55 protein-coding genes (2 of these 55 only partly in view) are annotated in these 56,414 nt (G+C 72.5%); 30 read left to right on the plus strand and 25 right to left on the minus strand.

The genetic code is table 11. The annotated features are described in order from the left end of the window. Window positions 1-164: the start of a class II fructose-bisphosphate aldolase gene (fbaA, locus tag ASE20_RS11905; RefSeq protein WP_056894753.1), read on the minus strand. 868 nt of this gene lie to the left of the window's left edge; 164 of the gene's 1,032 nt are visible here — the first part of the coding sequence; the start codon lies at window positions 162-164; the stop codon falls past the left edge of the window. 127 nt (window positions 165-291) lie between these two features. Between fbaA and ASE20_RS11910 the strand changes: the two genes are divergently transcribed. Then, on the plus strand, window positions 292-1,128 hold the full coding sequence (locus ASE20_RS11910; RefSeq protein ID WP_056894754.1) for a hypothetical protein: 837 nt from the start codon (window positions 292-294) through the stop codon (window positions 1,126-1,128). Then, window positions 1,125-1,619: a SigE family RNA polymerase sigma factor gene (locus ASE20_RS11915; RefSeq protein WP_056894755.1), complete on the plus strand. Its 495-nt coding sequence runs from the start codon at window positions 1,125-1,127 to the stop codon at window positions 1,617-1,619. The genes ASE20_RS11910 and ASE20_RS11915 overlap by 4 nt, the downstream gene beginning before the upstream one ends. A 10-nt stretch (window positions 1,620-1,629) precedes the next feature. Here ASE20_RS11915 and ASE20_RS11920 read toward each other — a convergent pair whose 3' ends face one another. Further along, the gene (locus tag ASE20_RS11920; RefSeq protein ID WP_056895170.1) at window positions 1,630-2,277 is read right to left on the minus strand and encodes a TrmH family RNA methyltransferase; all 648 of its coding nucleotides are present in this window, start codon (window positions 2,275-2,277) and stop codon (window positions 1,630-1,632) included. Between the two features lie 85 nt (window positions 2,278-2,362). Between ASE20_RS11920 and ASE20_RS11925 the strand changes: the two genes are divergently transcribed. From ASE20_RS11925 to ASE20_RS11955, 7 genes are all read left to right on the plus strand, one after another. Beyond that, the gene (locus ASE20_RS11925; RefSeq protein ID WP_225869094.1) at window positions 2,363-3,082 is read left to right on the plus strand and encodes a DedA family protein; all 720 of its coding nucleotides are present in this window, start codon (window positions 2,363-2,365) and stop codon (window positions 3,080-3,082) included. A gap of 66 nt (window positions 3,083-3,148) precedes the next feature. After that, the gene (locus tag ASE20_RS11930; protein ID WP_164483672.1) at window positions 3,149-3,586 is read left to right on the plus strand and encodes a VOC family protein; all 438 of its coding nucleotides are present in this window, start codon (window positions 3,149-3,151) and stop codon (window positions 3,584-3,586) included. Window positions 3,587-3,724: 138 nt separating this feature from the next. Beyond that, complete coding sequence (locus ASE20_RS11935; protein ID WP_056894756.1) at window positions 3,725-5,047, plus strand: SWIM zinc finger family protein; 1,323 nt, start codon at window positions 3,725-3,727, stop codon at window positions 5,045-5,047. Continuing rightward, window positions 5,047-6,402, plus strand: coding sequence for a DUF5691 domain-containing protein (locus ASE20_RS11940; protein WP_056894757.1), 1,356 nt, complete (start codon window positions 5,047-5,049; stop codon window positions 6,400-6,402). Before ASE20_RS11935 ends, ASE20_RS11940 begins: the two co-directional genes overlap by 1 nt. Further along, a complete protein-coding gene (locus tag ASE20_RS11945; protein WP_056894758.1) occupies window positions 6,399-7,514 on the plus strand; it encodes an ATP-binding protein in 1,116 nt (371 codons plus the stop codon). The genes ASE20_RS11940 and ASE20_RS11945 overlap by 4 nt, the downstream gene beginning before the upstream one ends. Next, complete coding sequence (locus ASE20_RS11950) at window positions 7,475-9,733, plus strand: DUF5682 family protein (RefSeq protein ID WP_200952784.1); 2,259 nt, start codon at window positions 7,475-7,477, stop codon at window positions 9,731-9,733. The genes ASE20_RS11945 and ASE20_RS11950 overlap by 40 nt, the downstream gene beginning before the upstream one ends. Beyond that, window positions 9,730-10,920 carry a VWA domain-containing protein gene (locus tag ASE20_RS11955; protein WP_056894759.1) on the plus strand — a complete coding sequence of 397 codons (1,191 nt, stop codon included), beginning with the start codon at window positions 9,730-9,732 and terminating at the stop codon, window positions 10,918-10,920. The genes ASE20_RS11950 and ASE20_RS11955 overlap by 4 nt, the downstream gene beginning before the upstream one ends. Window position 10,921: 1 nt before the next feature. Here ASE20_RS11955 and ASE20_RS11960 read toward each other — a convergent pair whose 3' ends face one another. The 3 genes from ASE20_RS11960 to ASE20_RS25565 form a co-directional block, all read right to left on the minus strand. Then, window positions 10,922-11,311 (minus strand): hypothetical protein, encoded by a 390-nt coding sequence (locus ASE20_RS11960; RefSeq protein WP_157538501.1) that lies wholly within the window; start codon window positions 11,309-11,311, stop codon window positions 10,922-10,924. A 110-nt stretch (window positions 11,312-11,421) separates the two neighbouring features. Continuing rightward, the gene (gene pyrE / locus ASE20_RS11965; RefSeq protein WP_056894761.1) at window positions 11,422-11,967 is read right to left on the minus strand and encodes an orotate phosphoribosyltransferase; all 546 of its coding nucleotides are present in this window, start codon (window positions 11,965-11,967) and stop codon (window positions 11,422-11,424) included. 10 nt (window positions 11,968-11,977) lie between these two features. Beyond that, window positions 11,978-13,702, minus strand: a complete 1,725-nt coding sequence (locus ASE20_RS25565; RefSeq protein ID WP_056894762.1) for a hypothetical protein — start codon at window positions 13,700-13,702, stop codon at window positions 11,978-11,980. Between the two features lie 126 nt (window positions 13,703-13,828). On the opposite strand from ASE20_RS25565, the gene ASE20_RS25570 reads away from it, so the two are divergent. Next, the gene (locus ASE20_RS25570; protein ID WP_082612339.1) at window positions 13,829-14,998 is read left to right on the plus strand and encodes a pyridoxal phosphate-dependent aminotransferase; all 1,170 of its coding nucleotides are present in this window, start codon (window positions 13,829-13,831) and stop codon (window positions 14,996-14,998) included. A gap of 3 nt (window positions 14,999-15,001) precedes the next feature. Here ASE20_RS25570 and ASE20_RS11980 read toward each other — a convergent pair whose 3' ends face one another. The 5 genes from ASE20_RS11980 to lepB all read right to left on the minus strand — a co-directional run bounded on the left by ASE20_RS11980 (window position 15,002) and on the right by lepB (window position 22,309). Next, complete coding sequence (locus ASE20_RS11980) at window positions 15,002-16,039, minus strand: hypothetical protein (protein WP_056894764.1); 1,038 nt, start codon at window positions 16,037-16,039, stop codon at window positions 15,002-15,004. 126 nt (window positions 16,040-16,165) lie between these two features. Beyond that, a complete protein-coding gene (clpB, locus tag ASE20_RS11985; protein ID WP_056894765.1) occupies window positions 16,166-18,757 on the minus strand; it encodes an ATP-dependent chaperone ClpB in 2,592 nt (863 codons plus the stop codon). Window positions 18,758-19,258: 501 nt separating this feature from the next. Then, window positions 19,259-20,170, minus strand: coding sequence for an Abi-alpha family protein (locus tag ASE20_RS11990; RefSeq protein ID WP_056894766.1), 912 nt, complete (start codon window positions 20,168-20,170; stop codon window positions 19,259-19,261). Between the two features lie 37 nt (window positions 20,171-20,207). After that, a complete protein-coding gene (locus ASE20_RS11995) occupies window positions 20,208-21,560 on the minus strand; it encodes a hypothetical protein (RefSeq protein WP_225869095.1) in 1,353 nt (450 codons plus the stop codon). Between the two features lie 104 nt (window positions 21,561-21,664). Further along, window positions 21,665-22,309, minus strand: a complete 645-nt coding sequence (gene lepB, locus ASE20_RS12000) for a signal peptidase I (RefSeq protein ID WP_056894768.1) — start codon at window positions 22,307-22,309, stop codon at window positions 21,665-21,667. Between the two features lie 210 nt (window positions 22,310-22,519). Between lepB and ASE20_RS12005 the strand changes: the two genes are divergently transcribed. From ASE20_RS12005 to ASE20_RS12030, 6 genes are all read left to right on the plus strand, one after another. Further along, complete coding sequence (locus ASE20_RS12005) at window positions 22,520-23,110, plus strand: DUF6230 family protein (RefSeq protein ID WP_056894769.1); 591 nt, start codon at window positions 22,520-22,522, stop codon at window positions 23,108-23,110. A gap of 113 nt (window positions 23,111-23,223) precedes the next feature. Next, on the plus strand, window positions 23,224-23,715 hold the full coding sequence (locus ASE20_RS12010) for a DUF6114 domain-containing protein (RefSeq protein WP_056894770.1): 492 nt from the start codon (window positions 23,224-23,226) through the stop codon (window positions 23,713-23,715). Further along, window positions 23,712-24,533 (plus strand): DUF6230 family protein, encoded by an 822-nt coding sequence (locus ASE20_RS12015; protein ID WP_056894771.1) that lies wholly within the window; start codon window positions 23,712-23,714, stop codon window positions 24,531-24,533. The genes ASE20_RS12010 and ASE20_RS12015 overlap by 4 nt, the downstream gene beginning before the upstream one ends. After that, window positions 24,533-24,943, plus strand: a complete 411-nt coding sequence (locus ASE20_RS12020; protein ID WP_056894772.1) for a DUF6114 domain-containing protein — start codon at window positions 24,533-24,535, stop codon at window positions 24,941-24,943. Before ASE20_RS12015 ends, ASE20_RS12020 begins: the two co-directional genes overlap by 1 nt. Continuing rightward, window positions 24,940-25,860 carry a hypothetical protein gene (locus tag ASE20_RS12025; RefSeq protein WP_056894773.1) on the plus strand — a complete coding sequence of 307 codons (921 nt, stop codon included), beginning with the start codon at window positions 24,940-24,942 and terminating at the stop codon, window positions 25,858-25,860. Before ASE20_RS12020 ends, ASE20_RS12025 begins: the two co-directional genes overlap by 4 nt. Continuing rightward, window positions 25,860-26,693, plus strand: coding sequence for a DUF6230 family protein (locus ASE20_RS12030; RefSeq protein ID WP_157538502.1), 834 nt, complete (start codon window positions 25,860-25,862; stop codon window positions 26,691-26,693). The genes ASE20_RS12025 and ASE20_RS12030 overlap by 1 nt, the downstream gene beginning before the upstream one ends. Window positions 26,694-26,857: 164 nt before the next feature. On the opposite strand, the gene ASE20_RS12035 is transcribed toward ASE20_RS12030, so the two are convergent. From ASE20_RS12035 to dnaK, 4 genes are read right to left on the minus strand one after another with little or no spacing between them, the layout of a single operon-like run. Next, window positions 26,858-27,286 (minus strand): heat shock protein transcriptional repressor HspR, encoded by a 429-nt coding sequence (locus tag ASE20_RS12035; protein ID WP_056894775.1) that lies wholly within the window; start codon window positions 27,284-27,286, stop codon window positions 26,858-26,860. After that, the gene (gene dnaJ, locus ASE20_RS12040) at window positions 27,286-28,473 is read right to left on the minus strand and encodes a molecular chaperone DnaJ (protein ID WP_056894776.1); all 1,188 of its coding nucleotides are present in this window, start codon (window positions 28,471-28,473) and stop codon (window positions 27,286-27,288) included. The genes ASE20_RS12035 and dnaJ overlap by 1 nt, the downstream gene beginning before the upstream one ends. Before the next feature lie 43 nt (window positions 28,474-28,516). Further along, complete coding sequence (gene grpE / locus ASE20_RS12045) at window positions 28,517-29,086, minus strand: nucleotide exchange factor GrpE (protein WP_056894777.1); 570 nt, start codon at window positions 29,084-29,086, stop codon at window positions 28,517-28,519. Continuing rightward, window positions 29,083-30,942 carry a molecular chaperone DnaK gene (dnaK, locus tag ASE20_RS12050; RefSeq protein ID WP_056894778.1) on the minus strand — a complete coding sequence of 620 codons (1,860 nt, stop codon included), beginning with the start codon at window positions 30,940-30,942 and terminating at the stop codon, window positions 29,083-29,085. The genes grpE and dnaK overlap by 4 nt, the downstream gene beginning before the upstream one ends. A gap of 211 nt (window positions 30,943-31,153) precedes the next feature. Here dnaK and ASE20_RS12055 point away from each other — a divergent pair, with 211 nt between their 5' ends. Both ASE20_RS12055 and ASE20_RS12060 read left to right on the plus strand, forming a co-directional pair. Next, window positions 31,154-32,701 (plus strand): LuxR C-terminal-related transcriptional regulator, encoded by a 1,548-nt coding sequence (locus tag ASE20_RS12055; protein ID WP_157538503.1) that lies wholly within the window; start codon window positions 31,154-31,156, stop codon window positions 32,699-32,701. A gap of 98 nt (window positions 32,702-32,799) precedes the next feature. Then, entirely contained in the window at window positions 32,800-33,354 is a 555-nt protein-coding gene (locus ASE20_RS12060; RefSeq protein WP_056894780.1) for a hypothetical protein, read from the plus strand. Between the two features lie 63 nt (window positions 33,355-33,417). Here the strand turns inward: ASE20_RS12060 and ASE20_RS12065 are convergent, their stop codons facing one another. From ASE20_RS12065 to ASE20_RS12080, 4 genes are all read right to left on the minus strand, one after another. Next, window positions 33,418-34,947, minus strand: a complete 1,530-nt coding sequence (locus ASE20_RS12065) for a LuxR family transcriptional regulator (RefSeq protein WP_056894781.1) — start codon at window positions 34,945-34,947, stop codon at window positions 33,418-33,420. Between the two features lie 89 nt (window positions 34,948-35,036). Continuing rightward, window positions 35,037-35,648, minus strand: a complete 612-nt coding sequence (locus ASE20_RS12070; protein ID WP_056894782.1) for a hypothetical protein — start codon at window positions 35,646-35,648, stop codon at window positions 35,037-35,039. Window positions 35,649-35,677: 29 nt separating this feature from the next. Then, window positions 35,678-36,109 carry a nuclear transport factor 2 family protein gene (locus tag ASE20_RS12075; protein WP_056894783.1) on the minus strand — a complete coding sequence of 144 codons (432 nt, stop codon included), beginning with the start codon at window positions 36,107-36,109 and terminating at the stop codon, window positions 35,678-35,680. 28 nt (window positions 36,110-36,137) lie between these two features. Continuing rightward, window positions 36,138-36,623 (minus strand): nitroreductase family deazaflavin-dependent oxidoreductase, encoded by a 486-nt coding sequence (locus ASE20_RS12080; protein WP_056894784.1) that lies wholly within the window; start codon window positions 36,621-36,623, stop codon window positions 36,138-36,140. A 46-nt stretch (window positions 36,624-36,669) separates the two neighbouring features. On the opposite strand from ASE20_RS12080, the gene ASE20_RS12085 reads away from it, so the two are divergent. Both ASE20_RS12085 and ASE20_RS12090 read left to right on the plus strand, forming a co-directional pair. Further along, on the plus strand, window positions 36,670-37,563 hold the full coding sequence (locus ASE20_RS12085; protein WP_056894785.1) for a TIGR03619 family F420-dependent LLM class oxidoreductase: 894 nt from the start codon (window positions 36,670-36,672) through the stop codon (window positions 37,561-37,563). After that, on the plus strand, window positions 37,563-38,732 hold the full coding sequence (locus ASE20_RS12090) for a hypothetical protein (RefSeq protein WP_056894786.1): 1,170 nt from the start codon (window positions 37,563-37,565) through the stop codon (window positions 38,730-38,732). Before ASE20_RS12085 ends, ASE20_RS12090 begins: the two co-directional genes overlap by 1 nt. Before the next feature lie 26 nt (window positions 38,733-38,758). Here the strand turns inward: ASE20_RS12090 and ASE20_RS12095 are convergent, their stop codons facing one another. Then, a complete protein-coding gene (locus tag ASE20_RS12095) occupies window positions 38,759-39,607 on the minus strand; it encodes an aldo/keto reductase (protein WP_412778594.1) in 849 nt (282 codons plus the stop codon). 92 nt (window positions 39,608-39,699) lie between these two features. Between ASE20_RS12095 and ASE20_RS12100 the strand changes: the two genes are divergently transcribed. Together ASE20_RS12100 and ASE20_RS12105 are read left to right on the plus strand one after the other, a co-directional pair. Further along, the gene (locus ASE20_RS12100; RefSeq protein WP_056894788.1) at window positions 39,700-40,494 is read left to right on the plus strand and encodes an SDR family oxidoreductase; all 795 of its coding nucleotides are present in this window, start codon (window positions 39,700-39,702) and stop codon (window positions 40,492-40,494) included. Between the two features lie 123 nt (window positions 40,495-40,617). After that, window positions 40,618-41,775, plus strand: coding sequence for a sulfotransferase family protein (locus tag ASE20_RS12105; protein WP_056894789.1), 1,158 nt, complete (start codon window positions 40,618-40,620; stop codon window positions 41,773-41,775). A gap of 37 nt (window positions 41,776-41,812) precedes the next feature. Here the strand turns inward: ASE20_RS12105 and ASE20_RS12110 are convergent, their stop codons facing one another. Further along, window positions 41,813-42,172 carry a VOC family protein gene (locus ASE20_RS12110; RefSeq protein ID WP_056894790.1) on the minus strand — a complete coding sequence of 120 codons (360 nt, stop codon included), beginning with the start codon at window positions 42,170-42,172 and terminating at the stop codon, window positions 41,813-41,815. 174 nt (window positions 42,173-42,346) lie between these two features. Between ASE20_RS12110 and ASE20_RS12115 the strand changes: the two genes are divergently transcribed. Continuing rightward, window positions 42,347-42,808, plus strand: coding sequence for a hypothetical protein (locus tag ASE20_RS12115; RefSeq protein ID WP_056894791.1), 462 nt, complete (start codon window positions 42,347-42,349; stop codon window positions 42,806-42,808). Here the strand turns inward: ASE20_RS12115 and ASE20_RS12120 are convergent. Genes ASE20_RS12120 through ASE20_RS24730 form a run of 3 tightly spaced genes read right to left on the minus strand, consistent with a single transcriptional unit; the run spans window position 42,759 to window position 47,395 of the window. Beyond that, complete coding sequence (locus ASE20_RS12120; protein WP_225869096.1) at window positions 42,759-44,168, minus strand: cytochrome P450; 1,410 nt, start codon at window positions 44,166-44,168, stop codon at window positions 42,759-42,761. The genes ASE20_RS12115 and ASE20_RS12120 overlap by 50 nt on opposite strands. Window positions 44,169-44,208: 40 nt before the next feature. Continuing rightward, window positions 44,209-47,187 (minus strand): helix-turn-helix transcriptional regulator, encoded by a 2,979-nt coding sequence (locus ASE20_RS12125; protein ID WP_162261010.1) that lies wholly within the window; start codon window positions 47,185-47,187, stop codon window positions 44,209-44,211. Between the two features lie 55 nt (window positions 47,188-47,242). Next, window positions 47,243-47,395 (minus strand): hypothetical protein, encoded by a 153-nt coding sequence (locus tag ASE20_RS24730; protein ID WP_157538505.1) that lies wholly within the window; start codon window positions 47,393-47,395, stop codon window positions 47,243-47,245. A gap of 130 nt (window positions 47,396-47,525) precedes the next feature. Here ASE20_RS24730 and ASE20_RS12130 point away from each other — a divergent pair, with 130 nt between their 5' ends. Further along, on the plus strand, window positions 47,526-48,200 hold the full coding sequence (locus ASE20_RS12130) for a nitroreductase family protein (protein ID WP_056894793.1): 675 nt from the start codon (window positions 47,526-47,528) through the stop codon (window positions 48,198-48,200). After that, the gene (locus tag ASE20_RS12135) at window positions 48,197-50,155 is read left to right on the plus strand and encodes an ABC transporter ATP-binding protein (RefSeq protein WP_056894794.1); all 1,959 of its coding nucleotides are present in this window, start codon (window positions 48,197-48,199) and stop codon (window positions 50,153-50,155) included. Before ASE20_RS12130 ends, ASE20_RS12135 begins: the two co-directional genes overlap by 4 nt. 15 nt (window positions 50,156-50,170) lie before the next feature. Here ASE20_RS12135 and ASE20_RS12140 read toward each other — a convergent pair whose 3' ends face one another. Then, window positions 50,171-51,352: a PucR family transcriptional regulator gene (locus ASE20_RS12140; protein ID WP_056894795.1), complete on the minus strand. Its 1,182-nt coding sequence runs from the start codon at window positions 51,350-51,352 to the stop codon at window positions 50,171-50,173. Window positions 51,353-51,458: 106 nt separating this feature from the next. On the opposite strand from ASE20_RS12140, the gene ASE20_RS12145 reads away from it, so the two are divergent. From ASE20_RS12145 to ASE20_RS12155, 3 genes are all read left to right on the plus strand, one after another. After that, the gene (locus tag ASE20_RS12145; protein WP_056894796.1) at window positions 51,459-53,150 is read left to right on the plus strand and encodes a PHA/PHB synthase family protein; all 1,692 of its coding nucleotides are present in this window, start codon (window positions 51,459-51,461) and stop codon (window positions 53,148-53,150) included. Between the two features lie 11 nt (window positions 53,151-53,161). Continuing rightward, entirely contained in the window at window positions 53,162-53,965 is an 804-nt protein-coding gene (gene phaZ / locus ASE20_RS12150; RefSeq protein ID WP_082612341.1) for a poly(3-hydroxyalkanoate) depolymerase, read from the plus strand. 110 nt (window positions 53,966-54,075) lie between these two features. Next, on the plus strand, window positions 54,076-54,630 hold the full coding sequence (locus ASE20_RS12155; RefSeq protein WP_056894798.1) for a DUF1992 domain-containing protein: 555 nt from the start codon (window positions 54,076-54,078) through the stop codon (window positions 54,628-54,630). Here ASE20_RS12155 and ASE20_RS12160 read toward each other — a convergent pair. Then, complete coding sequence (locus tag ASE20_RS12160) at window positions 54,566-54,865, minus strand: hypothetical protein (protein ID WP_056894799.1); 300 nt, start codon at window positions 54,863-54,865, stop codon at window positions 54,566-54,568. The genes ASE20_RS12155 and ASE20_RS12160 overlap by 65 nt on opposite strands. An 84-nt stretch (window positions 54,866-54,949) precedes the next feature. Here ASE20_RS12160 and ASE20_RS12165 point away from each other — a divergent pair, with 84 nt between their 5' ends. Both ASE20_RS12165 and ASE20_RS12170 read left to right on the plus strand, forming a co-directional pair. After that, entirely contained in the window at window positions 54,950-56,038 is a 1,089-nt protein-coding gene (locus tag ASE20_RS12165) for an HpcH/HpaI aldolase/citrate lyase family protein (protein ID WP_056894800.1), read from the plus strand. Between the two features lie 3 nt (window positions 56,039-56,041). Next, window positions 56,042-56,414, plus strand: partial view of an HpcH/HpaI aldolase/citrate lyase family protein gene (locus ASE20_RS12170; protein ID WP_056894801.1) — the 5' end (the start) only. Its footprint extends 491 nt past the window's final position; the window shows 373 of its 864 coding nt (coding positions 1-373); it begins with the start codon at window positions 56,042-56,044; the stop codon falls past the right edge of the window.

Raw genomic sequence — 56,414 nt, forward strand, 5'->3', positions numbered from 1 at the left:
CCCGTCGAGATCTGGATGATGCCGTCCGACCCGGCGTCCGCGAAGCCCTTGAGGGCGGCGTTGAGCGTCTGGGACGAGGAGACGTTGATCGCGGGGAACGCGAAGGCGCCGGCCTTGGCGGCGTCGAGCATCTCGGCGTACTTCTCGGGAGTGGCGATGGGCATGCTGGTGAGCTCCTGCGGCGGTGCGGGTGCGGGTCGACTTTTCTCAACCTACCGTGACAACGCCGCGGCGGTGACCTGCGTATCCCCTCATGAGTGACGATCGACCCAGACCCTCGGAAGGTGCGACGTGCAGGACATCATCGAACGACTCGACCGCGAGCTGTCCGCGGCACCGGGGACCGGGGTCGACATCGGGCGGAGCGTGGCCGCCGGCCGGAGGGCGCTGCGACGGCGCCGGCTCGCGACCGCAGCCGGGGTCCTGGCCACCGTCGTGGTGATCGGCGGCGCCGCAGCGCTCGTCGTCGGCGGCGACGACCCCCGCACCGGGCAGGACGTGACCCAGCAGCCCCCCACCTCCCCCACGGCGACGGCGACCACGACCGACCCCGCCGACGGCGTCGTGCCGGTCGACATCCATCTCGACGGGTCCGTCGAGCCCGCCACCGGCGCCCAGGTCATCGAGCGAGCGCAGTTCACCGCGAGCGGCGGCCAGGTCGCTGAGGTCTTCCACCTCCGCCTCGACGGTCGCGAGTACTACGCCTACGGCGAGACGGCCGACAGCAAGGTCGGTTGGACGCCCCTGCCCGTCGACGGCCTCAGCCTCGACGAGTGGGCCGAGCAGCAGCTGACCCGCGGCGACGGGGGCGCCACCGGCGACAGGTCGTGGGTCAGCTTCGACGACCGCTCCCGGTTGCACCCGAAGGCCGGCGTGGAGATCGGTGAGCAGCGGGCGGACCCGGGGTTCGGGGAGCGCTTCGCGGCACCCGGCGAGTTCACGGCGGCAGCCGAGGTGAGGCGCAGCGACGCCACCTGGTTCCTCGCCGTGCGGCAGACCCCCGACGGTGCCACCGAGGCGATCCCGTACCGCAAGGACGACCGGATCACCACGCTCGACGCGTTCATCTCCTACGCCCGCGACCAGTACGCCACCAACGACCAGGGCGGCAGCGAGGGCCTGCGGTGAGGCGCCCGAGCCGCGAGGCGGCGTACGTCGAGTTCGCGACCTCCCGCCGCGACCAGCTCCGGCGCATCGCCTACGGCATGTGCGGCGACTGGCACCGCGCGGACGACCTGGTGCAGACCACGCTGGTGAAGCTGTACGTCGCCTGGCCGCGCGTCGCGCGCTCGGGCAGCGAGGACGCCTACGCCCGCAAGATCCTGCTGAACGCGGCCATCGACGCGTCCCGGCGTCCGGCGAGCCGCGAGCGCCCGACCGACGTGCTGCCGGAGGCGGCAGCACCGGCCCGGCTGAGTGTCGAGGACCGCACCTCGCTCGTCGCCGCCCTGCAGACCCTGCCCGCCCAGCAGCGGGCGACGGTGCTGCTGCGGCACTGGCTGGACCTCTCGGTCGCCGAGACCGCGGCCGAGCTCGGGATCTCCGAGGGCACGGTCAAGAGCCACACGTCGCGAGCGCTCAGCGCGCTGCGGGAGCGGCTGGCCGCCGCCGACGCCTGAGCCCGACCGTTCAGCCCCGCCAGGCCTCGTCGCTGCCCAGGTCGGCGTGCTGACGCACCCAGGAGTGCATCGCGATGGCGGCCGCGGCCGATGCGTTGATGGAGCGCGTCGAGCCGAACTGCGCGATCGAGAAGGTGCCGTCGCAGGCCTCGCGCGCGGCCTCGGACAGCCCGGGCCCCTCCTGGCCGAACAGGAAGCAGACCTCGCGCGGGATCTGCATGGTCTCCAGGTGGGCGGAGCCGGGCAGGTTGTCGATGCCGAGCAGCGGGACCGCCCGCTCGGCGAGGTAGGAGTGCAGCTCCGCGACCGTCGGGTGGTGCCGGACGTGCTGGTAGCGGTCGGTGACCATCGCGCCGCGGCGGTTCCAGCGGCGGTTGCCGACGATGTGCACCTCGGCGGCGAGGAAGGCGTTCGCGGAGCGCACGATGGTGCCGATGTTGAAGTCGTGCTGCCAGTTCTCGATGGCGACGTGGAAGCCGTGGCGGCGCTGGTCGAGGTCGGCGACGATCGCCTCCATCGACCAGTAGCGGTACCGGTCGACCACGTTGCGGCGATCGCCCTCGCGCAGCAGCGCGGCGTCGTACACCTCGCTGCCGGGTCCCTCGGGCCACGCTCCCGGCCACGGCCCGACGCCCACCTCGGGCGGACCGTGCGGCATCGGGTCGTACGGCGCCCGCGACTCCTCGTCCACGGATCGCACCCTAACCGTCACGCGGGTAGGCACCGACAGGTAGCGTGACCGCGTGAACTCGCTGGTGGCGACCCCGTTCGTGGTGCCGATGCTGCTGGGCATCAAGTGGCTCGACCCCGAGTGGCTGCAGCACGAATACGGCACCACCTTCATCTGGCTGGCACTGGCCATGGTGTTCGTGGAGTGCGGCCTCTTCTTCCCGTTCCTGCCCGGTGACACCCTGCTGTTCGCGCTCGGGCTGTTCATCGCGGGGAGCAACACCACCGGCTACTCCGTCGTCGGCATCTCCAACGAGCCGGTCGAGCTGCTGATCGCGATCGTGCTGCTGATCGTCGCGGCCTTCGCGGGCAACGTCGCCGGCTACGAGATCGGGCGCAAGGTCGGTCCCGCGCTCTACGAGCGCGAGGGACGGATCCTCAAGAAGAAGTACTTCGACAACACCAGCGCCTTCTTCGACAAGCACGGCAACAAGGCGCTCGTGATCGGCCGGTTCGTTCCGTTCGTGCGCACCTACATCACCGTGGTCGCCGGGGTGACGATGATGGAGCGCCGCCGCTTCTTCACGTGGAGCGCCGTCGGTGCCGTGCTGTGGGTCGTCTCGATCACGTTGCTCGGCTACTTCCTGGGCGCGGCGATCCCGGCGCTCGGCGAGAACATCGACTACGTCACCCTCGCCATCCTCGCGTTCTCCGCGATCCCGCTGGCGTGGGAGTGGTGGCGGCACAAGCGTCCCGGCGCGAAGGGCAAGAAGGCGCTCGTCGAGGAGCGATGAGTCCCGCTGTCGGCGGTGGTCACTAGGTTCGTCAGACGTCCTGCCACCCCGACCGAGGAGACCGTCGTGAGCATCAACCTGAACCCCTACATCAACTGGCGCGGCCAGGCCCGCGAGGCCATGGAGTTCTACCAGTCCGTCCTGGGCGGCGAGCTCAACGTGATGACCTTCGCCGACATGGGCGGCACCGCGGCGGCCGCCGCCGAGGCCGACGGAGAGGCCGACTGGGTCATGCACGCGGCCCTGTCGGTGTCCGACTCCGTGCTCCTCATGGGCGCCGACCACCCCAAGCACGTGCCCGGCGAGCCGCAGACCCAGCAGGTCAGCATCAGCGGCCCGAACGAGGACGGCGACACGCTCCGCGCCTGGTGGGCAGGCCTGTCCGAGGGCGCCACGGTGATGCAGCCGCTCGAGCAGGCCCCGTGGGGCGACAGCTTCGGCATGCTGCGCGACAAGTACGGCGTCGACTGGCTCGTCAACATCGCGGGTGCGCCCGCGGAGTGACCTCTTCGGCGGCTGCAGGAATCCCCGCTCCGGCGGGGATTCCTGCGCTTGCTGACGGTTGCAACCATCAGCAACCGCAGGAGGACGTCAGCAACCCCGGGTCCTTGGCTCGGACCCATCGAGCATGATGGGCGCACCATGCCCCGCTGGACCCTGGCCGCCGTCGAGAAGGCCGCGCCGGACGCGTCGTCCCTGACGGCCGCGCGCAAGCTCGCGGTGCCGGGTCCGTGGTCCGAGACCGGCAGCAGCGAGACGCTGGTGTGGGGCCGTTGCCAGGGCAGCGGCCGGACGCCCTACCAGGTGTCGATCGACCTCGCCGGGCCTGCCTACCGGTGCAGCTGCCCGAGCCGGAAGTTCCCCTGCAAGCACGCGCTGGCGCTGCTCCTGCTCTGGGTGCGCTCCGACGGCGCGGTGGCCGACGTCGCCGAGCCGGCCGACTTCGCGGGCGACTGGGCGGCGACCCGGGCGGAGCGGGCGGCGGGGGCCGCGGTCGAGGCCGCGCGGGCGCCGGTGGATCCCGAGGCCCGGGCCCGCCGGATCGCGGAGCGCCGGGCGACGATGAGCGCCGCGCTCGACGACTTCGCGCAGTGGCTGGCCGACCTCGCCGCCACCGGTACGGCGGCCGCACGCCGCCAGCCGTGGGCCTGGTGGGACGCCGCGGCCGCCCGGCTGGTCGACGGGCAGGTGCCGGGCCTGGCCGAGCGGCTGCGCGACATGTCGTCGGCGGTGAGCAGCCGCGACGACTGGTCCGACCACCTGCTGTCCGAGATGGGACGCTGGTGGCTGGCGGTGCAGGCGTGGCGGCGGTGGGACGACCTCGAGCCCGCGACCCGAGGTGACCTGCGGACCTACCTCGGCTGGTCCTGGACGGCCGACGACCTGGCGGCCGCTGCCGCCGCTGTCCCGGACGCGTCGACGCCGGCCGCGGCAGGGACCTGGCAGGTGCTCGGCGCGCACCGCGAGGAGACCGGCCGGCTCAAGGAGCAGCGCACGTGGCTGCGCTCACCGGGCACCGGCGAGACGTTGCTGGTGCTCGACTTCGCGGGCGGACCGAACCCGCTGCCGGTGGCCCAGCTCGACGGCAGCGTCCTCGACGTGCCCGTGACGCGGTACCCCGGCTCGGCGCCGCCGCGTGCACGCTTCGACGCCGCGCCCGCCCGGGTCTCGGTCGACGCCGCGCTGCCGGAGGGCGGGTCGCTCGCCGACGCCCGGGCCACCTTGGCGCAGCTGTGGTTGCGCAACCCGTGGGCGGTGCGCACGCCGGCGGTGGTCCGTGGGCGCATCGTTCCCCCGGCCGAAGGAGCCACCGCAGCCCTGGTCGACGAGGACGGTACGACGGTCGCGCTGCTCGGCGCCGACCCGTGGGACGCCCTCGCCCGCACGGGCGGCGCCGTGACCGACGTCTTCGGCGAGCTCGAGGAGCGCGGGTTCCGGCTGCTCTCGGTGACGGTGGTGGCCTGATGACGACCTCGACGTGGTGGCAGCAGGCGACCGCTGCCGCGCTGCTCGGCACGGCCCGCCGCGAGCCACCCCCGCTCCCGGCCGACCTCGGCGTCGAGGCCCGCGGTGACGGGTCGCCCGAGACCGCGCTGCTCGACGCTGCGGCCGTCGGCGGAGCCCTGCTCCGGGCCGGTGGCCGCCCGCCGCCGACCGTCGTCGCGACGACGCCGGTGGCGCCGCCCGAGACCCAGCCGGAGGCGCCGGTGCGGTCGGTCCAGCTGCTCGCGCTGCTGCTCGACCAGCCCCCGGTGGCGGCGCGGCTGCGACCGCTCGCACTCCGGCACTGGCTCGACGCGGCGACCGCGCGCGGCCTCCGGGTCCCGCACGTCGCCCTCCCCCGCCTGCTCGCCCTCGCCGGCCAGCAGACCGAGCTCCAGCACGCGATCCGGCCGGTCCTCGGCGAGCGCGGCCGCTGGCTAGCCGGACTGCGCGCCGACTGGGCGTGGGGCGTGGAGACGGGGACCGCGCTCGCGCCGGTGGCCGCCGACGTGCTGACGCTCGAGGCGTGGCAGGCCCTCCCCGCTGCCGAGCGCCTCGACCGCCTCGACGGCGCCCCGGCCGAGGTGCTGGAGGCAGCCCTCGACGAGCGCTCCGACAAGGTACGACGCCAGGCCTGCCTGCTGCTCGACGCCCGCCCCGGGTCCGCCCGGGCGCAGCGGATGGCCGAGCGGCTGCGCCCGCTGGTCTCGTCGGCGGGCCGCCTGCGGAGGAGCCTCGAGGTCGAGCTGCCGACGCAGCCGGACGCCGCCGGCGTGCGCGACGGGCTGAGCACCACCCGCGCCGGTTCGCAGCGCGAGCGCTGGCTCGAGCTGATCTGCGCCGGCGCCCCGCTGGCGATCTGGACCGACGTGACCGGCAAGGACCCCGCCCACACCTGGCCGCTCATCACCCAGCCGGCGGCACGGGCGGGTGTGCTGCGGGCCGTCCGGGCACGCCATGACACCGCGTGGGCACAGGCCGCGGTGGCGGATGCGCCCGACCTGCTCGGCGTACTTCCTCCTGCCGAGCAGGACGACGCCGCGCTGCGCCTGCTCCGCGGCCACCGCACCCCGGCCGGCGTCGGCGCGGTCCTCCAGCACGTCCGGACCCGCTGGAGCCCCGCACTGAGCGCCGGCGTCGTCGACGTCCTGCGGCACACGCCGCCGGCCGGCGTCGCCGGGTCGGCATGGCTGGCGCCGCTGGCCGAGGCCCTCGACCCGTCCGTCCGGCCGGCGGTGTCCGCCTGGGCCCGCGCCGACCACCGGTGGGGCTCGCTGCCCGCCGACCTCGACCAGTACCTCTCCTTCCTGCCCGCGATCACGGAGGCCTTCCGATGACCCTGACCGAACCCACCGGCACCGCGCCCAGCCCCGACGGGGTGCTGCGGCTGCACGCGGAGGACGAGTACGCCCACGAGCTCGCCGCCCTGGCGGTCGCCGACGACCGACCGCGCCCGCCGCAGTGGCGGCTCTCGCCGTGGGCCGTCACGACCTACCTCCTCGGCGGGACGCTCGACGACGGCACCGTCATCACCCCCAAGTACGTCGGCGCGCGGCGCCTGATGGAGATCGCGGTCGCGTCGCTGGCGACCGACCGGGCACTGCTGCTGCTCGGCGTCCCCGGCACCGCGAAGTCCTGGGTGAGCGAGCACCTCGCGGCGGCGATCAGCGGGAGCTCGACGCTCGTCGTGCAGGGCACCGCCGGGACGCCCGAGGAGTCGCTGCGCTTCGCCTGGAACTACGCCCGACTGCTCGCCGAGGGACCCTCGCGCGCCGCCCTGGTGCCGAGCCCGGTGATGCGCGCGATGGAGACCGGCGCGCTGGTGCGGGTCGAGGAGCTGACGCGCATCCCGGCCGACGTCCAGGACGCGCTGATCTCGATCCTGTCCGAGAAGACGCTGCCGCTGCCCGAGCTCGACGACGAGGTCCAGGCCCGTCGCGGCTTCAACGTCATCGCCACCGCCAACAACCGCGACAAGGGCGTCAACGAGCTGTCGTCGGCGCTCAAGCGACGGTTCAACACCCTGGTGCTGCCGCTGCCCGACACCCTCGAGGAGGAGGTCGAGATCGTCCGCACCCGGGTGTCCTCGATCGGCCGCGGCCTCGAGCTGCCCGAGGAGCTCGCCGCCACACCGGAGATCGAGCGGGTGGTGACGATCTTCCGCGAGCTGCGCGGCGGGATGACCCTCAACCAGCGCACGACCGTGAAGTCGCCGACGAGCACGCTCTCGACCGCCGAGGCGATCTCGGTGATGACCAACGGCGTCGCGCTGGCCGCCCACTTCGGCGACGGCACGGTCCGCGCCGAGGACCTCGCGGCCAGCCTCACCGGCGCGGTCGTGAAGGACCCGGTGCAGGACGTCATCGTGTGGCAGGAGTACCTCGAGACCGTCGTGAAGGACCGCCCCGAGTGGGCCGACCTCTACCGCGCCTGCCGGGAGCTGACCTGAGCGCCTCGCCGGCACCGACGCCGCGCGTTGAGGTCCTCGGCATCCGTCACCACGGCCCGGGCTCGGCGCGTTCGGTCGCCGGCGCGCTCGACGAGCTCGCGCCGACGGCCGTGGTGATCGAGGGGCCACCCGAGCTCGACGCGTTGACGGCGTACGTCGACGAGGGCCTCGTGCCGCCGGTGGCCGGCCTGGCCTATGTCACCGCCGAGCCGTGGCGCGCCGCGTTCTACCCGATGGCAGCCTTCTCCCCGGAGTGGGTGGCCCTGCGCTGGGCGGTCGAGCACGACGTACCCGTGCGCTTCGCCGACCTGCCGGCCGCCAACGCGCTGGCTCCGGCGGAGGGCGACGACGCGGAGGCGGAGCCGGAGCGCACCGACCCGATCACGCTCCTCGCCACCACCGCCGGGTACGACGACCCGGAGCGCTGGTGGGAGGACGCGGTCGAGCATCGCGCCCCGTCGTCCCTGGCGAGGTTCGCCCTGCTCCGCGAGGCGATGACGCAGGCCCGTGCCGCGGCTCCGGTCAGCGCCGACAACCTGCGCCGCGAAGCGGCGATGCGCAAGGTGATCCGCGCGGTGGTCAAGGACGGCCACGAGCGGGTCGCGGTCGTGTGCGGCGCCTACCACGCGCCCGTCCTCGACCCAGCGACCTTCCCTTCGCAGTCCGCCGACAACAAGCTGCTCGCCGGGCTGCCGAAGGTGAAGGTCACCGCGACCTGGGCGCCGTGGACCGCGGGCCGGCTGGCCTACGCGAGCGGGTACGGCGCCGGCGTCACCTCACCGGGCTGGTACCAGCACCTCTTCGCCTGCTGGGCCGAGGGCCGGCCCGACGACGTGGTGCCCGGCTGGTTGACCCGGGTCGCCCGGGCACTGCGCGACGACGGGCTCGACGCGGCGCCGGCGACCGTCGTCGAGGCGGTGCTGCTGGCCGAGGCCCTCGCCGCGGTCCGCGGGCGGCCCAGCGCGGGCCTCGACGAGCTGATGGACGCCAGCCAGACGGTGCTGTGCGGCGGCTCCGCCGTACCGCTGGTGCTGGTGCAGCGGCGGCTGGTGATCGGCGAGGAGCTCGGCCAGGTGCCCGACGGGGTGCCGCTGGTGCCGCTCGCCGAGGACCTCGCGCGCACCCAGCGCTCGCTCCGGATGAAGCCGTCGCCGACCCCGACCTCCGTCACGCTCGACCTGCGCAAGGAGGCTCAGCTCGGGCGCTCCCTGCTGCTCCACCGCCTGACCCTGCTCGGCATCCCGTGGGGGGTCCCGGGCGATGCCGGCCGCACGACCGGCACGTTCAAGGAGGCCTGGGACCTCGAGTGGCAGCCGGAGTTCGCCGTCGCGCTGATCGAGGCCGGGCTGCTCGGCACGACCGTCGTGGGGGCGGCCGAGGCGCGGGTCCGCGAGGCGGCGGCCGAGGCGAAGGACCTGGCGACCCTCGGCAGGCTGGTCGAGCAGGCGCTCGTCGCCGACCTGCCGGGCGCGCTCGCGACCGTCGTCGACAGCCTCGCCGCGGCGACCGCCCACCAGCACGACACCCGCTCGCTGCTCGACGCGGTCGAGCCCCTGGCCCGCACCCAGCGCTACGGCGACGTCCGCAGGGCCGACGTCGGCCGGGTCCGGGAGGTGCTGCAGACCGTCGTGGTCCGCGCGTGCGTCGAGCTCCGCTCGGCCTGTGCCGCCCTCGACGACGACGCCGCGGCCGCGCTGCGAGCCTCGATCGACGCGGCCCAGCGCGGCATCGCGCTCGTCGGCGTCGGCCGGGACCGCTGGCGCGAGGCCCTCGCCGGGGTCGCCGCCGACGACCGGATCCACGGCGCGGTCGCGGGCCGGGTCAACCGGATCCTGCTCGACGGCGGCCACCTGACCTCCGGGCGCGCGGCCGAGCGACTCAGCCGCCAGCTCTCCCGCGGCTCCTCCCCCACCCACGCCGCCGCCTGGCTCGACGGTTTCCTCGACGGCGAGGCCGTGCTGCTCCTCCACGACCCGACACTCCTCGCCCTGGTCGACACCTGGCTGGGCGAGGTGGACGAGTCGGTGTTCGAGGACCTGCTGCCGTTGCTGCGTCGTACCTTCTCCCGGTTCGCGCCCGCCGAGCGCCGCCAGGTCGCGACCCGCGTCCGGCACCTCGGCAGCGAGCACGTCGACGCGGCGCGCGACCTCGACCTGGCCGCGGGCCGTGCCGCCGCGCTGCGCGTGGCGGGCCTGCTCGGCCTGGAGGTGACCCGATGACCGACCGCGACCTCCCGACCCGTTGGCGACTGGTGCTCGGCGGCGACGAGGCCGACCCGGCCGACGTACCGCTCTCGGCCGAGGACCTGGTCCGCGACCGCGCCCTCGCCCAGCTGTACGACGGCCAGGGCAGGGGCAACCGCGGCAAGGGCTCCGGCCCGCGGACCGCCGGCCTCGGCACGTCCGCGCCGAGCGTGAACCGCTGGCTCGGCGACATCCGGACCTACTTCCCGTCCTCGGTCGTGCAGGTGATGCAGGCCGACGCGATGGACCGGCTCGGCCTCCACCAGCTGCTCCTCGAGCCCGAGACGATGGCGGCGGTCCAGCCCGACCTCAACCTGGTGACGACGCTGGTCGGCCTCAACCGGGTGATCCCCGAGCACAGCCGGGCCACCGCGCGCGCCGTGGTCCGCGCCGTCACCGACCAGCTCGAGCAGCGGCTGCGGAGCAGGACGGTCCAGGCGATCACCGGCGCCGTCGACCGCGCGGCCCGCACCCGTCGCCCGCGCCACCACGAGATCGACTGGCGGCGCACCATCGGCGCGAACCTCAAGCACTACCTCCCCGACCACCGGACCGTCGTCCCGGAGCGGCTGCTGGGCAACGCCCGCCGCAGCCGCCAGACCCAGCGCCACATCATCTTGTGCATCGACCAGTCCGGCTCGATGGCCGAGTCGGTGGTCCACTCCAGCGTCTTCGGTGCCGTGCTCGCGTCCTTGCGCGCGGTGTCGACGCGGCTGGTCGCCTTCGACACCGAGGTCGTCGACCTGACCGACGAGATCGAGGACCCCGTCGACGTGCTCTTCGGCGTCCAGCTCGGCGGCGGCACCGACATCAACCGCGCCCTCGCCTACTGCCAGTCGCTGATCGAGCGGCCGGAGGAGACCGTGCTGGTGCTGATCAGCGACCTCTACGAGGGCGGGATCGCCGAGGAGATGCTGCGCCGCGCCCACGCGATCACCTCGTCGGGCGCGGTCATGGTCGCCCTGCTCGCCCTCAGCGACTCGGGCGCGCCGTCGTACGACGTCGAGCATGCCGCCGCGCTGTCGGCCATCGGGGTCCCGGCGTTCGCGTGCACGCCCGACCAGTTCCCCGACCTGATGGCCGCCGCGATCGAGAAGCAGGACCTGGCCCAGTGGGCGGCCGCGAACGACATCGCGATCGCGGGGCCGCCGGCCGAGGAGTAGCTCAGGCAGCCGTCGAGCCGAGCAGGTGCTGCTTGACGAGGGTCATGTCGGCCTCGAGGTGGGACAGTCGCAGGTCGGTCATCTCCGTGCCGTGGTGGACCTTGTCGTCGAGGGCGTCGAAGCGGCGGTCGAGGGCGTCGAAACGGCCGTCCATCGCGTCGAAACGGCCGTCCATCGCGTCGAAACGGCCGTCCATCGCGTCGAAACGAACGTCCATCGCGACCAGCCGGGCTGAGAGCCGCTGCTCACTCGCGCCGACGGCGTCCGTCACGACCTCCTGCGCGATGGTGCGCATCTGGCGGGTCAGCGTTGTCACCAGCCAGCGCAGCGTGGCCACACCCGTCGCCACCACGACGGCGACGCCGAGGATGGCTGCAGTCCAGGTGTTCACGGTGTCCATGGTGCCCCTTCCCGAAGGATCGGTCGAGGCGAAGGTACGTCGGTTCCCCGCGGGCCGCAGGCGGAGCGCATCGGCCTGTGGAGAAACCACCGCGGAAGGGCTCAGGCCTGCGCGGCCGCCCGGGCCGCGTCGAGCTCGGCCTTGGTCAGCACCGCGCGCACCTCGAGCGACACGTCGGCCAGCGGGTTCTCGCCGGCCGGGCTGCGGTCGATCGCGCAGACGACGGTGTCGACGATCGCACCACCCGCGCGCAGCGCGTTCGTCGCGTCGCGCACCGCACCGCCGGTGGTGATCACGTCCTCGATCAGCACGATCCGCCTGCCGTCGAACAACGGGCCCTCGGCCAGCTTGGCGGTGCCGTACTCCTTGGCCTTCTTGCGCACGAACACGACCGGGATGCCGACGAGCTGGCTCACCGCCGTGGCGATCGGGATGCCGCCCATCTCCAGGCCGCCGAGCAGCTCGGCGTCGCCCGGCAACAGCTGCGCGACCTCCCGGGCCACCCGCGCGAGCAGCTGCGGGTCCGCCTCGAAGAGGTACTTGTCGAAGTACTCGTTGCTCACCTGGCCGGACCGGAGGGTGAACTCACCCGTCAGGCGGCAGGTGGCGTCGATGTCGGCGGCGAGGGCGGTGTCCGTGGTCGTCACGGGTTTCAGGCTAGTGCGACCGCACCCGTCCGAACGACAGGGTCCGGTACGTCGCCCGGTAGCCGGGCGTGCCCACGGCCACCCGCACCGCCACTGTCCGGCCCCGCCACGCCCGCCTGAGCACCAGCTGCCGCGTGGTCGCGCCCGCGACGGCCCGACCGCCGACGTACCACCGGTAGGTGGCGCGGAGCCGGTGTGCCCTGCCGTCGGCGGAGTAGGCCGGCGCGGTCACTCCCACGGTCCGCCCCACGCGGGGCGTGCCGGACCGCACCGGCCACCGGGTGATCCAGGCGGCCGGGATCGTGCCCGGCACCACGACCGGGGTCTGCGAGGACAGCGAGGTGCCGGGACCGGTGAACCACGTCGGGTGATCGGCCGTGACCTCGACCCGGAGCCGGGCGCCGAGGTCGGCCGGCGTGACGACGTAGGTCGCCGACGTGGCGCCGGGGATCGGCGTCGCTCCGCGGAACCACCGCCAGGTGTGGGAGTACGTCGGCGCCGTCGGCCGCCAGGAACCGGCGGTGGCGGTGAGCCTTCGCCCGACGGCGACCGTGCCGGTCACGGTCGGCGGCGCCACGGCCAGCGGCGTGGTGTTCTCGACGACGACCGTCGGCGAGTCGATGGGCGCACCGTTGTACGCCCAGCCCGGCGCCGGCACCGCCCGGACGGAGATCCCGACCTCCCAGCCGTCGTCCATCCCGTTCAGCACGTACGTCGGCGCGGTGGCACCGTCGACCGCGACCCCGTTGCGGTACCACTGGAAGCGCGTCCGCACGGTCGGGTCCGACCAGACCACGTCGCTGTGCGCCGTCAGCGTGCGGCCCCACTCCGGGGCGCCGGTCAACGTCACCCCGCCGCTCGCGTGTCCCACCTCGAACCCGAAGGAGTACGTGCCGGCGTCGTGGCCCGCCCCGACCCGGTAGCCCAGGTCGAGCAGGCCGATGGACCCGGCACCGAAGGCGGTCCCGCCCGCGCCGCCGACGGCGCTGCTCAGGCCGCCGGTCGCGAACGAGAAGGCGTAGCCGTGGCCGGTCTCGTCGACGAAGCGCACGGCGTACCTGTGCTCCCACGGCGGGGAGATCAGGTCGAACTCGAACGTGCCCGTCGCGTCGAGGGTCTGCGCGGGCACGCCGGCGACCCGGTACCAGCCGCCGGGGACCTGCGGATACCAGGCACCGCCGTCCTCGCGCCACAACTCGGCCACCACGCCCGCGGTGGTGTGCCCGGCCGGCGCGGCGACCTTCCCCGTGTACGGGTACGTCGGGAAGCTCGTCAGCAGCGGCACGGACTCCAGGTCGGTGGCGGCCCCGTCCGTCACCGACAGCGCCGTCGCCCCGGTGATGGTCAGGGCGCCGATCCCGCCGTCGTACGCACACACGCCGGCCGGCGCCGCGCCCGGCCCGGACCACCAGCGGTCCCGCCCGTCGCAGGTGTTCATGTCCGACCACGACGTGCCGTAGCCGACGTAGTAGCTGCCGGTGGGCAGGCCGGTGACGGCGAAGCTGCCGTCCGGTTCGGTCCAGTCGGTCGCGACCCGGTGGTACGCCGGATCGCTCGCCGACACCACGACCACCTGGACCACCTGGACGTCGTAGCCGGCGGGGACGGTGACCGTGCCGGTGATCGAGCCGGTCCCGGCCGCGCGGGCCGGCGTCGCCGCACCCGCGACGAGCACCAGGGACGGCGCGAGGACCGCCGCCAGGGCAGCGAGGAAGGTCAGGAGTCTCCGGCTCACCGGGCCAGTCTCGACAGGTCCGCGCGCCGGTGCGTCAGGGTTCGACCCCAACAACACCGGGCTGGGCATGTGCCGGGCGGCTTCAGGGCCGCCAGGCGTTGCCTGACATGCCCTAGGGTCGGGGCCGTGCCTTCCGCAGCCCGTCGCGTCGCCGGCATGGGCGAGACGATCTTCGCCGAGATGTCCGCGCTCGCCGTCCGTACCGGTGCGGTCAACCTCGGGCAGGGGTTCCCCGACACCGACGGCCCGGTCGAGCTGCTCGACGCCGCGGTCGCTGCCCTGCACGGCGGTGCCAACCAGTACGCGCCCGGGATCGGGATCCCCGCGCTGCGGCAGGCGATCGCCCGCCACCAGCAGCGGCACTACGGCATCGAGCTCGACCCCGACCGGCAGGTCGTGGTGACGACCGGGTGCACCGAGGCGATCGCGGGGGCACTGCTGGGCCTGGTCGACCCGGGCGACGAGGTGGTCGTGCTGGAGCCGTACTACGACTCGTACACCGCGATCATCGACTTCGCCGGCGGCGTACGGCGCCCGGTGACGCTGCGGGCGCCGGACTTCCGGCTCGACCCCGACGAGCTCGCTGCCGCGGTCTCGCCGCGGACCAAGCTGATCCTGCTCAACACCCCGCACAACCCGACCGGCCGGGTGCTCGACGCCGACGAGCTCGCCGCCGTCGCGCGGGTGGCGCAGGAGCACGACCTGCTGGTCGTCACCGACGAGGTCTACGAGCACCTCGCCCTCGACGGTCAGCACGTGCCGATCTCGACCCTGCCGGGCATGGCCGAGCGCACGCTGACCCTCTCCAGCGCGGGCAAGTCGTACTCCGTGACCGGCTGGAAGGTCGGCTGGGCGACCGGGCCGGGCGAGCTCGTCGCGGCCGTGACCGCGGCGAAGCAGTGGCTGACGTTCACCTCCGGGGCGCCCCTGCAGCCCGCGGTCGCGCACGCGCTCGACCACCAGCCCGACTTCCCGGCCCGCCTCGCGGCCTCGCTGCGGGAGCGGCGTGACGAGCTGGTCGGCGGCCTGCGCGCGGCCGGGCTGACGACGTACTCGCCCCAGGGGACCTACTTCGCCACGACCGACGTCACCGACCTCGGCTGGGCGAGCGGCGGCGACTTCTGCCGGGCGCTGCCCGGGCGGGCGGGGGTGGTGGCGATCCCGTCGGAGGTGTTCTACGACGCCCCGGACGCGCCCGGCGCCGGCCGGCACCTGGTCCGGTGGGCGTTCTGCAAGCGGCCCGAGGTGATCGCCGAGGCGGTCCGACGGCTGGCAGCCGCCGACCTCACGGCCTGACCGTCAGCGCCTGGTCCGGTACCACTGCGACACCTCGGGCCGCAGCAGCAGCCAGGTGCCCGTCGCGAGGGTCAGCGTGACGACCACCAGCGGCGGACCGCTGAGCGCCATGACCAGGCTCAGGAGGGCGGCGCAGACGCCGGAGACGGCGAGCGTGATCCGCGCCCAGTTCTGCCCGAGGAAGGCGACCACCGCGAGCACGATGGCGAACAGCGCCCACAGCACCAGTGCGACGACCATGACGGAGAAGTAGACGACCAGCGTGTCGGCGGTCAGCTCGCTGGAGGCCACCAGGTCCGGCTGCTGGTCCTTGAGGTCGGCGAAGAACTCGTCGCGGTTGGCCGCCAGGACCACCCCCACGAGCACCAGCCCGACGGACACCACCGTCGAGAGCACCCAGGTCAGGAGGCAGGCCGCGACCAGCGCGCCCGGGCGTCGTACGACGGCGAGGCGGCGGTCCGGGAGCCGGAACCCCGGCACGGGGGCCATCGGCGGCAGCTGCGGCGCCTGGCCGGGAGCGGGCGGCTGGGACGGCTGCTGCCCGGGAGCGGGCGGGAGGGTCGGGCTGCCGGAACGCAGGTCCGCGACCCGTGCCGCACGACGGGCGTCGTAGCGCTGGGCCCACGGTCGCCCGGCGTACCAGTCGCGGGTGGGCTGGGCCCAGAGCAGGGCGATGCCGAACACGGCCATGATGGCGATGACGACCTCCGTCGCGAGGGCCGCCAGGAGGAGCAGGGGCGCCAGCACGGAGAGCACGATGCGGGCGCTCGGCGAGCGCTGGAACACCTGGTACCCGAGGATCGCGGCCGCGGCCGCGGCACCTGCTCCGGTCAGGCAGAGCACGCGCAGCACGCCGACCAGGGTGTCGACCGACATGTCGAGGTTGTTGGCCGAGAGCCACCGCTCGAGGCCCTGCTGGACCTCGAGCGTGTGGAGGGTCGAGATGCGCTGCCAGGCGGACAGGATCAGCACGATCGACCCGCCGATGATCAGCACGCCGGCGAGGGTCGCCTGGGGCGGTCGGGGCTGGGGCTGATTCATGACCCCATTCCACCAGACCGCCCCAGCGTCGGGGTTCGTGGCCTTTCCTTGCGGTTGTCGGCCGTTGCAACGGCCGACAACCGCAGGAATCCCCGCCTGAGCGGGGATTCCTGCAGCACCCGCGCGTCAGACCGCCAGCACCAACCCGTCGTCCCCCCGGTCGACGGTGACGGAGCCACCGTCGGTGACCTCGCCGGCGATCAACAGCCGGGCGAGCGGGTCGCCGATCGCGGTCTGGATCAGCCGGCGCAGCGGCCGGGCGCCGTAGGCCGGGTCGTAGCCGATGTCCGCCAGCCAGGCGCGCGCGGCCGGCGTCACCGCCAGCGAGATCCGGCGCGCGGCGAGCCGCGACTCGAGCGAGCGGAGCAACAGCTCGACGATGTGCGCCAGGTCGTCGCGGGTGAGCGCGTCGAAGGTGACGATCTCGTCGAGCCGGTTGAGGAACTCCGGCTTGAACGACTGGCGCACCACTCCCAGCACCGACTCCTTCTGCACCTCCGGCGACAGCGCGGGGTCCACGAGGAACTGCGAGCCCAGGTTGGAGGTGAGGATCAGGATCGTGTTGCGGAAGTCGACCGTGCGGCCCTGGCCGTCGGTGAGCCGCCCGTCGTCGAGCACCTGCAGCAGGATGTCGAAGACCTCCGGGTGCGCCTTCTCGACCTCGTCGAGCAGGACGACGGAGTACGGACGCCGGCGGACCGCCTCGGTGAGCTGGCCGCCCTCGTCGTACCCGACGTAGCCCGGAGGGGCACCGACGAGCCGCGCGACGGAGTGCTTCTCGGCGTACTCGCTCATGTCGATGCGCACGATCGCGCGCTCGTCGTCGAACAGGAAGTCGGCCAGCGACTTGGCGAGCTCGGTCTTGCCGACACCCGTCGGACCGAGGAACAGGAAGGACCCGGTCGGCCGGTTGGGGTCGGAGATGCCGGCCCGCGCGCGTCGTACGGCGTCGGAGACCGCGCGCACCGCCTCGTGCTGCCCGATCAGGCGGGCCCCGATGACCTGCTCCATCTCGAGCAGCTTCGCGGTCTCGCCCTGGAGCAGACGCCCGGTGGGGATGCCGGTCCAGGCCTCGACGACCTCGGCGATCTGGGTCGAACCGACCTCCTCGCCGACCAGCTTGTCGCCGGTCGCGACGGAGTCCTCGGCGGCCTCGACCGCCTTGATCTGCTGCTCCAGTGCGGGGATCTGGCCGTAGAGGATCGCGCTCGCACCGCCGAGGTCGCCCTCGCGCTGCAGCCGCTCGGCCTCGCTCCGCAGCTGGTCGAGCTGCCGGCGCAGCGCGCCCTCGCCCTCGAGCTCGGACTTCTCCCGCTCCCAGCGGACCTCGAGCCCGCGCAGCGACTCCTCCTTGTCGGCGAGGTCGGCGCGCAGCACCTCCAGCCGCTCCCGCGAGGCGTCGTCGCTCTCCTTGGCGAGCGCGAACTCCTCCATCTTGAGCCGGTCGACCTGGCGGCGGAGCTGGTCGATCTCCTCCGGGGAGGACTCGATCTCCATCCGCAGCCGGGACGCCGCCTCGTCGACGAGGTCGATCGCCTTGTCGGGCAGCTGGCGGCCGGTGATGTAGCGGTCGGACAGGGTCGCGGCGGCGACCAGCGCGGCGTCGGTGATCCGCACCCCATGGTGCGCTTCGTACTTCTCCTGGATGCCGCGCAGGATCTGGATGGTGTCCTCGACCGACGGCTCGCCGACGAAGACCTGCTGGAAGCGGCGCTCCAGCGCGGGGTCCTTCTCGATCGACTCGCGGTACTCGTCGAGCGTGGTGGCACCGATCATGTGCAGCTCACCGCGCGCCAGCATCGGCTTGAGCATGTTGCCGGCATCCATCTGGCTGTCGCCGCCGGCGCCCGCACCGACGACGGTGTGCAGCTCGTCGATGAAGGTGATGACCTGGCCCTCGGACTGCTTGATCTCGTCGAGGACGGCCTTGAGCCGCTCCTCGAACTCGCCGCGGTACTTCGCACCCGCGACCATGCCCATCAGGTCCAGGCTGAGCACCCGCTTGCCCTTCAGCGAGTCCGGTACGTCGCCCGCGACCACGCGCTGCGCGAGGCCCTCGACGACGGCGGTCTTGCCGACGCCCGGCTCACCGATCAGCACCGGGTTGTTCTTGGTGCGGCGGCTCAGCACCTGGATCACCCGGCGGATCTCCTGGTCGCGGCCGATGACCGGGTCGAGCTTGCCCTCCTCCGCGGCGGCGGTGAGGTCGACGGAGTACTTCTCCAGCGCCTCGTACGTCGACTCCGCGTCCTGCGACGTGACCCGCCGGTTGCCGCGGACGGCCGTCAGCGACTCCCGCAGCCCGTCGGCGCTCAGCCCCGCGTCGGTCAGCACCTTCTGCGCGGACGACTCGACGGTCGCGAGCCCGATGAGCAGGTGCTCGGTCGCGATGTACTCGTCCTTCATCGACTGGGCGAGCTCCATCGCCGACCCGAGCACGCGGGTCAGCGCGGCCGACCCGGCCGGCTGCTGGACCGTGGCGCCGCTGGCCCGCGGGAGCGCGTCCCGCGCCGCGGCGGCGGCGTGCACCAGCCCGGACACGTCGACACCCGCCTTCGCCACGAGGTTGGCGGCAACGCCGTCCTCCTGGAGCAGCAGGGCGACGAGCAGGTGCACCGGCTCGACGGAGGTGTTGCCCGCCGTGGTGGCGGAGAGCTGCGCGGCCTCGATCGCCTCGCGCGCACGCGTGGTGAACTTGTCGGCCCCGAAGTTACTCATGCGCGTCCTCGCTTCGCTCCGGGCGCGCACGAGGCACGGAGGGGACTGCGCTTGTCGATGCGCTCGCTGCGCTCGCACATGTGGCGACTCCTTGGGTCAGTGGGTCCATCGTGGCCGGAATTCTCCGACCGGTCACTAGGTCCAACGTCCCCAAAGTTGAGTCTGTTCCACTCAACTTCGAGAATTTCCGGCATCCCGGGAAGCGCCCGCGGTCTTCTGCAGGATCCAGGGCGCGACGCTGCAGGTCAGTCGATGGTGGCGTTCTCCAAGGCAGCGGCGGGGCGAGTCGGGTGGTGGTCGGGTCCCGCAGCCGGGTTGCGGCCGGCTTGGGTGATGGCGCGTGGTGACACCCTCGAGTGGGCACGAACCGCAGAGATCCGGCCGTGTTTTCTGCGGTCCGTGACCAATCCAGGGGGTCACCGACACGCAACAAGCCAGAAGCAGCCGGGCGGCCGCCCCAGGAGCCACCCCGACGAGAACCCGCGCGAAGAGGACCGCAGCTCAGGCGTCGATCTCCGGCGGCGCCTCGTGCTCGGGCAGGTCAGGACTCGTGGCGACCGTCTCGTCGACGAGGGCGAGCTTGCAGAACTCCTCACCGAACGGGGTGAGGTGGATGCTGCGCCGCACGACCTTGGCGAACTTCACCGAGTGCAGCGCCGCCAGCACATCGGGCTGGGCCTCGAGAACCTGGTACTCCATGTGGTCGTGGACGGCCTCGCGCGAGAACCACACCAGGCCGAGGCGGAACAGGTTGTTCAGGTACGACGGCACCTGCTCCAGGTAGCGCAGGCCGGCCCGGGGGCCGACCATGTTCAGGCCCGGCGCCACCAGCTGGCTGCTGACCATGCCGATCGGGCCGCCGGTGCGGATGTCGACGCTCGGCTGCGGACCGTTGCGCAGCAGCATCACCAGGATCCGCGCCTCGTCGGGCGCGAGCTCGTCGAGGATCCGGTCGAACGCCGGGTGGCGGTCGTCCTTGCTCCACACGTCGCGGGACTTCTCGAGCAGCTCGTTGCCGCGCTCGCGCAGGGTCTGCGGCCGGCTGGCGACGACGTGGCCGTCCACGACCGGGCTCGCGATCGGGACGGGGCGCTCGGACGTGGCGCCGAGCGACTCGCCGGCACGGGTCAGCGCCTCGGCGACGGGCACGCCGCCGGAGACCTGCCGGGCGACCTCGCCGAGGGCGTTGACGTAGGAGCCGACGTCACGGATCAGGGACACTGCCTCGTCGCGGCTGGTCACCGCCTTGCCGACGCGCAGCCAGTTGCGGGTCGTCGTACGGACGCCCCAGCTGGCGGTGTGCATCGCGGCCGAGCCGGCCACCCGGGCCAGGCCGGGCAGCGACTCGGCGACGGCAGGCCGGGTCAGCGCGGGGAGCCGCGGGAGCCCGTCCTTGTCGAGGTCCTCAGTCATGCCAGCCTTCCGGTGGTCGTCGCGATCGTCGTCGTGGTCACGGCGGGAACCCGGGGATCCAGCCCCAGTTGAAGATGCCCAGGTGCAGGAACCCGCCCGCAGCACCCATGATCGCGCCGTGGGCGTAGAGCATCCACTCGTCCTCCTTGATGGCCGAGCGCATCATCTCCACGAAGTCCTTCGGCGGGAGCTCCTTGGTACGCCGGGCGATCAGCACGCGAATCTTCTCCGACTGCTTGCGGCTGAACTCCGCGTCCCGGAAGGGCGTGATCGTCCGGCCGACGGCCTCCTGGGCGAAGGAGTCCTTGATGCTGTCGTACCTCCTGCCCCCGAGCGCGACGTTGACCGCGCCGCGCAACGGGCCGGCGGCCTTGTCGATCGCGGGCCGCATCGCCGTGGCGATCATCTGGCGGGTGCGGTCGCCGCGCGGCCCGTCCATCAGGAAGTCGCCGATCCGCTCCAGCGTGATCACGTCGTCGGCGATGATCCGGGCGTAGACCTCGGCACACTCCGCCTGGCGGCGCAGGAACAGGCCCTGCACCTTGATGCCGAGGATCCGCTTCTCCTCCGGCGGGTCGAAGATCAGCCACATGCCCAGCAGGTTGGTGATCCAGCCGACGACGATGCCGAGCGACGGCAGGAGGTACCAGGGCGCCGGGTTGCCGGTCTCGACGTGCCAGGTCTGGTCGATGATCGCGACCGGGATGCCGAGCAGGAAGCCGAAGATGAAGCCGAAGAGCACCATCAGGTTGAGCTCGCGCTGACCGACGTCCTTGAACACCCGGACGACGAGCTCGGGGTTCTTCCGGAAGTGGTCGATGACCATGATCTTCGGGTCGAGCAGCTGGTTGATGTGCACACCGATCTCGTCGGTGATCGTCTTGACGACGCCGGGCAGCTGGGCCTGCACGCGGTCGATGACGGCCTGGCGGACCGGGTTCGGCAGGTCGCGCCACAGGCGCGGGTGCTCCCGCATCATGACCTCGTCGACCAGCGAGGGGAGGTCCGGGCGGAAGACGTTGACGATGTGCTCGGCGATCTGGTCGGGCTCGAGCTGGGCGTAGAACTCGGCAGGCGTGCCGAGCTTCGCGATCACCTTGTCCACGGCGATGCTGCCCATCTTCGCGGCCCGCGCGGGGACGATGCCCTGCCAGCCGAGACCGCCGTCCATCCAGCCCGGGATCTCCTGGAGCTTGCGCGGCAGGACGCCTGCGATCTCGCGCAGGCCGGGGACCCGGAAGCCGTGGAACCCGATCGGCTTGAACAGCATCCACAGGCCGGACCAGTTGATCAGCCAGCCGATGATCCCGGTGAAGAACGGGATCGACACGAAGGCGAACCAGTCCACGTGGTCGACCCAGTGGCTGAGCCAGTCCAGTACCGCGTCCACGCGCACCTCTCGTCCCGTGAGTACCGTCGTGCCCCAGTGCCACCGGACGGTCCCGACGGGCTGAGGTTAGTGCCTCTTGTGGTAACAGTCACCGTGATCTCAGGTCACGGTGTCGCAGCAACCAGTCGCACCTCGTGCCGGAGCCGTCCGAGGTCTCCGAACGGCTGCACTCGGAACGAGATCCGCGCCTCGACCTGGTCGGCCGCGACGAAGCCGAAGGTGCGCGAGTCGTCGGATCCGCCCCAGTTGTCGCCGACGACCCAGTAGTGGCCCTCGGGCACGGTGACCCAGCCGAGCTCGCCGCCGGCCTGCTGCCCGGGCGTGCCCGACGTACCGTCCTCGGCGCAGCAGGGACCGGTCTTCTCGCCGACCCGGCCGGACCACGCGGGGTTGTCGACGACGTACTCCTCGTCCTCCCCCGCCGGCTTGATGCGTACGACGGGCGGGTCGGTGTCGGCGGTGGCCCGGATCCGGTCGCCCGGCATGCCGATCACCCGCTTCACCAGCGGGATCTCGCGGTCGCCGAGCGTGGTCTCGACGATGTCGAAGCGGTGCACGTCGTCGCTGCCGAAGGGGTTGACCAGCAACCGGTCGCCGTCGGCCAGGGTCGGGTCCATGCTGTGCCCGGAGACCTTGACCGAGAAGGCCAGGACCGCGATCACGACGAGGATCGCGGCGAAGAAGAGCACGAGCGCGAGCACGCCGAGGGCGGTGCGCAGCCACGGCCTCCGGTCCGCACGATGGGTCACGGCGCGAACGGTACGTGATCGGAACTCCTTCGGCAGGCACCCCGCCCACCTGAGAAGAAATTCCGTGACGGGGTGTCGCGCACACCCTGCGATGTGTGTCACACTCCGTCACGCTTGGCCAAGGGCATGGGGATGCGGCCAGCAGTCCACACCGGTTCGGGAGGGATCGGTGGATGCCCTTTGGGAGGAAAGTTGAAGAAGATCGAAGGAATGGGCCGGACCCGTCTGGGCCGGTTCGCAGCAGTCACCGTGCCGGCATCCGTGCTGGCCGCCGGTCTCGGCGTGGCGATGCTGCAGGGAATGGTCGGCGCCGTGCTGTCGTCGGCCGACGGGTTCACCCTCAACAGTGACCGGATCACCAGTGACGGGCTGAAGGCCCGCACCGGCTCCGCCGACGTGGCGGGAGGAGACCAGGCGACGCTGTACGCCGAGACCGGGTCGAACACCAACGCGAGCGGTATCGAGGTCGTCACCCCGAACGTCACACTGCCGCTGCTCGGCATCGGGGCGCACCTCGAGGTGACCTCGACGGACACGACGATCGCCCTCGGCTCCGTGGGCCTGAATGCGAAGACGCTGAACACCCCCAACGGTGCGACGCTGGGCAACACCACCATCGGTGTCGCGCAGTCCGAGGCGGGCTTCGACAACACCACGACCGACAGCGGCTACGTCGCCGACGGCTTCGCGCTGACGAGCGCCTCGGCGGACCTGCCGAACGTCAACGCGGTCGCCTACGCGATCACGCTGGACAGCCTCGCGCTGGACAACCTGTCGCTCTCGGTCGCGCTCGGCAACTGACGCCGCGCTCCCCGGCCGGCGCCTGATCAGCCCGGCCCTGCTCCCAGCACTTCCCTCGTGGGGGCGTGCCGGCGCGCCCCCACGAGGTCCCGCCTTCTTCGCTAGGACCTCGCATGACCGACATCTCCGCGGACCTCTCCGCACCCACCGACGTCCCCGTCGTCTCCATCGACACCCCGACCGGACGGCTGAGCCGGATCCGGCGGCGCTTCACGACCTTCCGTCGTACCCGGCCGTTCTGGGGATCGCTGATCCTGCTGGGCGGCGCGTGGTTCGTCGCCCGCCCGCTGCTCGGCGGGACCTTCGAGTTCTACACGACCGTCGGCGTCCGCAGCATCACCCCGCTGCTGCTCGCGGGCGGCATGGCCGCGGCGGCGCTGACCGCCCTCGTCCTGCCCGCGCAGCGGCACTTCCCCGCGATCGTCGCGATGATGCTCGCCGTCGCCTCGCTGCCGCTCGCCAACCTCGGCGGCTGGCTGATCGGCATGGTGCTCGGCATCACCGGCGCCGGACTGGTGTTCGCGTGGACGCCGTACACCGACAAGCAGCTCGCCCGCTTCGCCGAGCGCGACGCCGCGCGCGCCGCGCGGCGAGCCGCCCGATGACGGGCCGTCGCGGTCGCGCCGACGTCCTCGACCGGGTACGACGAGCCGCGGCCACGCGCTCGACGGCGATGGTCGATCGGGCCGAGGTCCACCGAGGCACCCGTCGGCGAGCGCTGGTGCCGCTCGCCGGCGGGCTCGGGGCGCTCGTCGCGATGTTCCAGCTCGTCAGCAGCAACGTGCTCGCGGTGAACTTCACGACCGCCAACCAGGAGTTCCAGCTCTACTCGAACTACCTGCAGGGCGCGCAGGCCGCGGGCTTCCTGTCCACCAACGACACGTCGACCGGTGAGGACAACGGCGTCGCCGAGCTCGGCATCCGCTCGGCCAAGCTGGCCGGCCTCTGCGCGATCGCGCACGAGAACGTGCCGGTGGTCGGCGAGGTGACGCTGATGATCCTCGCCGGCGTACCCGTGCGGAGCAGCTTCGCCACCGGCGCCAACACCACCACCGACGGAGCCGGCAACCCGCTGACCTACGACGCCGACGGCCTGCTCACCGGCGGCAACCACATCACCGCCAGCAACCTGTTCATCAACTCCCGCTCGCTGAACGGCTTCGGGAACCTGATCAGCGGCATGAACCTCGGCCAGAGCGCCGACACGGTCGACACCACGGCCGGCATCACCTGGCCCGGCGGGCAGACCCAGCCGGACCCCGGCGACTTCGGGCTGACCGTCGACCGGATCAACGTCGGCGGCCTCGGCGGCGACACCTACGGCATCAACCTGCAGGGAGCGATCACCTTGCCGAATCTCAAGATCAAGGTGGTCAAGGGCCACAAGACGCAGGCCGACTGCCCGAGCCAGGCGGCCGGCTGATGCGCGCGGCTGTCGTGGCCGGGTGGCTGTGGTTCCGCGCGTTCCGCCGGACCCGTCCGTTCTGGGGCGGGCTGTGGTGCATCCTCGCCGGCGCGTGGATCGTGCGGTCGATGTTCTTCTCGTTCGTGCTCGCCGTCAGCGGCGGGTGGAGCTACTCGTCCGGCTACATCCTCGGCGGCGGGCTGGTCCTCTTCGGGCTGGTCGCGTGGTTCGCGCCGCACTACCGCGGGCTGCTCGGCGTGCTGGCGGTGCTGCTCGCGCTCGCGGCCTTCGTCGCGGCCAACCTGGGCGGCTACCTGCTCGGCTCGGTGCTCGGCATCCTCGGCGGCTCGATGGTGTGGGCCTGGGGCGAGAAGACCCCCCGGCGTTCCCGCGGCGGGCGCCGTCGCGCCGTCGTACCCGCGTCGTGAGGCTGACGGTACGACGCCAGCGGCTGCTGGTGCTGGCGGCGGTGCTGGTGCTCGCGAGCGCCGCGGTGCTGCTGCCGCGCGTCGACGACGGCGCGCACGGGCAGGCGCAGAACGGCGCCTACCAGCCGTTCGCCTGCGACCAGCCCGGCAGCACGAACCCGCAGCAGCGGCGTCAGGACGTGCAGCTCGACAACGGCGCGGGCGACTTCAACGCGGCCGGCCGGATGTACCCGTGCCTGGCGGGGGTGCGTTGGCACCTGCAGTCCGGCAACGTCGCGACGTCCGACCCCGGCACGGCGATCGGGCAGATCCGGACGGCCTACGGGCGGAAGTTCCCCGGCACCGTCTACTACGCCGCCGCCGGCTCGCGCACCGACCTCTACCAGGTGGCCTTCAGCGGCCTGCAGTTCTGCACCGGCGACACCACGCCCGTGGGCGCGTGCCCCGCGAGCGGCACGACCGACATCCAGCTGTACGCCGACAGCGGGGACGCTCCGTCGCCGAAGCCGGCGGCGCCGTACCGGCTGACGATCGACCCGGACCAGGCGATCACCATCGGCGGAGCAGGGGTGTGGACCGAGGTGCTGGCGACGGCGAGCAGCTCGTTCACGGTGCCCGTCGCGCAGCTGCCGACGGCCACGCACCTGGCGTGCGGGCTGGTCGGCGGGACCGCGCGCGGCGGCTTCCTCGGCATCGGCGGCACCTGCGAGCTGAGCGCGGAGGACTTCGCCGGCGGCCTCGCGCAGTGGCTCGGCGGCGGCGAGAACTACACGCTGCTCGGGGTGAACCTGGACTTCTACTACCTGGTCACGCACCGCCAGAACCCGTCGGACCCGTACACGCAGCTGCCGGTCGACGGCTCGGGCAACCCGCTCAACTCGATCCAGCTGCCCGACACCACGATCTCGGTGGGCTGATGGCTGCATCGATCTCGACGGGGACGGGTACCCGCTGGGGGCGGATGGTGGGCGCGCTCGCCGCCGGACTCGGCGCCCTCACCGGGCTCGCGACACTCACCTGGCACCAGGCGCTCGGCTTCGACACGACCCTGGTGATCCAGGACGGCAACGCCACCTTCTCCTCGTCGCAGATCACCGCCGACGACGCGGCGTTCGGGATGGCGCCGGTCCGGTTGGGCAACGGGACGTGGAAGAACCTGCTCCGCGCCGGCTTCGCGACGGCCAGCCTGAACGGGTTGTGCGTGTCGAAGACGGAGACCGTGCTCGGCGGCATCAAGTACACGGTGAAGCTGACCGCCGGCGACGGCGGCACCGGCCTCGAGACGCGGGCGGCCAATGCGGCGCTCGACGTCACCGCGCTGCGCGGCGCCGGCATCAACCTCCAGGGCAGCACCCAGATCGGCCAGGCCACGACCGACCTGACGACGGCGCCCGGCGCGGCGCCGTACCTCGCCAACCCGTTCGGCGTCCCCTCGACCTACGACGGCGGCTGGTTCGGCCCCGGCACCACGGGCCCGCAGGTCTACGGCGCGACCGGCAACGGCGGCCACGTGAACGGCCAGGGCTACACGGGCATCGACGCCACCCGCGGCTCGCTGACGAATGTCTACGGCCAGCTCTGGCAGGCCCAGGTCACCGGCAACATCACCCTGCCGAACCTGTCGATCAAGGTGCTGCCCTTCAAGGACACGATCGGCTTCAACGCCAACGGCACCCCGAACTCGACTCCCGACGGCATCGACGACCGCTCCTGCTGGACCGAGGCCCGCCAGGGCACCTACCCCCGCTGACCCACGAACCGTGCCTCGTGGCACCACGAACCGTGCCTCGTGGCACCACGAGCCGTGGCTTGTGGCTCGGCTCGGCGCCAGGACTCACGCCTCGAACTGCCACTTCCCACACTTCGTCGTGCCACGAGGCACGGTTCGTGGTGCCCTGAGCCAGGCTTCGTGGGTCAGGAGGGACGACGCCAGACCACGATCGACTGGCCGGCGGGCGGCTGGGGCAGGGCCGGGAGGCGGGTCGGCGGGGCCGGGCGGGCGGTCAGGGCCTGGCGCAGCGCCTCGTGGGCGGCGTCCAGCTCGGCGGCCAGCTCGGCGTTGCGGGAGCGCAGCGCGGACACGGTGTTCTCGAGGTCGAGGATGCGCCTGACGCCCTCGATCCCGATGCCGGACGCGGTCAGCTCGGCGATCTCGCGGAGCCGCTCGATGTCGCGGTAGGAGTAGCGCCGCCCGCCCCCGCCCGTGCGTCCGGGCGTGATCAGCCCGACCCGCTCGTAGGTGCGCAGCGTCTGCGGGTGCAGGCCGCTGAGCTGGGCCGCCACGCTGATGACGAAGACTGAATCGTCGTCAGCGGGCGGACCCTGCGGTGGGCGGACGGCCATCAGGATGCGTCCTCGTACAGGCCGGCGCGGAGCGCGGCGTTGGCCGGAGCGGTGGCCTCGGCGTAGGCCTCGAGCGCCGCCTTCGCGGCAGCGTCGAGCGTCGCCGGGACCTGCACCTCGACCGTGGCGAGCAGGTCGCCCCGCGCGCCGTCGGCCTTGGCGGCACCCTTGCCACGGACCCGGAAGGTGCGCCCGTTCGGCGTACCGGCGGGAACCCGCAGCGTGACGGGCGAACCGCCCATGGTGGGGACCTTGATCTCGGCACCGAGCGCGAGCTCGGCGAAGGACACGGGTACGTCGACCGTGAGGTCGTTGCCCTTGCGGCCGAACACGCGGTGCTGGGTGACCTTGACGGTGACGTAGAGGTCACCGGCCGGGCCGCCGTTCTCGCCCGCGGCGCCCTTGCCACGCAGCCGGATCCGCTGGCCGTCCTTGACCCCCGCGGGGATCTTGGCCTGGATCGTCCGCGTCGCCTGGCCCAGCCCGCTGCCGTGGCAGGTCGGGCACGGGTCGTCGTAGACCAGCTGGCGTCCGCCGCAGGCGGGGCAGGTCTCGTTCATCGAGAACGCGCCACCGACCGAGGCGGTGACCATGCCGGTCCCCTCGCACACCGGGCAGGCGTGCGGCTTGGTGCCCGGCTTGCCACCGGTGCCGCGACAGGTCGCGCAGGCACCCTCGGAGCTGATCCGCAGCGACACCGTGACGCCCTCGAGCGACTCGGTGAACCCGATGGTCGCCGTCGTCTCGAGGTCGGTGCCCCGGACCGGGCGCGGCGCCCGCCGGCCGGCGGAGAAGCCGCCACCGAACAGGTCGCCGAAGAGGTCGCCGAAGCCACCCCCGCCGCCACCGGCGCGGTCGCGCAGCAGGTCCTCGACGTTCACGCTGCCGCCGTAGCCACCGCCACCACCGAAGCCGCCACCCGCCGGGAAGCCACCGCGGCTGAACATCTCGCGCGCCTGGTCGTACTTCTTGCGCTTGTCGGCGTCACCGATGACGTCGTAGGCCTCCGCCACCGCCTTGAACTTCTCGTGCTTGGCGGTGTCGTCGGGGTGCGAGTCGGGGTGGTTGGCACGCGCGAGCTTGCGGTAGGCCTTCTTGATGTCGTCCTGCGACGCGGACTTCGCGACGCCGAGCTCCTTGTAGAAGTCCTTGCTGGCCCAGTCGGACCGGATGCCGTCGTCACTCATCGCGCACCTCCCTTCCCTTCCGTCGTGTTGTCGTGGTGGGTCGTCAAGCCGGGTCGACCACCAGCACCTGCGCTGCGCGCACGACCCGGTCGCCGATCTTGTAGCCGGCCTTGGCGATCACCTTGCAGGTGGTCACCTCGACCTCGGCGTCCGTGCCGATGTGCGAGAGCGCCTCGTGCACCGTGGGGTCGAACGCGTCGCCGACCTCGCCGAACTTCACCAGGCCCAGCCCGGCGACCACGCGCTCGAGCTGCTCGGCCGTGGCCTTGAAGCCACCCTCGAGCGGCTCGTGCTCGCGCGCCCGGTCGATGGTGTCGAGCACGTCGATGATCGGTGTGAGGACGGCGTACCTTGCGTTCTCCTTGAGGAGCTCGCGGTCCCGCTCGACCCGTCGCTTGTAGTTGACGAACTCCGCCTGGTTGCGCTGCAGGTCGAGGGTGCGCTCCTCGAGCTCCATCTTCGTGACGGTCAGCTCGTCGGCCTCGGCCTCCGGAACCTCGAGGCTCGCCGCGCCCTCGGCAGCGTCGGCCGCCGGGGCCTCGTCGCCCTCGGGCGAGGGAGCTGCAGTCTCCTGCAGCTCCCCCTCCTCCGGGTTGAGGTTGTCCTCGGTCACTTGGCGTCGCCCTCGGTGTCCTCGTCGACGATCTCGGCCTCGACGACGTCGTCGTCGGACTCGCCGGTGGCGCCGGTCGAGCCGCCCGCGGCAGCGGAGTCGGCCTCGGCCGCGGCGTACATCGCGGCGCCCATCTTCTGGCTGGACTCGCCCAGCTTGCTGATGGCGGCGGACAGCGTGTCGGCGTCGGCCTCGGCGTCCGCGAGGACGGCCTTGAGCTCCTCGACGTCACCGGTCACCTCGGCCTTGACGTCGTCCGGGATCTTGTCGCCGTTGTCGGCCAGGAACTTCTCGGTCGTGTAGACGAGCTGGTCGCCCTGGTTGCGGACCTCGACGGCCTCGCGACGCTTGGCGTCCTCCTCGGCGTACTGCTCGGCCTCCTTGACCATGCGGTCGATGTCGTCCTTGGACAGCGCGCTGCCGCCGGAGATCGTCATCGACTGCTCGCGGCCGGACGCCTGGTCCTTGGCGGAGACGTGGACGATGCCGTTGGCGTCGATGTCGAAGGTGACCTCGATCTTCGGCACGCCGCGCGGGGCCGGCGGGAGGCCGGTCAGCTCGAAGTTGCCGAGGCCCTGGTTCTGCGACCACATCTGGCGCTCGCCCTGGGCGACCTTGATCTCGACCGACGGCTGGTTGTCGTCGGCGGTCGTGAAGATCTCGGACCGCTTGGTCGGGATCGTGGTGTTGCGCTCGATCAGGGTGGTCATCACGCCGCCCTTGGTCTCGATGCCGAGGGAGAGCGGGGTGACGTCGAGGAGCAGCACGTCCTTGACCTCACCGGCGAGGACACCGGCCTGCAGGGCGGCGCCGACGGCGACGACCTCGTCCGGGTTGACGCCCTTGTTGGGCTCCTTGCCACCGAGCATCTCCTTGACCAGCTCGGTCACCGCGGGCATGCGGGTCGAGCCGCCGACGAGGACCACGTGGTCGATCGCGGAGAGCGCGACGCCGCCGTCCTTGAGGACGTTCTGGAAGGGCGCCTTCGTGCGCTCGAGCAGGTCGGCCGTGAGCCGCTGGAACTCGGAGCGGGTGAGCCGCTCCTCGAAGTGCAGCGGGCCGTTCTCGCCGTGGGTGATGTAGGGCAGGTGGACCGTGGTGTCGCTGGACGACGACAGCTCGATCTTGGCCTTCTCCGCGGCCTCCTGGAGGCGCTGCGCGGCGATCTTGTCGGCCGAGAGGTCGACGCCGTTGGCGTCCTTGAACTTCTTGACCATCCACTCGACGATCGCGTTGTCCCAGTCGTCACCACCGAGGTGGTTGTCACCGCTGGTGGCCTTGACCTCGACGACGCCCTCACCGATCTCGAGCAGGGACACGTCGAACGTGCCGCCACCGAGGTCGTAGACGAGGATCGTCTGGTCGTCGCCCTTGTCGAGGCCGTAGGCCAGCGCGGCAGCGGTCGGCTCGTTGACGATGCGGTCGACCTTGAGGCCCGCGATCTCGCCGGCCTCCTTGGTCGCCTGGCGCTGCGCGTCGGAGAAGTACGCCGGGACCGTGATCACCGCGTTGGTGACGGTCTCGCCGAGGTAGGCCTCCGCGTCGCGCTTGAGCTTCTGCAGGATGAACGCCGAGATCTGCTGCGGCGTGAAGTCCTTGTCGACGGGGTCGCCGATGTGGGTCGTCCAGTCCGTGCCCATGTGGCGCTTGACGGACCGGATGGTGCGGTCGACGTTCGTGACCGCCTGGCGCTTCGCGACCTCGCCGACGAGCACCTCACCGCTCTTCGCGAAGGCGACGACCGACGGAGTGGTCCGCGCGCCCTCCGCGTTCGCGATGACCGTGGGCTCGCCGCCCTCGAGGACCGCGACGACGCTGTTCGTCGTACCGAGGTCGATGCCGACAGCTCGTGCCATGTGTGTTTCCTCCGTTGTCTGTGCTGTGCTTCAGCTCGTGATTCAAGTTAGTTGAGCCGGATGGACTCAAGTCTGACATACGGTGCAACGGACGTCGATGCCGGGTTGTTCCCCGACGGCGCACCCTCCTTTGTGATCATGTCCGGCACCACCCGACCGACCTACGATCGAAGGGCGGGGGTGCCACCTGACCCCGCAAGGGGGGTGGGCGATGAGCCCCGAACAGGTGTCCCGCAGCCATGCCATGTGGGACCGGATCAGCCGCGGCGAGCTGAACGCCGCGGCCACCGACGCCCAGCTGCTGCTGTCCTCGCTCGACGACCCGGCCGGTCGCGCCGAGGCCCATGCCGCGCTCGGCCTGGTCCTCCAGCGGGTCGGGCGGATCGCCGAGTCCCGCGACCGGTTCGCGCGGGCGGCCGAGCTGACCCGCACCCAACCGCGCCTCCAGGCGTCGTACGTCGCCGACGAGGCAGGCTCCCGCTTCCTGCTGGGCGACCTGGCCGGCGCCGCCCGGGAGGGCGAGCAGGCCAGGCGCCTGGGCGAGCGCCACGCCAACAGGTTCGCGGCGTGCGAGGCGCTCAACACCCTGGCGGCCGTGGCGATGGCCGAGGGCCGGCCGGCGGACGCGCTGCGGCTGACCCGCGAGGGCGTCCGGCTGCAGGCCGCCCAGCGGGAGAGCAGCGGCGGGGCGCCGATGTCGCACCTCTACCTCGGGCTGGCGCTCGTCGAGCTGGACCGGTTCGCCGACGCGGAGGACACCTTCACCACGGGCCTCGCCGCGGCGAACGCGGGCCAGCTGACCTGGTTCCACTCCATGCGCGGCCTGGCCCGCTTCCTCTCCGGGCGCTGGGACGACGCCAGCGAGGACCTCCGCGCGGCGCTCGAGTCCGCCGACCGCACCGGCACCCTGATCGCCCGGCCGCTGGCACGCGGCATCCTCGGCCTCGTCGAGGCGATCCGCGGCAACGTGACCACGGCTGCCACGCTCGTCGCGCCGCACGAGGGCACGCTGATCGCCGTGGGGATGCCCGGCGAGGAGTGGCTGGCGATGGCCCGGGCGGCGATGGCGGAGCATCCCGCGGCCTCGTACGAGTCGCTGGTCGAGGGCTGGCTGCACACCCGGCGCACGCCGTACTTCCTGAGCTGGCGGGCGCTCGCACCCGCCGTCGTGCACCAGGCCGTGCGCCACGGCGACCGCGACCTCGCGACCGAGGTGACGCAGCAGGCCGAGGCCGGGGCGGTGCTCGCGGACGACGTCGGCTCGGCCCTCGGGGCGGCGCTGCGGTGCCGCGCGATCCTCGACGCGGACCCGGACGTCGCGGTCGCCGCGGTCGACGCGCTGCGCCCGTCGGGGCGTCCCTTCGCGTTCGCGTCGGCCTGCCTCGAGGCGGCCCTGCTCCTCCACGCCGCCGGGGACGACGAGCGCTCCCGCAGCGTCCTGCACGAGTCCGCCGGGGCCTTCCACGGCCTGCGCGCCACCCCCTGGCTGGCCTACGCGGGCCAGCGGATGGTGCAGCTGGCCAGCCCACCGCCCGCGCCGGGGCGGCCGGCCGTCGTACCGGGGTGGGAGCTGCTGACGGCTGCCGAGCGCGACATCGCCGTCCTGGTGGCGAAGGGCTTGTCGAACCGGCAGATCGGCGCGGAGCTGTTCGTGTCGCCCCGCACGGTGCAGACCCACACGTCGCACATCTACGCCAAGTTGCGGATCTCCTCGCGCGTGCAGCTGTCCGCACTGCTCCACCAGCACGGCCTGGACTGAGTTTTCTCCGCCAGTCGGCGGATGCCGCGACCCGTCCCGGCGAGGGAGCCTCGGGGTCGTCGGTTCTCGGGTCCACCTCTTCCACCGCAGGAGCTCCCATGAAGCGATCCACCCGCCCCGGCCCTCTCTCCGAGACCCAGCAGCGCTGGCAGGAGCTCCACCGCCGGCACGGCGTGCTGCGCAGGGTCATCGACTCCGGACGGATCGACGAGGCGGACCCCGACCTGCACGCCGCCTTCCCCGACCGCGACGACCTGGTCCGGGCGCTGGTCCAGCACTGGACGACCCTGATCGGCGGCTGCGTCGACTTCGCGCTCGAGGTCGGCGAGGAGAACGACAGCGCGGAGACGCTGCGCGAGGCGCACCGGGCGGCCATGCGCCGCGAGCCGTCCCTCTACCCCCTGATCCTGCACGCCTCCCGCGGACCGCTCGGCGCGGCGCTGGTCGAGCGCGAGTACCTCCGCCTGGCCTGCGCCGTCGGCCTCGCCACCCCCGGTACGTCGGGCGCCGCGGCCTCGCACGCCGTCGCCGTCATCCTCGACGGGGTGCCCCTGCCGGGCGCGCTGCCGCGGATGTCGCGGGTCCGCTCGGCGCTCGAGTGGGTCACCGGCCCGTCGGCCGCCGCCCACCCGGTCCAGGAGCTGCTGCACTGATCCGCTGATCCACCGACCCGTCGTCGCCGGGCGGGGGAGCCGCCCGGCCGATCGCCCGAGGAGTCAGGCGAAAAGGCCGGCGAGCTGGACCCGCCCGGTGACGTCGCACTTGCGGCAGGCCGAGGCCAGCTGCGCCTGCACGGTCCGCGGGGAGACCCCGAGCCGTTCGGCGATCAGCGGGTTGGTGAGCCCTTCCACTGCCAGCCGCACCACCCGCTGCTCGCCGGGTGTCAGCAGGTGCCAGGGCCCGGCCCGTCGCGCCAGCGCCGGTTCGACTGCGACCCGGACCAGGTCGCGGGTGACGACGGCGCTCCACGTCGTGGCACCGAGCCGGTGGAACACGGCCGCGGCCTCGCGGAGGGCGTCCATCCGTCGTACCGGGTCGGGCGTGGTGCGCGCCGCCGCGACGCAGCCGAAGGCGAGCGGCAGCGGCCGGCCGGACCTGCGCAGCAGGTCGAGGCCGGCGTCCAGCGCCTCCGACGAGCCGGAGATCGCGGCGGCACAGCACAGGGCGGTGGCCCGGGCACTCGTCGTACCCGAGGCGGAGGCGGCCTCCCCGACCCGCGCGCTCACCGCCTCGGCCACCGCGCGGTCGCCACGCTGGAGGGCGAGGACGACGAGCGGGTGCGCGAACACCTTCCAGGCCAGGAAGCTCGGCATGCCCCGGAGCCGGAACCAGGCCTCGCACAGGGCGTCGTACCGCTCCCGGGGGTCGTCGGTCGTCGCCGCGACCGCCAGCGCGACCCACTCCTCGCCGAGCCCGCCACCCGGCCCGAGCCGGTGCGAGCGGGCCTTCGCGATCAGCACCCGGGCGTCGCCGACGTTGCCGCGCAGGCCCTCGACGCAGGCGGCGATCCCCCAGGCCAAGGGGCGAGCGGCGAGGGCACCGGTGTGCTCGGCCCGCGCCAGCGAGCGGCGCGCCTCGTCGCGCGCGGCCTCCCAGCTGCCGTCGATGAAGTGCAGCATCGCCTGGGAGGCGAGGTACCACGCGACCTGGCCGGTGTCGCCCTCCTCGTGCGCGATCCGGATGCCCTCGGCGATCGTGGTGTGCGCCTCGTCCATCCGGTCGAGCTCGGCGAGGACCATGGCGAGCAGGACGTACGCCGTCGAGCGGTACTCCGCCTGCCCGATCCCCGCGTCGTCGTACGCCGCCGCAGCCTCCGCGCACGCCAGCGCCTCCTCCAGCCGACCGCGCCCCAGGTGCACCGCGGCGAGCGTGGTCCGCGCCTGCCGGACGGCGAAGTCGAGCCCCTGCTCCCCCGCGAGCTCGATCGCCTCGCGGGCGTCCACCTCGGCCCGGTCGAGGTCCCCGGAGAGCACGCTCGACAAGGAGGCGACCGCAAGCACGACGGCCCGGTCGGGCGGGGAGTCGCCGACGAGCGCGAGCGCCCGCGCGAACTGGTCGCGGGAGTCGGCCATCAGCCCGGTGCGCTGCATCATCAGCCCGATCGCGGCCTCGACCCGGCCGCACTGGACCGGGTCGTCGCTGACCATCAGCAAGCGGGTGGCGCCGGCGAAGGCGCCGTCGAAGTCACCGGCCTGGATCTGCACCCACAGGTCGAGCTCGAGGTCGGACGTCGGTCGATCGCCCATGATCCATCGTCACGCCGGTCCCCCGACCTGCCAACTGCAGGAAACGGTGGTCGGGCGGCGCGGCATGCGAGCGCAGCGAGCCAGACGGCTCAGCCGACCGTCACCCGGATCTCGTTGCTGACCGTGCCGTTGTCGCGGTCGATCACGCGGAACCGGTTGAGCCCGCTGACGCCGGTGAAGATGTAGCTCGAGAAGGTGCCGTTGGTGACGCCGACGCTCGCCGGGAAGTCGGCCCAGGAGCCGTCCTGCCAGCGCTGAAGCCACAGGATCGCGCCCTCACCGCCGGGGTAGACGCCGCTGAAGTAGATCCGCTCGCCCGAGCTGACCGTCGTGTCGACCGCCTGGAGGGAGATCTCGCCCGCCTTCGGCGAGGCGGTGTCGGTCTCCTCGGTGGTCTCGCTCTCGAGCGGCTCGGTCGCGCCGTCGGTGCCCTCGGTGGCCACGTCGTCCGGGTCCTCGGTGTGCAGCGTGATGAGCGGGCCGCTGGACCCGACGGTCTCGACGGGGGTCGGGAGGTACATCGAGTCACGCACCGTCGACCCGTTGCCGGCCGAGGCGTCCGCGCCGTCGATGCCCAGCATCTTCGTACCGACCATCGCGACCAGGGCCAGGATCAGGCCGACGCCCAGACCCACGGCGACGAGCGCCACCAGCCCGTTGAGCACGGGGCGGTCGACGCGGGGCTCGTTGGGGTCGGTCACCCGTCCATTGTCCGGGTCACTGGAAGAAATCAGAAACCGCGCGTCCAGACGACCTGCTCGTGCAGCTTCCGCGAGCGCCAGCCCTCCTCGGTGCGCACGAACGTGTGCCGGTACAGGCCGCCCACCTCGACCACCCGCTCGCCCCCGCGCCCGTCGGCGATCCGCATCGGGTTGTGGAAGTACGCCGTGACGGCAGCCTCGTCGCGCCCGTCCGCGAACTCGAAGGCGATCTGGCCGAGCATGTGGATGCGGTGCGTCGAGAAGCCCGGCAGTGCCTCGGCCAGCCACGCCTTGACGACCGGAAAGGTGTCGGCGACGCCACCGCTCTCGGTGTAGTCGATGTGCGCGTCGGGCGTGAAGACGGTGTCGAGGCGGTCGAAGTCGCCCTCGTCCACCGCGAGCGTGTACCGGGTGATCGCGTCCGCGATCTCGGCGCGGTCGCTCAACTCCTGCAGGTCCACGGGTGCTCCTGGGTCGTGTCGGTCGTCGTCAGCGGGGCTCGAGGACGACGACCGGGATCTCCCGGTCGGTCCAGGCCTGGTAGTTGTCGAAGTCGGCGTAGATGTCGACCAGCCGCGGCCACAGCGCCGCCCGCTCCTCGGGAGAGGCGACCCGGGCGTGGACGGGCCGGCTCCGCTCCCCCGGTACGGCGACCGTGGTGTCCGGCGTCGCGACGAGGTTGTGGAACCACTGCGGGTTCTTCGGCAGGCCGCCCTGGGAGGCCACGACGACCAGGTCCCTGCCGTCGGCGAGGTAGAGCAGCGGCGTGGTGAACCGCGTGCCCGACCTGCGGCCGACGTGGTCGAGCAGCAGCACCGGGACCGGCTTCCTCCAGCCCGCACCGATGCGCCACTTCGCGCCGATCCGGCCGTTCGTGAGCCGGTAGACCGCGACGTTCGCCTTGGCGCCGTACTTGATGATCTTCGCGACGATCGGCTTGTCGAGCCCGTCGGGCTTCGGCTTGGTGGCTGCCATGGGACTCACTCTGGCAGATTTCTAGAACAGGTTCTAGTGTGGCGCAATGCGCTTCTCCTTCGCCGAGGGCATGACCCAGGCCAGCTACTACGCCCCGCTCGCCCAGGCCTGCGAGGCCGCCGGCTACACGTCCATGACCATCGCGGACAGCCTGATCTACCCCCAGGAGTCCGACTCGAAGTACCCCTACACCGACACCGGGGACCGCGAGTTCCTGCTCGGGAAGGAGTTCATCGAGACCTTCATCCTGTGCGCGCACCTGTTCGCGGTGACCGAGAAGATCCGGCTCACGCCGTTCGTGCTCAAGCTCCCCATCCGCCCGCCGGTCCTCGTCGCCAAGCAGGCCTCGTCGCTCGCGTTCCTGTCGGGCAACCGCCTCGGCCTGGGCGTGGGCCTGTCGCCGTGGCCCGAGGACTTCGCCGCGCTCGGCGTCGCGTGGGAGAAGCGCGGCAAGCGGATGGACGAGTGCATGGACATCCTGCGCGGCCTGACCCAGCCCGGCGACGAGCCGACCTTCTTCGGCTACCAGGGCGAGTTCTTCGACATCGAGCCGCTGCAGCAGTGCCCTGCCCCGACCGAGAAGATCCCGCTGCTCGTCGGCGGCCACTCCGACGCCGCGCTGCGGCGCGCCGTCCGCAAGGGCGACGGCTGGATGCACGCCGGCGGCGACGGCGAGGAGCTCGACCGGTTGCTGACCCGCCTCGCGGAGATCCGCGCCGAGGAGGGCGACACCCGCGGCCCCGACGAGTTCGAGGTCCACGTGATCTCGTACGACGCCTACACCGTCGACGGCGTGAAGCGCCTCGAGGACAAGGGCGTCACCGACTGCATCGTCGGCTTCCGGGTGCCCTACATCAAGGGCCCCGACACCGAGCCGCTCGAGACCAAGGTCAAGCACCTCGAGCAGTACGCCGAGAACATCATCGCGAAGGTCTCCTGATGTCCGCCGCCCTCGGGCTGACCGCCCCGCTCCAGGCCGCCATCGCGGAGGCCGAGGAGCTGATCGCCAACGCGCCGTTCATCCGGACCGAGGCGGACCGCCTCGAGGGCTACGACTACCTCGCCGGGCGGATCCGGATGGCGATGCAGACCGCGTTCGACTACGACCTCGAGCAGCCGGTCTTCATCAACCCCACCCACCAGTTCTCACGCCAGGGGCTCGACAACCCGGACGCGGTCTACCTCAACGCCTACCTGCGCGAGGGCGTCTCGTATGTCGTCCGCGGCCGCCGCGGCACGTCCGCCGACCTGTCGTTCCAGGTGATGGGCGGCATGTACAGCGCCGACTCGGCGGCGACCTCGCTGATGGCCTTCGACGACCGCGAGCTCTCGATCGACGCGGACGGGTCCTTCGAGTTCACCTACGTCGCCGAGCCGGGTGCCAAGACGCTCATCGTGCGCGAGGTCTTCAACGACTGGGACACCGAGGCGCGCGGCACGCTCACCATCGAGCGCACCGACACCCTCGGCCGGGCCCGCAAGCCGCTGACCGAGGAGCTGCTGCGCAAGAAGTACGAGGTCGCCGCCCGGTCGCTGACCAGCTCGATCCAGACCTGGTTCGCCTTCCCCCACTTCTTCCAGTACAAGGAGCCGGTCAACACCCTGACCGCGCCGGCCTCCACGCCCGGCGGGCTCTCGTCCCAGTTCTCGTCGATCGGCCACTACGAGCTCGCCGACGACGAGGCCATGATCGTGTCGGTCCCGCACTGCGACGACTGCACCTACCAGGCCATCCAGATCGGCTCCGACTGGTACGCCTCCACCGACTACGAGACGCACCAGACCTCGCTGACCAAGGCCCAGGCCGTCGCCGACCCGGACGCGGTCATGAGGTTCGTCATCTCCGAGCGCCCGCCGGCCCTGCTCGACGGCGCGCCGGCTCCCGCCGCCAACTGGCTCGAGACCACCGGCCACCGCACCGGCCCGATCATGCTGCGCTGGCAGCAGCTGACCCGCGCCCTGTCGGCCGCGGACGGACCCACGGTCGAGGTCGTCCCCGTGGCCGAGGTGGCCAAGCGGCTTCCCGACCTCGTCGGTCTGACCGCGGAGGAGTACGCCGCACGCATCACCGCGCGCCAGCGGGCGATCGCTCGCCGGATGATCTCCTAGCCGGGCCGCGGCCGGTCAGGGTCGCGTCAGGCGGGGATCCAGTCGAAGGTGTCCGGGTTCGGGCCCTGCCGCCCGGACTCGCCCCTGTCGAGCGCGGCCAGCGCCGCGACCTCGTCAGCGGTGAGCGCGAAGTCGAAGACCTCGAAGTTCTCCGCCAACCGGGCCTTGCTCATCGACTTCGGGAACACCACGTCCCCGCGGTCCAGCGCCCAGCGCAGCAGCACCTGGGCCGGCGTCCTGCCGTACCGCTCCGCGAGCGCGGTCACGGCCGGGTCGGTCAGCTCGCCGCCGCCCTGGCCCAGCGGCGACCACGCCTCGACGACCGCACCGTGGCGCGCCGTCGCGGCCCGGGCCGCCTCGTTGGCGAAGTACGGATGCACCTCGACCTGGTTCACCACCGGTACGACGCCGGTGGCCGCGACCACGCGGTCGAGGTGCTCCGGCTGGAAGTTGGAGACGCCGACCGACGTGGCCAGGCCCTCCTCGCGCAGCTCGAGCAGCGCCTCCCAGGTCGAGACGAAGTCGCCGTCGTACTGCGTCGGCAGCGGCCAGTGGATCAGCAGCAGGTCCACCCGGTCGAGGCCGAGCTTCTCCAGCGAGACCCGCGCCGAGTCCTTCGCGTCCGCCGGACGGTGCCGGTTGTTGTTGACCTTCGTGGTGACGTAGACATCCTCGCGCGCGAGGCCCGAGGCGGCGATCGCCGCACCCACGCCCTCCTCGTTGCCGTACATCTGCGCCGTGTCGATGTGGCGGTAGCCGATCTCGAAGGCGTCGGACACCACGCGTTCGGTCTCCGCCGGCGCCACCTGCCACACGCCGAGGCCGAACTGGGGGATGGAGGTCTGGTCGTTGAGGTCGATACGGGGAGTGCTCACCCCCATCGCAACCGAGCCGGCGCGGAACTATTCCGGCAACGGCTCACCACGACCCCCTTCCCCAAAACTGAAACACGTTCTAGTCTGACCCCATGGTGGATCTGCTGACCGACAAGGTCATCGTGCTGTCCGGCGTCGGCCCCGGCCTCGGCCGCTCGCTCGGCGAGGAGGCCGCGAAGATGGGTGCCGACCTGGTGCTCGTGAGCCGCACGCCCAAGCGCCTCGAGAAGATGGCCGAGGTGGTGCGCTCCTACGGCCGCCGGGCGCTCGTCGTGCCGACCGACATCACCGACGAGGACCAGCGCAAGGCGCTGGTCGAGGCGACGCTCGCAGAGTTCGGCCGCGTCGACTGCCTCATCAACAACGCCTTCGGCATCCCGCCGATGGACCCGATCAGCACCCTCTCCCTCGAGGGCCTGCGCAGCGCCAACGAGACCAACGTCTTCGCGCCGCTGCGCCTCTCGGCCCTGTTCGCCGACTCCCTGGCGCAGAGCGAGGACAAGGTCGGCGGCTCGGTCATCATGGTCAACTCGTGCGTGATCTACAGCAGCCAGCCGGAGTACTCCGGCTACAAGCTGTCGAAGGGCACCCTCGAGCACCTCGCCCAGTCGCTGGCCACCGAGCTCGGCCCCCGCGGCATCCGGGTCAACAGCGTCGCGCCGTCCTACATCTACGAGGACGTCAACAAGGCGTACTTCGACTGGATCGCCCAGGAGTCCGGCCGGACCCACGAGGAGGTGTACGCCGAGAAGGCGGACCCCACCGACCTCAAGCGCCTGGCCACGCCGGACGAGGTGGCGCGCGCCGCGCTCTTCCTCGCCTCGGACCTGGCGTCGGCGGTGACCGGCCAGATGTTGAACGTCGACTGCGGCGAGTTCCATGCCTGAGCGGCGCCCTGCGGAGCGTCCGCGGCGTTGCCGCCGCTCGACGACCGCTTCGCCCCAAGGTCGCCTTCGCGGCGGCGCCTTGCGGCCGCACACGCAGGACGCCGCTCACCAGGAGGTCCGTCCATGAGTGAGGCCCGCCAGCGCGCCGACATCGGCACCTTCGAGGACATCTGCGACGCCGCCACCCGGACCACCGGCCTGACCGACTTCGGCTTCGCGGACGCCCCCGGCCACGAGGAGGCCTTCCGCGTCCTGGTCGAGGACCTCGCCGCGCCCACCGCCGGCCTGACCGGTGTGGGCAACTACTTCATGCGCTCGCAGGTCAAGAGCGCCCTCGTCGCGCGCCAGCTGACCCAGGCGCGCTTCGCGGAGTTCCCGCAGCACGCCGACGTCCGCATCGAGCGGCCGATCTTCGTGCTCGGCCTGCCCCGCACGGGGACGACGGCCCTGAGTCGCCTGCTCTGCGCGGACCCGGGCCACCAGGGCCTCGAGATGTGGCTCACGGAGTTCCCCCAGCCCCGGCCCCCGCGCGAGACCTGGGAGGACGACCCGATCTTCAACGCGATGCAGGGCGCCTTCAAGGAGCACCACATCACCAACCCGGAGTTCATGGGCATCCACTACTCCGACGCCACCGAGCCCGAGGAGTGCTGGCGGGTCCTGCGCCAGACCGGCAAGTCGATCGGCTTCGAGTCGCTGGCGCACGTGCCGGAGTACTCCCGTTGGCTGGCCACCCAGGACTGGACCGACGCCTACGAGCGGCACCGCCAGAACCTGCAGCTGATCGGCCTCAACGACCAGGACCAGCGCTGGGTGCTCAAGAACCCCTCGCACCTGATCGCACTCGACGCGCTCATGACGGTCTACCCCGACGCCCTCGTCGTGATGACCCAGCGCGAGCCGGTCACCTCGGTCGCGTCGGCGTGCTCCCTGTCGGCCGAGGCCACCGCCGGCCACTCGACGACCTTCGTGGGCGAGACCCTCGGTCGCGACCAGCTCGGCCACCTCACCCGCCAGTGGCACGCCTTCTGGCAGGCCCGGGCCAAGTACGACGAGAGCCAGTTCTTCGACGTCGACTACCGCGACTTCGTCACCGACCCGGTCGGCACCGTCGGCGCGATCTACGACGCCTTCGGCCTCGAGTGGAGCGACGCGGCGCAGGACGCCGTCCGCCAGCTCGACGAGGAGTCGCGCAACGGCCCGCGCCGCCCGTCGCACAAGTACGACCTGGCGGACTACGGCATCACCGAGGACGAGGTGCGGGAGTCCTTCACCCGCTGACGCGCCCCGGCGCTCGGGTCGCGGACGAGAACGGGGATCAGGCCTGACAGAGGCAGAACGGGTGGCCGGCCGGGTCGAGGTAGACCCGGAAGGTCGTCCCGGGCTGGTGCGGGTGCTTCGTCGCGCCCAGCCCGAGCGCTCCGGCCTCTCCCTCGTCGAGGTCGTCGACGTCGAAGTCGAGGTGGAACTGCTGCGGCAGCTCCTGTCCGGGCCACTGCGGTGGTCGGTAGTCGTCGACCCGCTGGAAGTGCAGGTGGCGCTGACCGTCGGAGACGGTGGCCCAGCTCCCGTCCGGGTCGAGCTTGGGCGCCCAGCCGAGCAGGGCGCCGTAGAACTCGGCCAGTAGCGTGGTGTCCGGACAGTCGAGGACGACGTGGGGATTGCGTGCGATTGCCATGTCGACGACGCTAGGTGCGGGCACCGACAAGTCGGTCCGACGGGCTGCGGACCCTGTGGATCATCGAGGCCCGAGCACCCGTCCGACGCGAATCCGCACGGAGTCCACGCGGTCATCCACAGGCTCTCGGCCCGGGGCTTCCCGATGTCGGAGGTGCCGCGCACGCTACCCGGCATGAACCTCCTCCCCCTCGCCGCCCGCCACGAGGTCGGCATCGCCCTCCCCCGCCACTGGCCCACCCGGACCGACCCCGACCGGGGCGTCGTCGTGGAGGCTCGCTCACCCGTCGTCCCTCCGGGCGGGTTCGTGCCCACGCTCGTGCTGCGGGCGGGTCCCGGCGCCGGCACGCTGCCCGACGGCGCCGAGACCGAGGACGAGGACGCCTTCGACCTCGACGGCAGGTGGTGGGTGGAGTACCTCCGCTTCGCCCACCGCGTGAGCGGGTGCGAGGTCGTCGGCGAACGCTGGACCTGGCACCTCGACGACAGCCGGGTGACGCTCACGGGCAGCGTCGCCCGCGTCGACTACGAGGACTACTGCGACCTGTTCGAGGACGTCGCCGCCACCGTGGACATCACCCCCGGCGTCAACGCCTCCGCACGCGGATCCGCGCCCCGCGACGGGGGACGCTGGTGATGTTGCGGACCTTGGGCACGTCGGTGCCGACGGCCTCGACGTCGTACCGGCCGAAGACCTCGCGGAGCACCTCGACGCCCTCCATGAGCGAGAATCCGGCGCCGATGCAGCGGCGCACGCCGCCACCGAACGGGATCCAGACGTTGAGCGGCGGCACGTCGTCGCCGAGGAAGCGCTCGGGGCGGAAGACCTCCGGGTCGGCGAAGTTCGACTCCTGCTGGTGGCTCATGATGATCGACGGCCCGACCGTCGTGCCGGCAGGGAGGTCCCAGCCTCCGACGGTGGACGGCTTCATCAGGGTGCGCACCACCATCGGGATGATCGGGTGCAGCCGCATTGACTCCTTGAGGACCGCCTCCAGCCACGCGTCGTCGCCCTCGTCGGCCGCTCGCTGCGTGCGGGCGAGCAGGTCCGGGCTGCGGCCCACCTCGACCAGCGCCCACGACAGCGCCGAGGCGGTGGTCTCGTGACCGGCCAGCAGCAGCGTCACCAGCTGGTCGCGCAGCTCGGTGTCGTCCAGGCCGCTCTGCGGGTCCTCGGGGTCGTGCGCCGCCAGCAGCCTCGAGAGGACGTCGGTGCGGTCCGCGAGGTCGGTGGCCTCGCGCCGCTCACGGATCTCGGCGTACATCAGGCGGTCGAGGTCGACCTGGTTCTCGATCGTGCGCCGCCAGGGCCCGAGCTTCTGCAGCCGCGGGTAGGCCCAGCCGAGCAGGATCGCGGGGTTGATCTCGACGGTCTGGTTGACGGCCGGCCGGAGCTTCGCGAGCCGCGTCTGGTCGGTGACGCCGAAGACGACGCGGAGGATCACCTCCAGGGTCAGGTCGTTCATCCGCTCCAGCGCGCGGAAGGACTCGCCCTCGGTCCAGCCGTCGACCTCGCTCGCCGCGACCTCGGCGACCATGCCGCGGTAGCCCCGCAGCGCGTGCCCGAGGAAGGCGGGCATGAGGAGCTTGCGGGCGCGGTGGTGCTCGACCGAGTCCTGCAGCAGCAGCGAGTGCTCGCCCATGATCGGCCCGAGCACCGCGTTGCCCTTGCCGGCGTGGAAGACCTCGGGGTCGGCCGCGAAGATCTCCTTGGTCACCTCGGGCCGGGTGAAGAGCACCAGCGGGCGACCGCCGGGCACGAGGTTCACGGTGTAGGCGTCGCCGTACCTGCGGTGGAGCCAGGGGTGGAACTGGTGCCGGAAGCGCATCAGCGCGACGGTCTGCAGCAGGGCGGGCCAGCGGGGTCCCGGCGGCAGCGCGTCCATCGACACGGGTGGGAGGTCCCGGCCGCCGACCACGCTGCTGCGCCGGAACCGGCGCAGGGTGAGGTCACGGGTGTCGTCCTCGACCGCTGTGCGGTCCGCCTCGATCGTCACCCGGCCGACGCTACGCCGCGTACGGCGAGCCGACGTCCGCCTACGGTAGGAGATCCTCGCGGTGCGCGATCGCCGCCGCCTCCGTGCGGCTGGCGGCGCCGAGCTTGCCGAGGATGTTGGAGACGTGGACGCTCACGGTCTTCGTGCTGATGAAGAGCTGCTTGCCGATCTCGCCGTTGGAGCGACCCTCCGCGACGAGGGCGAGGATCTCCAGCTCGCGCGCGGTCAGGGCGGGCAGGCCGGGCGCGGCAGCGGCCGTGGGGCGGGCGCCTCCGCCGTCGGCCAGCAGGTCGGCGACCAGGCCGGGGGCGCCGAGCCGCTCGGCGATGGCTCGGGCGGCGTCGGACTCCTCGCGGGCGCGGGCGGTCTCTCCGGCCAGGCGCAGCAGCTGCGCGTGGGAGGCACGCACCCGGGCCTGCTCGGGGACGTGGCCGAACTTCGCGGCGGAGTCGGCCGCGGCCTGCCAGGCGGCGAGGAGTTCCTCGCGGGATCCGGCGGCACCTCCGGCGACTCCCGCGAGCCAGCGCACCCGCAGGTGCTCGGCGACCAGGCGATCGGCCCACATCCGGCCCTCGGGTCCCCACGGGCTTCCTCGTTCACGGAACCACGCGAGCACCGCGTCGCCGTCGGCACGGAGCCGGTCGGCGCGCTCGGCGAGCGTGCGGCGGTCGGCGGCGCTCGCCCGGGGCAGGGCCTGGGCGATCGCGCCGAGGACCTGGGCGGCGAGCCGGACCCGTGCGCCGAAGTGGTCGTGCCAGATCCGCGTCAGCACCTCGATGACGTCGTCGTAGACGGCCAGGGCGGCCGTGGCATCGGCTCGGGCGGAGTGCGCCTCGATCTCGACGCCGGCGCTGTGGACGGCGATGCCGCCCTCGTCCTCCCAGAGGGTGCGCAGCGGGAGCAGCCGGTCGAGCACGTCCTCACCCCGGGCCGAGAGCACGGCCAGCCGCGCCGGCTCGACGATGCCCCGGGGGATGGCCGGACCGGTCTGGCCGTCGATCGCGGTCATCAGCTCGAGCACGTCGTCCCAGTCGCCGAGGATGTAGCTGATCCAGGTCAGCTGCCAGCGCGACTCGATGCTGAACGGCGCCCAGAGCAGGCCGGCCCGCTCGCCCTGCTCCATCGCGGAGCGGAACCAGCGTGCGGACTGCTCCCAGTCGGCGGTGTCCTGGTAGGAGCGACCCAGCAGCCAGCGGCCGCGGAGCTCGGCCTGGAAGGCACCGGCCCGGGCCGCGCTGCCGACCGCCTTCTCGAGCGCGCTGCGCAGCGCGTCCTGCTCGGTGCCGGCGACGGTCTTGACGCGCAACCCGCTGAGGGTGGTGCGGATGTCGGAGGCCAGCTCGGGCATGGCGAGCCGCTCGGCGAGGGCGAGGGCCTCGGTGGCGTAGGACTCGGCCTCGTCCTCCTGCTCGTGGCTGCCGAGGATCCGGGCGTGCGCGGCGAGCACCTTGGCGCGCAGCGGGCTCTCTCCCTCCGGCGCGAGGGCGACCGCCTCGGCCGACAGGGCGACCGGGTCGAGGTCGGTCTCGGTGATCCAGAGGACCTCGGCCCAGGCGCTGAGCAGGCGTGAGCGGGCGGCGGCCGGGGCGGTCGGGCCCAGCCGGGCGAGCTGGGCGCCGAGCAGCTGGCCGGAGCGGACGGCGTTGCCGCCGGTGGTCAGCGCGGTCGCGGTCTTGACGACGACCTTGGAGTGGTCGACGCCGAGGCGCTCGGCGCGGTCGCCGGCCTCGAGCAGCTCGAGCGCCTGCTGGTAGTGGTCGGCGGCCTCGTCGGGCCCGCCGACGGCCATCGCCTCGTCGCCGGCCTCGATGCTGGCGGTGACGGCCCGGTCGAGGTCGTTGGCACGGCGGGCGTGGAGGGCCAGCTCGGCAGCGGTGCCACGAGCCGCGCCCTCGTCGAGCGCGGCGACGAAGCGGGCGTGCAGCCGGACCCGCTCGCCGGGGAGCAGGTCGTCGTAAATCGCCTCGCCGAGCAGGGCATGACGGAAGTTGTAGCGGTCGCCGCGCACCTCGAGGACGTTCATCTCGACGGCCTGGCGTACGCCGGCGTCGAGCGCGGCAGCGGGTACGTCGGCGGTCGCGGCGAGCAGCTCGTGGCTCACCCGGCGCCCGGCGACGCTGGCGACGCGGACGACGTGGCGGGCCTCCTCGCCCAGGCGGTCGAGGCGGACGAGCAGCAGGTCCGCCAGGTCGCCGGGCACGTCGCCGTCGTCGCACGAGCTGGACGCCACCAGCTCCTCGACGAAGAAGGCATTGCCCTCGGCGCGCTCGACGATGCGGCGGACCGATCCCTCCCGCAGTCCCTCGGGCGCGAGCTCGTGCACGAGCGCTCGGACGGCGTCCTCGGTCAGCGGGCTGAGGGCCAGCCGCCCGACCTGCGGGAGCCGCGACCACTCGGCGACCTGCCGGCGCAGCGGGTGGCGGCGGTGCAGGTCGTCGGAGCGGTACGACGCCACGATCGCCACCGGGCGCGCGAACGCCCGTGTGAACAGGAAGCCCAGCATGTCGCGGGTCGACTGGTCGGCCCAGTGCAGGTCCTCGACGACGAGCAGCACCGGGTCCTCGGTCGCGGCCGCATCGAGCAGCGCGTGGACGGCGACGAAGATGTCACCGCGGTCGGTGGTGTGACCGGGACCGTCGCCCTTCTCCTCCCCCGCACCCCGGGTACGACGCCCCGGCTGCAGCCGCGTCAGGGCAGGGTGCACCGCGGCGACCGCCTCGACCAGGTCGGGGTGGTCGGCGCCGATGCGGCCGAGCACCTCGCTGAACGGGAGGTAGGGCAGCGCGCTGTCGGCGAAGTCGAGGCAGTGGCCGGCGAGCACCTGCCAGCCCTCGTCGAGGGCGTGGTCGCGCAGCGCCCGGAGCAGGCGCGTCTTGCCCACCCCGGCGTCGCCGGACAGCAGCACGACCCGTTGCGGGGTGCCCGACGCGGCCGCGCTCACGGCGTCGTCGAGCACCCCGATCGCCTCGGCGAGCTCGGAGTCGCGCCCGACCATGGTCAGGCTGCTGTGTGCGGCCACGGGCACCATCATGCTGGTGCCCGCCGACAAGGTGGCAGTCAATATCGGTGGGGGATCAGCGGGAGCGGCGCTCGACGGCCGGGTCGGTCGCGGCGACGCGACGCAGCCAGGAGGACCGCGTGCGGCCGGCGCGGCTGGCGGCCACGCCCCGGACCGCCCGCTGGCGGCGGTAGTCGTTCTCGGCGGAGATGAAGAAGTCGTTGCTCATGTCATCGAGAATGGGCCTCTGAGGTAGGGCCCCACATCGGGCAACCTCCCTATCTCTGCGCCATCCCTGCCTCAGCTACCTCAGGCCCCGGTGCCAGGTGGGATAGTGCGGTGGTCGCAGAGGAGGTCGGGTGGAGTTCGCAGAGGTGGTACGACGGCGCCGGATGACGCGCGCCTACGCCTCCGACCCGGTCGACCCCGCCGTGGTCGAGCGGGCGCTCGACCACGCCACCCGGGCGCCGAGCGCCGGGTTCTCCCAGGGCTGGGCGTTCGTCGTCCTCGACACCCCCGAGGCCGTCCGCGGGTTCTGGGCCGCGCAGACCGATGCGGCCGCCGAGGGCGGCACGCCGGACCGCTGGCTCGCCGGGATGATGGCGGCGCCCGTGGTCGTCGTGCCGTGCAGCCGCCGGTCGGCGTACCTCGACCGCTACGCCGAGCCCGACAAGGCCCGGGCGGGCCTGCAGGACCACGACGAGGGCCGGTGGGCGATGCCGTACTGGCACCTCGACACCGCCATGGCGTCGCTGCTCGTCCTGCAGTCGGTGACCGACGCGGGGCTGGGCGCCTGCTTCTTCGGCCTGGTCCCCGACCGCGTCGACGCCGTGAAGGCGCAGCTCGGCCTCGTCGACACCGGCGCCGAGGAGGCGCCGCACCCGATCGGGGCGATCACGATCGGCCACCCCGCCGACGCCACGACGGGCGCCCGCGGCTCCGCCAGCCGGCGGCGGCGCACCCCCTGGCAGGAGACCGCCCACCGCGGCCGTTGGGGCAACGGCTGGACCCCACGGACGGAGACGCACGCATGAGGCCCAGCGCGGTGGTCACCCACCTCACCAGTGAGGACCTCGCGCAGCGCGAGCCGGTCCTGCCCCGGATCGCGCGGCTGCTGCGTCCCTACCGCGTGCAGATCGCCCTGGTCCTGGTCGCGGTCGTCGTCGCGGCGTCGCTCTCCGCCGTCGGTCCCTTCCTGACCCGGGCGGTGTTCGACAACGCGTTGTTCCCGCTCGACGGGAGCGAGCCCGACCTCGGCCTGCTCGCCTGGCTGGTCGGGGGCCTGTGCGCGATCCCGGTCGTGGTGGCGCTGATCGGCATCTTCCAGGTGTGGCTGACCTCGACCGTCGGCAACTCGGCGATGGCCGACCTGCGCGGCGACCTGTTCGAGCACCTGCAGAAGATGGAGCTGGCGTTCTTCACGGCCACCAAGACGGGGGCGATCCAGTCCCGCCTGGCCAACGACGTGGCGGGCGTGCGCACGGTGCTCACCGACACCGCGTCGACGATCCTGCAGAACACCGTGACCGTCGGTGCGGCGATCGTGTCGATGGTGGTGCTGTCGTGGCAGCTCACGCTGATCACGCTCTTCGTGATGCCGCTGTTCGTGCTGATGCAGATGCGGGTCGGGCGGGTGCGACAGCGGCTGGCGCGGCGCACCCAGGAGTCGCTCTCCGACATGACCGCCATCACCGAGGAAGCCCTGTCGGTGAGCGGGATCCTGCTGTCGAAGGCGTTCAACCGCGGCGACTCCGAGGTGGCGCGGTACCGCGGCGCCAACCGCCGCCAGACCCGGCTGCAGGTCGAGCAGGCGATGACCGGGCGCACGTTCTTCGCGGTCGTGCAGACCTTCTTCGCGATCACGCCGGCCTTCCTCTACCTGTTCAGCGGCTGGCTCATCACCGGCGGCACGCCGCTCGGTGAGGACACGATGACCGCGGGCACGCTGGTCGCCTTCACCACCCTGCAGAGCCGGCTGCAGATGCCGTTGCTGCAGCTGATGCGGGTCACCCTCGACGTGCAGACCTCCCTGGCGCTGTTCCGCCGGATCTTCGAGTACCTCGACCTCCAGCCCGCGATCACCGAGCGCCCGGGGGCGGTCGCGCTCGACCCGGCGCAGCTGCGCGGGCGCGTCGAGCTGCGCGAGGTGTCCTTCCGCTACCCCGAGCCGCGCGCCCTGTCCGGTTCGCCGGCCGGCGACCGGTTCGGCGACAGCGGCATCCGTATCGGCGACGACACCGACCGCCCGGAGACCTCGGGCTGGGCGCTCGAGGAGGTCTCGCTCGTCGTGGAGCCCGGCCAGCTGGCCGCGATCGTGGGCCCCTCGGGCAGCGGCAAGACCACGGCGACGTACCTCGTCCCGCGGTTCTACGACGTCACCGAGGGCGCCGTGCTGATCGACGGCCACGACGTCCGCGACCTCACCCTGTCCTCGCTCGCGGACGCGGTCGGGATGGTCACCCAGGAGCCGTACCTGTTCCACGGCACGATCCGCGACAACATCGCCTACGCACGCCCCGACGCGACCGCCGAGCAGATCGAGCAGGCGGCCCGCGACGCCAACATCCACGACCGGATCATGGGCTTCCCCGAGGGCTACGAGACGATCACCGGCGAGCGCGGCTACCGGCTCTCGGGCGGCGAGAAGCAGCGCCTCGCGATCGCGCGCGTGCTGCTCAAGGACCCGGCGATCCTGATCCTCGACGAGGCCACCTCGGCGCTCGACAACGAGACCGAGCGGCTCGTCCAGGAGGCACTCGAGCGGGCCACGCGCTCGCGCACCACCATCGCGATCGCCCACCGGCTCTCGACCATCCAGTCCGCCGACGTCATCTTCGGCCTCGAGGACGGCCGGATCGTCGAGCAGGGCACGCACCACCAGCTGATCGCGGCCGGCGGCCTCTACAAGCGCCTGTACGACGAGCAGTTCTCCCGCGAGCCCCACGGCAGGCCGCAGTGCGACAGCCGCCGCGCCGACGTCTCCCTGTAGCCGCGGACAGCCGCGTCAGGCCAGCCCGAGGATCCGGACGCACTCCAGCGCGACGTACAGCTCCGCCGCGTCGACCGGCCGGGCCAGGTCACGCCCGGTGACCTCCTCGAGCCGGCGGACGCGGTAGCGCACCGTGTTGCGGTGCACGTGCAGCTCGCGTGCGGCGGCGGACGTCGAGCCGCCGGCGGCCAGCCAGGCCCGCGCGGTGTCGATCACCACCGCCCGGTCGTCGGGCGGGAGCGCGAGGACCGGCGCGAGGACCGCGTCGACGAGCGCCCGCGCCTGGTCCGGGCTGCTGGCCAGGAGCACGGCGAGCGGGTCGGCCCCGAAGCGCCCGACCGCCACGGTCCCCGGGGACACCGCGGCACAGGCCACCCGCGCCTGGCGACGCGCCTCCTGGACCTCGTCGAGCCGCCCGACCACGGTGCTCACCCCGACCCGCGCGCGGGCCAGGCCGTCGAGCACCGCCATGAGCTGGTCGACGCCGAAGCCGAGCCGCAGCGCGACCACACCCTCCTGGTGGTCGTGGTCGAGCCGCCAGGCGGAGCGGATGTTGGAACGACGCAGCACCCGCTCGACGTCGGCGACCCCCTCCTCGCCCGGCGACGGCGACTCGGCGGAGACCACGACGTACTCCGTGGCGCGGCCCAGGTCGAGCATGCCGGCGGTCTCGCCGACGTAGGTCGTGGCGTCGGCGTCGCCGTCGAGCAGCGAGCCGACCAGCACGGCGCGCATCTGGCCGTCGCGGCGCGCGCGGTCGGCGAGGGTACGGCGGTAGGCATCGGTCACGTCGGCCGCGAGCTGGTCGCTGACCGCCCAGATGTCGGCCGCGGCGAGCAGGAGCAGGCCGCGGTCCTCGGGCTCGGCACGGTCGACGAGGACCTCCCAGATGAACCGGGAACCGACCCGGAAGGCCTGGAGCACGACGGCGTACGGGACGCCCTGCTCGGCCCGCGTGGAACCGGTCTGGGTCGGTGTCTCCTCCGCCGAGACCTCGCCGGCGAGGTTGCCGAGGATGTAGCGGGCGTTGACCGTGCACGACGCGACCAGCTCCTGGTGCGAGACCGCGTCGCCGTCGTCGTAGACCGGTATCTCGGAGCGGATCCGCTCGGCCATGGCCGCCCCGAGGGCGTCGACCTCGGGGAGCAGCCGGGCGCTGAGCTTGCGCACCTCGGGGTTCACGTCCGGTCCGTCCACAGGACTGACAGTAGGACGCGCGTTGTGCAGGCGCACACAGGAGCGCCGGGAAAGTCGGTGCCGACAGCCGAAGCGCTGCCCCTGCCTCCCCGACCACCCTTGGAGCATGAGCTTCTCGACCACCACCAGCCTGGCCGACGCCGCCGCTCCGCTCGACGTACTCCTCGTCGACGCCGCCCTCGGTCCCGTCCGCCGCTTCCTGCCCGACATGTCCACTGCCCGGTGGGCCGTGTCGCTCGCCCGCCAGCCCCGGACGACCGCCCGCCGCCTGGGCGCGCTGGCCGGCGAGGCCGCCAAGGTGGTCGCCGGTACGTCGGACGTGACGCCGCAGCGCGGCGACCGCCGCTTCACCGACACCGGCTGGACCGAGAACCCGCTGCTGCGCCGGCTGGTGCAGGTCTACCTCGCCACGGGCCGCACCGTCGACCAGCTCGTCGTGGACGCCGACCTCGACCCGCGCGACCGCAAGCGGGTCCGCTTCCTGGTCGAGAACGTGGTCGAGGCGCTGGCGCCGAGCAACGTGCCGCTGGTGAACCCGGCGTCCGCGAAGGCGGTCATCGACACCGCCGGGCTGAGCCTGGTCCGCGGCGGCACCCAGCTCGTCAAGGACCTCGCCTCGTCGCCGCGCGTGCCCGAGATGGTCGACACCTCCGGCTTCACGCTCGGCGAGAACATCGCCGCGACGCCCGGCTCGGTGGTCTTCCGCAACGACGTGCTGGAGCTGATCCAGTACGTCCCGCAGTCCGACGAGGTCCACGAGGTCCCCGTCATGATCGTCCCGCCGACGATCAACAAGTTCTACGCGATCGACCTTTCCCCCGGCCGGAGCCTGGTGGAGTACAGCACCCAGAGCAACCGCCAGATGTTCGTCATCTCCTGGCGCAACCCCGACGCCCGCCACAAGGCGTGGAACTTCGACACCTACGTCGGCTCGATCCTCGAGGCGCTCGACGCGGTCGAGGAGATCACGGGCAGCCCCACCACGATGCTGGCCGGCATCTGCTCCGGCGGCATCCTGGCGAGCATCACGGCGGCGTACCTCGCCGGGATCGGTCGCCAGGACCGGCTCGCCGGCATCGTCCTCGCGGTCACCGTGATCGACAACCACGACTCCGGCACGGTCTCCGCGCTGAGCGACCCGCGGATGGCCTCGCTCGCCAAGGCCCGCTCGGCGCAGAAGGGCTTCCTCGACGGCCGCTCGCTCACCGAGGTGTTCGCGTGGCTGCGGCCCAGCGACCTGATCTGGAACTACTGGGTCAACAACTACCTGCTCGGCAAGAAGCCGCCTGCCTTCGACATCCTGTTCTGGAACGCCGACACGACGCGGATGTCGGCCGGCCTGCACGCCGACTTCGTCGACATGGCCGTCGCGAACCAGCTCACCCGCGCCGGCGCGCTGACCGTGCTGGGCCAGCCGATCGACCTCGGCAAGGTCACCGTCGACAGCTACGTCGTCGCCGGGATCGCCGACCACATCACGCCCTGGGAGAACTGCTACCGGACGACGCAGCTCTTCGGCGGCAACACCCGGTTCATCCTCTCGACGAGCGGTCACATCGCGGCGCTCGTGAACCCGCCCGGCAACCCCAAGGCGACCTTCCACACCAACGACGACCACGGCAGCGACGCGAAGGAGTGGCTGAAGGGCGCCGAGACCCACCAGGGCTCGTGGTGGAACGACGTCTCGCAGTGGCTCGACACTCGCACCGGCGAGCTCAAGCCGGCCCCGAAGGAGATGGGCTCGACCCGCCTCCGGCCCCTGGCCGACGCCCCCGGCACGTACGTCTTCGACAAGTGAGGACACCGGCCTTGGAACTGCGCCACGTCACCGTCCTGGGGCACCAGGTCCGCGCGGCGGTGCGCCCCGGCACCGAGCCCGGTCCCCCGCTGCTGCTGTGCAACGGGATCGGCGCCAGCCTGGACCTGCTCCAGCCGTTCGTCGACGCGCTCGACCCGCGCATCGGGGTGGTCCGCTTCGACGTACCCGGCGTGGGTGGGTCGCCGGACCCGAAGGTGCCCTACAACTTCGCACTGCTGACGGTCGGCATCGGCAGGATGATGACCCAGCTCGGCTTCGACCAGTACGACGTCCTCGGCATCTCCTGGGGCGGCGGGCTCGCGCAGCAGATCGCCTTCCAGCAGCCGCGCCGCTGCCGCCGCCTCGTGCTCGTCAGCACCGCGACCGGGTCGCTGATGGTGCCCGCCCCGCCGCGGGTGCTGCGCAAGATGGTGACGCCGCAGCGCTACCGCGACGCGGAGTACGCCGTCCAGGTCGCCGCCGAGCTGTACGGCGGCCAGATGCGCGACCGCCCCGACGACGTACGACGCCTGATGCACGCGCACTCGCGGGTCGGGTCCCGTCGCGGGTACCTCCTCCAGCTGCTCGCCGGAGCCGGTTGGTCCAGCCTCCCGGCGCTGCCCCTGATCCGGCAGCCGACGCTCGTCCTCGCCGGCGACGACGACCCGATCATCCCGCTCGTGAACGCGCGGATCATGACGCGGCTGCTCCCGCACGCGACCCTGCACGTCTACCCCGACGGGCACCTCGGTCTGGTCACGAGCGCGGACACGCTCGCACCCCTGATCGCCGACTTCCTGCGCCCGGCGCGGTAGCTGCCGTCAGCGCCCGTCCGTCTGCTCCGATCTCCTGCTCGAAGCGTTCGATCGAACGGTTCGAGCACGCTTTTCGGCCGGGACTATCGTCGAAGGGCGAGGTGAGCGCGATGTCGGAGCAGCAGCACGAGGACCCCGCGGCCGAGGCCGCGCAGCGGCGGGCCGCGGAGCAGAAGGCTGCCCGCGCCCGCATCGAGCAGCAGCAGACCTGGGTCGACCTCCAGGTCCGCCAGGCGATGGAGCGCGGCGAGTTCGACGACCTCCCCGGCGCCGGCAAGCCGATCGAGGGCCTGGGCGCCACCCACGACCCCGACTGGTGGGTGAAGCGCCTCGTCGAGCGCGAGCAGATCACGGTGCTGCCGCCCGCACTCCAGCTGCGCAAGGACGACGCCTCACTCGACGGCGAGCTCGACGCGATGGGCTCCGAGCGCGAGGTCCGCGCGTTCGTCGAGGACTTCAACGCGCGGGTGATCCGGGCGCGCTACACGCCGGTCGACGGGCCGCCGCTCATCACGATGCCGCGCGACGTCGACGCGACCGTCGCGGCCTGGCGCGAGCGGGCCGAGGCACGCCGGGCGGCCTGGCGAGCCGCGCAGGCCGTCACCGACGCTGCAGCTCCCACGCGCCGCGGATCGCTGCGCGGATGGCTGCGCCGTCGCCGCTGAGCAGCACCTGCACCTTGAGGTGCCGCTCGTACCGCGGCGGTACGCCGAAGGTCTCCGGGTGCTCGGCCACCATCCGCTCCCGCTCGTCGAAGCCGGCGCGGACCACGAGCTCGCCCGCGTCCACCAGGCGTGCGACGAGCCGGTCGTCGACGTACCAGGCGGGGTGGGTGGCAGTGCCCTTGCGCTTGCACCCGGGCAGCGAGCGCGCGAAGGCATCGACCTCGTCCGGCGTCACCCGGCCACGGTACGACCGGGAGGTCGTCTCGGCGAGACATCCGTCATACCCGTAGCGGGTGACTCACGGGTAGGTTCAGCAAGCGTGAGTCACAAGAGCGCCAAGGACTTCTTCCGCCCGCTCGCCGTCGGAGCCCCGGCCCCGCTGCGCGAGATCCCCGCCCGGCCCAGCCGTGCCATCCACTTCTTCGACCCGTCGAACGAGAAGATGGCCGCCAAGATCCCCGACATGGTCGGCACCGTCGACGTGCTGCTCGGCAACCTCGAGGACGCCGTGAAGGCCGACAACAAGGTCGCCGCCCGCGAGGGCCTCGTGCGCATCGCGCAGGCCACCGACTTCGGCCCGACCCAGCTGTGGACGCGGATCAACTCGCTCGACAGCCCCTGGGTGCTCGACGACCTCACCACGCTGGTGCCCGCGATCGGCGACAAGCTCGACGTGATCATGGTCCCGAAGGTGCAGGGCGCCGAGGACATCCACTACGTCGACCGGATCCTCGCCCAGCTCGAGGCGAAGGCCGGCATCACCCGGCCGATCCTGATCCACGCCATCCTCGAGACCGCGCGCGGCGTGGCCAACGTCGAGGAGATCTGCGGCGCGTCCCCGCGCATGCAGGGCCTCTCGCTCGGCCCGGCCGACCTCGCGGCCGACCGCAAGATGAAGACCACCCGCGTCGGCGGTGGCCACCCCGGCTACCTCGTCCGTGAGGACGCGCCGCGCGGCGACGACGGCCTGCCGATCGTCGACGCGCCGCGTGCGATCTTTCAGCAGGACCTGTGGCACTACACGATCGCGAAGATGGTCGACGCCTGCGCGACGCACGGCATCTACCCGTACTACGGCCCGTTCGGCGACATCAAGGACACGGTGGCCTGCGAGGACCAGTTCCGCAACGCCTTCCTCCTCGGCTGCGTCGGCACCTGGTCGCTGCACCCGGTCCAGATCAAGATCGCCAACCGCGTCTTCTCCCCCAGCGTCGAGGACATCGCCCACGCCCGTCGTGTGGTCGCCGCGATGGGCGACGGCACCGGCGCGGTCATGATCGACGGCAAGATGGAGGACGACGCGTCCCTCAAGCAGTGCCTCGTGCTCGTCGAGCTGGCCGAGAAGCTGGCCGAGATCGACCCCGACCTGAAGGCGACGTACGACGCCATCCCCACCCCGGAGGCCTGACCAATGACCGAGTTCAAGCCGCTGCGCTCCGTCCTCTACATGCCCAGCTCGAACGAGCGGGCGCTGGAGAAGGCCAAGACGCTGCCCGCCGACGCGATCATCTTCGACCTCGAGGACGCCGTCGCCCCCGACGCCAAGGTCGCCGCCCGCGCCTGCGCCGCTGCCGCCGTGCAGTCCGGTGAGTACGGCCGCCGCCACCTGGTCATCCGGGTCAACGGCATCGGCACCGAGTGGCACGACGACGACATCAAGGCCGCCGCCGCGGCCGGTCCCGACGTCGTACTGGTCCCGAAGGTGAACTCCGCCGACGAGGTCCGGACCCTGGTCGCGGCCCTCGAGGCGGCCGGCGCCCCCGCGAGGACCACCCTGTGGGCCA

This window comes from Nocardioides sp. Root240 (assembly GCF_001428825.1).
Taxonomy (GTDB): domain Bacteria; phylum Actinomycetota; class Actinomycetes; order Propionibacteriales; family Nocardioidaceae; genus Nocardioides.

Excerpts from the sequence above, each read along its gene's own strand:
- ASE20_RS11920 (WP_056895170.1), bottom strand. The coding sequence starts at position 2,277 with ATGCCGCACGGTCCGCCCGAGGTGGGCGTCGGGCCGTGGCCGGGAGCG.
- ASE20_RS11935 (WP_056894756.1), top strand. The coding sequence starts at position 3,725 with ATGCCCCGCTGGACCCTGGCCGCCGTCGAGAAGGCCGCGCCGGACGCG.
- ASE20_RS11940 (WP_056894757.1), top strand. The coding sequence starts at position 5,047 with ATGACGACCTCGACGTGGTGGCAGCAGGCGACCGCTGCCGCGCTGCTC.
- ASE20_RS11945 (WP_056894758.1), top strand. The coding sequence starts at position 6,399 with ATGACCCTGACCGAACCCACCGGCACCGCGCCCAGCCCCGACGGGGTG.
- ASE20_RS11955 (WP_056894759.1), top strand. The coding sequence starts at position 9,730 with ATGACCGACCGCGACCTCCCGACCCGTTGGCGACTGGTGCTCGGCGGC.
- ASE20_RS11980 (WP_056894764.1), bottom strand. The coding sequence starts at position 16,039 with ATGAATCAGCCCCAGCCCCGACCGCCCCAGGCGACCCTCGCCGGCGTG.
- clpB (WP_056894765.1), bottom strand. The coding sequence starts at position 18,757 with ATGAGTAACTTCGGGGCCGACAAGTTCACCACGCGTGCGCGCGAGGCG.
- ASE20_RS11990 (WP_056894766.1), bottom strand. The coding sequence starts at position 20,170 with ATGACTGAGGACCTCGACAAGGACGGGCTCCCGCGGCTCCCCGCGCTG.
- ASE20_RS12005 (WP_056894769.1), top strand. The coding sequence starts at position 22,520 with ATGGGCCGGACCCGTCTGGGCCGGTTCGCAGCAGTCACCGTGCCGGCA.
- ASE20_RS12010 (WP_056894770.1), top strand. The coding sequence starts at position 23,224 with ATGACCGACATCTCCGCGGACCTCTCCGCACCCACCGACGTCCCCGTC.
- ASE20_RS12015 (WP_056894771.1), top strand. The coding sequence starts at position 23,712 with ATGACGGGCCGTCGCGGTCGCGCCGACGTCCTCGACCGGGTACGACGA.
- ASE20_RS12020 (WP_056894772.1), top strand. The coding sequence starts at position 24,533 with ATGCGCGCGGCTGTCGTGGCCGGGTGGCTGTGGTTCCGCGCGTTCCGC.
- ASE20_RS12030 (WP_157538502.1), top strand. The coding sequence starts at position 25,860 with ATGGCTGCATCGATCTCGACGGGGACGGGTACCCGCTGGGGGCGGATG.
- ASE20_RS12035 (WP_056894775.1), bottom strand. The coding sequence starts at position 27,286 with ATGGCCGTCCGCCCACCGCAGGGTCCGCCCGCTGACGACGATTCAGTC.
- dnaJ (WP_056894776.1), bottom strand. The coding sequence starts at position 28,473 with ATGAGTGACGACGGCATCCGGTCCGACTGGGCCAGCAAGGACTTCTAC.
- dnaK (WP_056894778.1), bottom strand. The coding sequence starts at position 30,942 with ATGGCACGAGCTGTCGGCATCGACCTCGGTACGACGAACAGCGTCGTC.
- ASE20_RS12055 (WP_157538503.1), top strand. The coding sequence starts at position 31,154 with ATGAGCCCCGAACAGGTGTCCCGCAGCCATGCCATGTGGGACCGGATC.
- ASE20_RS12060 (WP_056894780.1), top strand. The coding sequence starts at position 32,800 with ATGAAGCGATCCACCCGCCCCGGCCCTCTCTCCGAGACCCAGCAGCGC.
- ASE20_RS12065 (WP_056894781.1), bottom strand. The coding sequence starts at position 34,947 with ATGGGCGATCGACCGACGTCCGACCTCGAGCTCGACCTGTGGGTGCAG.
- ASE20_RS12080 (WP_056894784.1), bottom strand. The coding sequence starts at position 36,623 with ATGGCAGCCACCAAGCCGAAGCCCGACGGGCTCGACAAGCCGATCGTC.
- ASE20_RS12085 (WP_056894785.1), top strand. The coding sequence starts at position 36,670 with ATGCGCTTCTCCTTCGCCGAGGGCATGACCCAGGCCAGCTACTACGCC.
- ASE20_RS12090 (WP_056894786.1), top strand. The coding sequence starts at position 37,563 with ATGTCCGCCGCCCTCGGGCTGACCGCCCCGCTCCAGGCCGCCATCGCG.
- ASE20_RS12100 (WP_056894788.1), top strand. The coding sequence starts at position 39,700 with ATGGTGGATCTGCTGACCGACAAGGTCATCGTGCTGTCCGGCGTCGGC.
- ASE20_RS12105 (WP_056894789.1), top strand. The coding sequence starts at position 40,618 with ATGAGTGAGGCCCGCCAGCGCGCCGACATCGGCACCTTCGAGGACATC.
- ASE20_RS12110 (WP_056894790.1), bottom strand. The coding sequence starts at position 42,172 with ATGGCAATCGCACGCAATCCCCACGTCGTCCTCGACTGTCCGGACACC.
- ASE20_RS12115 (WP_056894791.1), top strand. The coding sequence starts at position 42,347 with ATGAACCTCCTCCCCCTCGCCGCCCGCCACGAGGTCGGCATCGCCCTC.
- ASE20_RS24730 (WP_157538505.1), bottom strand. The coding sequence starts at position 47,395 with ATGAGCAACGACTTCTTCATCTCCGCCGAGAACGACTACCGCCGCCAG.
- ASE20_RS12135 (WP_056894794.1), top strand. The coding sequence starts at position 48,197 with ATGAGGCCCAGCGCGGTGGTCACCCACCTCACCAGTGAGGACCTCGCG.
- ASE20_RS12145 (WP_056894796.1), top strand. The coding sequence starts at position 51,459 with ATGAGCTTCTCGACCACCACCAGCCTGGCCGACGCCGCCGCTCCGCTC.
- ASE20_RS12155 (WP_056894798.1), top strand. The coding sequence starts at position 54,076 with ATGTCGGAGCAGCAGCACGAGGACCCCGCGGCCGAGGCCGCGCAGCGG.